We start from the raw sequence: 57,400 nt of genomic DNA, 5'->3' as shown, positions 1-57,400 counted from the left end.
GCGCTCCGTGCGGTTTCACATAGCGCACCCGGTCCCCCGCGGCCCGCGCGAAACCGTCCAATGCGCCTATCTGGTAGAGCGTTTCGTCCCGCAGTTCCGCCGGGGCGACGGCCAAGGCCCGCCGTCCGAAACCCGCAAGATCCCGGTAGCCGATATGCGCGCCGATCCGCACACCCTTCTCCACTGCCAGCGAACAGGTGCGTCGCAGGATGGAAGGGTCACCGGCATGGAATCCACAGGCGATATTCGCACTGGTGACGATATCCAGCATGGCGGCATCATCGCCCATACTCCAGGCCCCGAACCCTTCGCCGAGGTCGCTGTTCAGATCGAGTCCCATACGGCCCTCCTTCCGCCTGTCCCCATTGTTCACGCGACACGCTCGACCGGCCGGTGATTGCGAGTTCTGCCGGATCCGAATGTCGTGGAGGAATCCTCCGATGCGCTTTGTCGCCGGATTCCGGCTGCTGCTGCGGCGGCTACGCCGGAAAGCGAGCGCCGGCCGCTCGCGGTAGCACTTTTGCGTGTGGAATTCGCATACCCGGGCGGTCTTCGGCGTCGCGTGTATGCGCCGGCTCCCGAATGTACGGCGAGTGATCCTTTTCACAGAAAAACTCGGCTTCGTAGGGAACCGGGTCGTGCGCATGCGAATTTCTTCCGGTTGACGCCGCGTCATTTCCGGCGTATCGGCGAATCGTTGAGAACTACCCGCAATTGCCGCGCTGCCGGTGTTTTCGGCCCGAATACCTTGCATTGTCCTGTTCCCCGGTGTTCGGCCGATCCGCGTGGGTGGCCGTGAAGTTATTCGGTGGCAAATTCGCGGACGCAGAATTCGAAGCCGTTGCCCCGTAGCGCGCCTCGAACAGCGGGTCGGAAGTTGCGGGATCCGCTCGGCCCCGTAGTACTGTCTGGCCGCGGCCGGCCCAACACAGGGCGGCCGAATTCTGGGGAGGATCGAAATGAAATTCGGAAAGTTCGGTGCTGTCGCATTCATGGCTGTCGCCGCCGTCGGTATCACCGCCGGTTCCGCGAATGCTGCGCCCGCCACCGCGACCGAGGGGGTGACGACCGTCGGGCAGCAGCAGGGCGTCGAGTACCAGAGCACGCTTTCCAGCGATGCGCGCGAGGTGACCACCACCGTCGACGCGGGCACGTTCGTGGTCACCGACAACGGCGCCACCATCAGCCTGATCGCCGCCGACGGCGCGGAGGTCACCGAGGTCCCGCTCACCTTCGAGGTGGCGGGCCGGTCGATCCCGGTCGGTCACGAGATCGCCGACAACGGCCGCAGCCTGACGCTGACGCCCGACGTCGCGCCGGCCGATATCGCCGAATTGAAGAACATCAGCTCCTTCGACCGTTTCCTCGACCAGGCCAATCAGAACCTGATCGGCATGATCGCCGGTGGTGTGCTCGGTGGTTTCATCGGCAGCCTGCTGGGGCTCGGTATCTTCAGCATCGTCACCGGACCGGTGGGCACGGTGGTCGGCGCCCTGGCCGGTGGCGCCGCGATGGGTGGTCAGCCCTTCATCGACGCGCTGACCGCCGTCGCGACCGGTCAGCCCTGATCGTCGACCACCGCGTATTCAGCGGGCGCATCCCGGCCGGGATGCGCCCGCTTTGCGTTTACCGCGGCGGTTGTTCAGCAGCAGGGCGACGATGCCCGCGCCGTAGCACCCCGCGCCTATCGCGATCACCGCGACCGACCTGCCGTCCGCCGGGACGACCACCGCCGTCACCGCGACTGCCAGTACGAACGCGATATTGAAGACTGTGTCCTGCAGGGCGAACACCTGGCCGCGGCGGTCGTCGGCGATATCGATCTGCATGGCCGCATCACCGGTGAGTTTGATGGTCTGGCCGGCCACGCCGAACAGGAACGCGCCGGCGAGTAGCAATTGGTGCGCGCGGTGGGTGGCCTCCGCGGAATCGGCCAGGGCGGTCGGTAGTACCAGGGCGAGTTGTACGACGATCGCGCAAGACAACCCCAGCAGAACCGTGCGCGCCCGGCCCAGCCGGGGAATCAGCAACGGGGTCAGCAGCGCGGCGAAAAGCATACCGGCGGCGGTGGCGGTGATCGCGACCCCGAAACCGACAAGCCCACCCTCGACCGTGGTCGCACCGGACGGCGATTCCCGCAGCACGAGAACCATGATCAGCGTATTGGCGCCGAAAACGATGCGGTGCGCGCCGATTCCGATCATCGCAGTGGATACATCCACCGAGCCGCGTACCGCCCGCGCCCCCACCAGCAGCCCGGTGAGCACCGCGCGCACCGCACCCACCGTCCTGCCGGGCCGCCTTTCCGGCCCGAGGGCGCGCGGCCGGAATCCGGCGGCCAGCAGTACGCCGGCCACCGAGCCGGTCATGCTCACCGCGACCGCCGCCGCCGAGCCGGTATCGCCGGCCCCGATCGCTCCGATAACCGCCACCGCCGCGGCCGCCCCCACTGCTGCACAGGCCGAACCCGCCGTTGCCAGTAGCGAGTTGGCCGGCACCAGCCACTGGTGCGCCAGCACCCGGGGCAGCGCCGCCGAGACACCGGCCGCGGTGAACCGGCTGATCCCCACCACCGCCAACGCCAGCAGCAACAGCGGACTCGCATTGAGACCGGCCAGCAGTCCCAGCGTTACCGCGAGGATCAGCAGTCCCCGCACGATATTGGCGACCAGCAGCACAAGCCGCCGGTCCCACCGGTCCAGGAGGGCGCCCGCATAGGGGCCGATCACCGAATACGGCAGTAGCAACACCGCGAAACCGGCTGCGACGGCGAGTGGGTCGGTTTCGCGTTCGGGGTTGAACAGGATTGCACCGGAGAGCGCGGCCTGGAACATTCCGTCGCCGAACTGGCTGGTGAACCGCACCAGGGTCAGGCGCAGCGCACCGGGACTCGCCCGGATCGCGGCGCGGATCGCCCGCAGATCGTGTTTACGCTCGCCCGTATCGGCCACCCGGTCCGGTGCGGCAGGTTCGGGCGCAGCGGTGGACACGGCCGCGACGCTACCTGTTCGGCGGACCCGAACGTATTCCGGCCGGTCCGCTCTCCTCGGTGATCAGCAGATCCACCGCCTCGCGCATATCCGGGGCCATGGGCAGGGTGCCCAGCGCGGCGGCGTCTATCCAGGCGTAGGCGTCGTGTTCGTCGGGTTCCAGGATTACGTCACCCGGTTCGGCTTCGGCCAGGAAACTGAATTTGCGCACCTTCGGTTTCGTCCGGGTGGCGTAGTCGAACCAGCCGAGGAATTCGGTGACCGAACGTGCCACCAACCCGGTTTCCTCGAAGAGTTCCCGCACCGCGCTCTCGGCGAGTGTTTCCCCGTTCTCCACTCCCCCGCCCGGCAGTTCATACATTCCGCCGAGGTCCGCACCGGGCACTCGCCGGACCACCAGGAGCTTCCCGTTACGGAACACCGCGACACCGACCACCAGATCGGTGACACCGTCGCGGCGTGCACCGGCACGAAGCCGCTGCTCGATCCGCGCTAGTGCTTCGGGTCGCATCGTTCACCTCCCGGTCCGGTATATCCATTTTCGACGACCGCGTGCCATACCGCCATTACCGTCCGCCGCTGCTCACCGGCCGTTCACCCGGGGGTCGCTCGCGTAAAATACCGAGAGCGGACAATCGACGAAGCGGGGTATCGGATGTCCCTGCGGAAAAGACAATTGTGCCCGAGCCGGAAAGGAGGCGCGTGATGTCCACACCGCCCACCTCGCATATCGATGTCCATCGCGGCGGCGACCGGATGAAAACGCGGATATCCTGGCTCGATTCCAAACACTCGTTCTCCTTCGGCGAGCACTACGACCCCGAGAACACCCATCACGGCCTGCTGATGGTGAACAACGACGATATCGTCCTGCCCGGTCAGGGTTTCGATACCCATCCGCACCGGGATATGGAGATCGTGACCTGGGTTCTGGAGGGTTCGCTGGTCCATCAGGATTCGCTGGGGCACAGCGGCGTCATCTATCCGGGCCTGGCACAGCGGATGAGTGCCGGCACCGGGATCCGGCATTCGGAGAAGAACGATTCCTGGCGAGTCGATCCCGGCCGCGCCGAACACGAGCAGCCGGTACATTTCGTACAGATGTGGGTGCTGCCCGACGAACCCGGTATCGAACCGGGCTACCAGCAGCTCGAGATCGACGACGAACTGGCCGCGGGCGGGCTGGTCACCGTGGCCTCCGGTCTGCCTCGCTACCGCGACCGCACCGCTATCGTCATCAACAGCAGCCATTCGGCCTTGCACGTGGCGAAACTGTCCCCGGATACCGAACGTTCCGTGAACCTCCCCGACGCGCCTTACCTGCACGTTTTCGTCGCGCGCGGGGCCGTGGACCTGGAAGGTGCGGGCCGGCTGGACACCGGCGACGCCGTACGCCTCACTCATTCCGGAGGCCAGCGGCTCACGGCAGCTGAACCGGCGGAAGTGTTGATCTGGGAAATGCACGCCCGCCTCGGCGCGGGATGAGGCACACCCCTGCCGTGTCGGCTCCGGTGTACGCGTGACCAGGCCCTGCACCGGTCGCTATGCACCCCGGCCCACGCTGCGGCCGGGCGATCCGGCCTTTGCCCGGCCACGCGGAATCCGGTGCGGAACTCGCCGCCGCCGATACGACCCGTGACAATGGTGGGGCGAACTCCGTGATGTCGTTGCAACGGCACCGCCGTGCTCGTGACCGCCAGCCGAGGAGGAACGATGACCTACCCACCGCCCCCGGGCTACCCCACGCCGGAGCCGTACCCGGGGCCCGGACAACAACCCCAATACTGGCAGGAATCACCCAAGAGCAAGGGGCTCGCGATCGCCGCCCTGGTCTGCGGCATCCTGGCTGCGATCAGCTTCTGCACGATCGTCGGTGGCATCCTGTTCGGTCTCCTCGCGGTGATCCTCGGCGCGATCGCCGGCGTGAAGGTCCGCCGGGGTACCGGTGGTGGCGGCGTGATGGCGGTGGTCGCCCTGATCCTGGGGGTGGTCGCGATTGTCGCGGCGATCGTGTTCGGCGTGTTCTTCTGGAACTTCTGGGAGGAGTCCGGCGGCAAGGATTTCACCGACTGCGTCTCGCGCGCAGGAAATGACCAGCAGCAGATCGCGCAGTGTGAGGATCAGTTCAACCAGCGTCTCGAAGACCGGTTCGGGGTGACGATGGAACCACCCGTGCCGACGAACTGACCGGCCCGGCAGCTCGCAGATCCAACCCCGCCACGGCGGGCACCGGCATACTGGGTTGTGTGACTTCCGACGTGACCAGCCCCTCCGGTATCGATCTGACCCATCTCGACCCGGCCGTCCGGGTGCAGGACGACCTGTTCACGCATGTCAACGGCGCCTGGCTGGCCGGGTACGAGATCCCGGCCGATCGGGCGGTCGACGGTGCGTTCCGCACGTTGTACGACCGCGCGGAGCTGGATGTGCAGGAGATCATCCGCACCGCCGCGGGCGAGCCGGGCAGCGATGCCCGCAAGATCGCCGACCTGTACGCCTCCTTCATGGACACCGAGGCCGTCGAGGCGGCCGGCCTGAAGCCTGTGGCCGAAGAACTGCGCGCACTGGCGTCCGCCACCGACCGCGGTGAGTTCGCCGCGCTGATCGGCCGTTTGCAGCGGACCGGCGTTTCCGGCGCGGTCGCAGTCTATGTCGATACCGACGACAAGAATTCCCAGCGTTACCTCGTCAATGCGACCCAATCCGGTATCGGCCTGCCCGACGAGTCCTACTACCGCTCCGACGAATACGCCGAGGTGCGGGAACGCTATATCGCCCATATCGATCGGATGTTCGCCCTGGCCGCCGCGGACCCGGCGGTCGCGGAACTGCTCGACGCGCAATCGGCGGGAACCCGGGTATTCGAACTGGAACGCCGGCTCGCCGCGGGACACTGGGATGTAGTGCGCCGCCGCGACGCCGAACTGGGCTACAACCTGACGGCTTTCACCACACTCGCCGAGCAGAATCCGGAGTTCGACTGGGGCGCCTGGGCCGACGGGCTGGCCGCCGGCGTTTCGGGCGAGGGCTCCCTGCTGTTGTCCGAGCTGGTGGTCCGCCAACCCGACTACTTGCGCACTTTCGCGCAGGCTTGGGAGTCGGTGCCGCTGGCGGAGTGGCGGCTGTGGGCGCAGTGGCGGGTGCTGCGGGCCCGCGCGCCGTATCTCACCGAGGCGTTGGTCGAGGAGAGTTTCGATTTCTACGGCCGCACCCTGACCGGTGCGCAGGAGAACCGCGAACGCTGGAAGCGCGGGGTTTCGCTGGTGCAGGATCTGCTCGGCGAAGCGGTCGGCAAACTGTATGTCGCCGAGCATTTTCCGCCGGAAGCCAAGGCCGCCATGGTCCGGCTGGTGGAGAATCTGCGCGAGGCCTACCGGCGCAATATCACCGAACTGGACTGGATGACCCCGGCCACCCGCAAGGCCGCGCTGGCCAAACTCGACAAGTTCACCCCCAAGATCGGGTACCCGGACCGCTGGCGTGACTATTCCGCCGTCACGGTGGATCCGGCCGATCTGGTGGGCAACTACCGCCGCGGGTACGCCGCCGAACACGACCGGGACCTGAACAAGCTCGGTGGCCCGGTGGACCGCGACGAATGGTTCATGACACCGCAGACGGTGAACGCCTACTACAACCCGGGCATGAACGAGATCGTCTTCCCGGCCGCCATACTGCAACCCCCGTTCTTCGATATGAACGCCGATGACGCCGCCAACTACGGCGGTATCGGCGCGGTGATCGGTCACGAGATCGGGCACGGTTTCGACGATCAGGGCGCGAAGTACGACGGCGACGGCAATATGGTCGATTGGTGGAGCGATGCCGATCGGACCGAATTCGGCAAACGCACCCGCGCGCTGATCGATCAGTACGACATCCTCTCCCCCGCCGATCTACCCGACGAGCACACCGTCAACGGCGAGTTCACCATCGGCGAGAACATCGGTGACCTGGGTGGACTCTCGATCGCGCTACAGGCCTACCGGATCTCCCTGAACGGGGAGGAACCGCCGGTGATCGACGGCCTGACGGGCCTGCAGCGGGTGTTCTTCGGCTGGGCCCAGGTCTGGCGGACCAAAACCCGCCCGGAGGAGGCCGTGCGCCGCTTGGCCGTGGACCCGCATTCCCCGCCGGAGTTCCGTTGCAACGCCGTGGTCCGCAATATCGACGCCTTCCACGAGGCCTTCGAGGTGAAACCCGAAGACGCCCTGTACCTGGCCCCCGAAGAGCGGGTCAAGATCTGGTAGGCCGCACCCGGTGAACGACTGACGGCGGTGCATCCGATGGATGCACCGCCGTTGGAATTTCGCCCCCGGTATCCCGCCGCGCTGATGGCACCGAGCCGCACGGATGGTCTATCCGGCAGCGGAGTCGGCACGGCCCCCGCCCTCCTGGGGACCCGGCGATGCGGGTCCGCTCTACCGCGGGAGTGAATGCCGGACTATGCGGTGTTCCAGTCGCCGAGCCCGTCGCCCGCGTTGAGCGTGCCGCCCTGGGTGTTCTGCACGATTACCGCGTCACCCTTGCCCACGTTCTCGTAGAACCATTTGCCGTCCTCGGTGCTCACGTTCAGGCAGCCGTGGCTGGTGTTGGCGTAGCCCTGTGATCCGACCGACCACGGGGCGGCGTGCACGAAGATTCCGCTGTTGGAGATGCGCGTCGCATATTCGACATCCAGTTTGTAGCCCTCGGGAGCGTCGATCGGCACACCATAGGTGGAGGAGTCCATGACCATTTCGCGCCGCTGCTCACCCACGATGTAGGTGCCGTTGGGCGTTTCGTGACCGGTTTTGCCCATCGAGGTGGGCATGGTCCGCACGACCTCGCCGTTGCGGGTGACGGTGATGGTCTTGGTGTTGTCGTCGGCGGTGGCGATCACGGCGTCGCCGATATGGAAGGCGCTGCGGCTGCCGCCGGCCTCCACCACCACATCGGTCTGCGCGGGCCAGAACTCGGTGGGCCGCCAGCGCACCTGCTTATCGCTCCACCAGTAGAAGTTCCCCGATACCTCGGTCGACGGGGTGATCTCGATGGCCCGTTCGGCCGCGGCGCGATCGGTGATGGGTTCCTTGAAGTTGATGATGATCGGCTGTGCGATGCCGACCTGTTCGCCCTCGGAGGGGTTGATCGCCGGTGGGGCGAAGTTCGCCGCGGGCGGGGTGGGCTCGGTGGCCCCGGCGGCCGAGCCGGTGGGCAGCTCCGGCAGGGCGTAGGCGGGCGCGGTGGCCACGGTGGTGGCGGTCGCGATCGCGGCCGTCAACAGGACACCCTGCCGGAGCCGGCGCGCAATCCGGCGAGTGGTCGGCTGCGACCCGGTGTTCTCGGTGACATGCATAAGAGTGTTCGTCCGTCCATTCGACTCTGGAGCGTACGGCGGCCGGCGGCGCACCGGTACGTGGAGTTACGGAGCGGTCCCGACGGGCGGTGGAGCATCGCGGAAGTCGTTCCATCGATGCTGGTGCGCCTCCGCTCCGAGCTCCTTCCTACTGCCTTCATCTCTTCGTGACCAACCCTTGTTGCCGTTACATAGCTGTTATGCATGACGGGTGGTATGAGCCACCCGCGCTCGATGGTGGGATCGATCGCGACCCGGCCGCGCCCGCTACCCGCGCCTTTTCCGGCCATCGACCGCCCTGTGTCCGGGAAACGACAGATCGGCGGTCAAACCTGTGGATGACATATGTCACGCGGTCGCGGTGGTGGCGAGATGTGGTCGGCGTTCCCGGTTCGATACCCGGTGGTGTGAGGTCTCACCGAGTCGACGCTCGCGCCGCCATGGTGTATTCATGGCGTGTTGTGCCAAGCAAGGCTGTAGTGCGGTTCGGATTCGACGGGGGAAGGATTCGGCATCGCAGCGGGAGGACTGTGCGTGTCAGGATGGACTTCGTCTCGATGGACGATGGCGCTCGCCGGTATGGCGGCCGCGATAGCGGTGGCGGGTTGTAGTTCCACCATCGAGGGCCGGGCGCTCCCGGCGACCGAAACCGGAACCGTGGACGCCGTGGATGTGACCACCACACCCGATACCGGTGACCGGACCACAACCACAACCACCACCGCCGCGCCGACCACCACCGAAAACGATGAAGACGGTATCGCCGGCTTCGATGCCGAGGTCGGTGATTGTGTACTGCTCGGCGGCACCACCACCGATGCCGATATCGAAGAGGCGTCGTGCGGTACTGCCACCTCGAACTACCGGGTGATCGGCAAGGCCGCGCGCAGCAGCGACTGTGTCAGCGACGCCGACAACTACTACGCCGAGAGCCGCAACGGGATCGAGACGGGTGCCCTGTGCCTGGATATCGACTGGGTGATCGGCGGCTGTATGGATGTGGGTAGCGGTAGTACCGGGCCGGAGCGTATCGATTGCACCGAAACCACCGCGGTGGACGGGGTGAAGGTCGTCGCCATCGAGGAGAACGCCGACGATGTCAACGCCTGCGGGGCCGGCAGCAGCGGGTACGTGTATTCGGAACGCCGCTTCGTGGTGTGCGTAGAGGAACTCTGAGGTCAGATGGCTGAGAAAAAACGAGCGGGACCTATGGTCCCGCTCGTTTTTCGCTACCGGAGGGCCCGGTGTCAGATGGGCCGGAAGCCTGAACCGACACCTGCCCGGCTGTCGATATCACCCATGATGGTGGACATGTTCGTACCCACCTCGGGGCCGAAGCAGGCGATGGCGAGATAGGCGTTGACCATGCCGACCAGCGTCGAGCCGACAACGACCGGCGCGCCGGAATCGCCTTCCATCACGCACATCTGCGACCAGGTCTCGATACTGCTGGCGAAGATATCGCCGTAGGCGATACCGCAGGTGTTGCCCGTGGTGCGGCCTTCCTTGCACACGATGTTCGGGAACTGTGCCGGCCCACCGACGCCGGTGATGCTGAGGTTGCCGACCCGGTTGACCGGGGTGACGCGGCCCGGGTCGAATTGCAGGACCGCGTAGTCGAGTTCCTGGTTCGAGTAGACGAACCGGCCGAGCGTTCCCGCACCCGGATCTTGTTCGGAGTAGACCTCGTGCCCAGGTGTTCCGCAGTGTCCCGCGGTGAGCCCGACCAGGCGGCCGGCCCTGTCGTGGCCGATCGTGGTGAGCGTGCACTGAATCGCCATGCCGGACATGCGACCCGGCTCCGAAGAGACGATCAGCCCTGATCCGCCGCCGAGTACGGGTCGGCCGGGGTCGGCGACCGCCGTTCCCGAGCCGAGTAGTGCCGCACTCAGGGCGACGGCGAAGACGGCACCGGCCGCCTGGGCTAGTTTCCTGAACATATCCCTCCAGACCTCGAAGCCCGCACGATATCAATGTGTGGCACCTCATCGTGGCAGCAGCGGCCGCGATACGCGCCCCAAGATGCCGTTACTCGCGGGTTGCCTTGTGCCCCTGGACGTTTCGGCTATTCGGTCGAGCATTCGGCCGGTGCGCGCCGTGTTCGGCGGAGACTGCGCGAAACTCCGGCCACGATACCTTCGGAAGAATAGCTCACCGCTATTAATTGCCCCCGTTCCGGCTACGCGCGTCGAGTAACGGTCGAATCTCCATGTTGCCGCGAATCGGTAATTTTCAGGAAAATCGTCCGTTATTTATGTGAACGGGCATTCTCTGCCGATCTATGTCTCTGGCGCGCTTTATCCGCCGGTCAGCTGTAGGTTCTTCCAGAATCGCGGAACACGCGTTGGGATACGTACCAAGAAGTGCTGGATAACTCGATGGTCACGCCACGGAGTGATGAACGTCTGTGACAGCGCTCACGCGTCTATGGTGTGTTCCGCACTACTACGTAGTAAGGTGCCTCAAGCAAACCAGTCGTCGGGGTAGGTAACCGACGTCGAGAGGGGTTAGTCAGTGCAGTCGACCAAGAGTCCACCAACAGGTTCTCGGTTGAGCGGAGCGGTCGAGTGGACGCGGGACTATTGGCGCGACCACCCCAGACGTTCTTTGGAGACCCTCGGCCGCCAGATGACGATGGGTGTCGAGGCCGTAACCGAGCTCGTGGTCAGTATCTTCCGCGGCCGTTTCCCGCTCGCGGAGTTCATCCGGCAGTGCGCCTTCATGGCCAATGTGGCCGCGGCGCCCACTCTGCTGGTCGCTATTCCGATCGGCGTCATCGTATCCATCCAGGTCGGATCGGTTGCGCAGCAGGTCGGTGCGACCTCGTTCATCGGTGCGGCCAACGGCCTGGGCATCATTCAACAGGGTGCGCCACTGGTCACCGTTTTGATGATCGCCGGCGCAGTCGGTTCGGCCATCTGCGCCGATCTCGGATCCCGAACCATCCGAGAGGAAATCGATGCCATGAAAGTCATGGGTGTCGATCCGCTGCGCCGACTGGTCGCGCCGCGTCTCGGCGCGGCAATGGTGGTCAGCGTGCTCCTCTGTGGTTTCGTTGTCTTCGTCGGATTCTTGACCGGCTACATTTTCAATATTTTCGTTCAGGGCGGCACCCCGGGTTCGTATATCTCGACCTTCGCATCGTTCGCAATTTCGCTCGATCTGGCTGTCGCTCTGCTGAAATCGCTGTTGTTCGGTCTGCTCGCGGCAATCATCGCCTGTGATACCGGATTGAATACCCGCGGTGGTCCGGGTGGTGTCGCCAACTCGGTGAATACCGCCGTTGTCATGTCCGCGGTGATGTTGTTCGGAGTGAATGTGATCTTCACCCAGGTGTACAACACCTTGTTCCCGCCTCAGGTGGTGTGAACCGGTGTCCGCAACCTATGTACCTCCGCTGCTGAAACCTCTTCAGCAGCTGCGAAAAGCGGTCGGCGCTCCCGTCGATATGCTTGCGCGCCTCGGACACCAGGTTTTCTTCTTCCTGCGGTCCATCGGTTCCATGCCGCTGGCGTTCAAGCAGTATCCAAAGGAAGTATGGCGGCTGCTGTCCGATGTCACCTGGGGTAACGGAAACCTCATCGTCGGTGGCGGAACCATCGGCGTGGTGCTCATTCTGAGCGCGTTCGGTGGGATCACGGTCGGTCTGCAGGGCTACACCTCGCTCGACCTGCTCGGCCTGAGCCCGCTGACCGGCGCGATCTCCGCATTCGGTACGACGCGTGAACTGGGGCCCCTGCTCGCCGCGCTGGCTTTCGCCGCCCAGGCGGGCTGTCGATTCACCGCACAACTCGGCGCCATGCGGATCTCCGAAGAGATCGATGCGCTGGAATCGATTGCGATCCGGCCACTGCCCTACCTGGTCAGTACCCGGATGATCGCCGCGATGATCACCATCCTGCCGCTGTACTGCCTCGGCCTCGCGATGGCCTATATCTCCTGCTCCCTCACGGTGCAGGTGATCGGCGATACCGCCAGCGGAACGTACCAGCATTACTTCTATCAGTTCCTGATCCCGACGGATGTCCTGTATTCGCTGCTCAAAGCAATACTCTTCGTCGCTATCACCACGTTCATCCAGTGCTACTACGGCTTTTTCGCTTCCGGTGGCCCCGAGGGTGTCGGTGTGGCGGCCGGTCGCGCGATCAAGATGTGCATCATCGTGGTCGTTTTCGTCGACCTCTTCATGACCTTGGCCATCTGGGGTGTCGACCCCGGTATCAGGATCTCGGGGTAGCGCAATGATCATCGATCCGAGTGGGCGCGGGCCCACGACGAAGCAATTGCTCATCGCCGGCATATGCGGCCTGGTTGTCTTCGCCGTGGTGCTCGGCTTCCTGATGGCTCGTTACCAGGGCTATTTCGTGGAGAAGGTGCGGGTCACCGCGAACCTGACCACCACCGGCGACGGACTGCCGCAGAAAGCGGATGTGAAGTTCCGCGGTGTCCTGGTGGGTGCGGTCGAAACGGTGTCGGTGGCCGCCCAGGGCGAACTCCAGCAGGTGAATATCGAGCTGAAGCCCGAGTTCGTCGAGCAGATTCCGGCGAATGTCACCGCCCGAGTGGTGCCCAGCAACCTGTTCGCCGTTACGTCCGTGGAGTTCCTCTACAACGGTCCCGCCGAGGCCCATCTCGAAGAGGGCTCGGAGATCCCGGAGGACAAGAGCCAGGGCACCATCGCCCTGCAGGACACACTGACCACGGTCCAGAACATCCTCGACCGGATCGACCCGATGCAGTTCGGCCGGGTCCTGGGCACCCTGTCCTATGCCCTCGACGGCAGTGGCCGGGTGCCCGGATCGACCATCGAGCGGATCGACCACTGGCTGACCTCGGTGGACGAATCAATCCCGGATCTCGGCGTCTTCCTCCAGGATTTCGCGAATTCGGCGCATGCGCTCAACGAGTCGGCACCGGAACTGATGGACGTCCTGGCCTCCTCGGTGCAGACGGCGAGGACCATCGCCGACCGGCGCGAACAACTGGTCGATGTGATCACCGGTGCCGGCAGCATGGTGGACCAGGTCAACGATCTGTTCGCGCGGAATCCGAATACCGGCAAAGAGCTCACCGTCGGCTTGAACCAGACCTTCGGTGCGCTGGCTTCGAACCCGGCTGCCATCACGAATGCGATCAGCAACCTGAACACTTCGGCGCGTGCCCTGCGTACGACGTTCACCTGGGGTCCGCAGCAGCAGATGGTGTGGAACGCCGGAGTTACCTTCACTCCGTTCAATCCGAACACCGTCGCGGACTGCCCCCGCTACGGTGATCTGGCCGGACCGAGTTGCTTCACCGCGCCGGCCGTGGCCGATCCCGGCTACCTGCCCGAGCAGATGAAGCCGCGCCGGCTGCCCGCTGCCGACGGCCTGCCCGTGCTGCCGCCGATCCCCGGTCTGCCGCCGATCCCCGGCGTCACCACCGAGGTCGGTGTTCCTGCCCCGGCCGCACCGCCTGCGAACAACCCGTTCGCCGGTACGCCGCTGGAGGGGTTGTTCCCGCAGGGTCTGCCGCAACTTCCGGGCCTGCCCGGCGCACCGGCCCCCGCGCCGGCTGCCCAGCCCGGCGATCAGCCGCCGGCCCCGCCGGCCGAACCCGGTGCGGCCGCGCCGGCGGCGGACAACGGCAACGGTGCCGCTCCCGCGGCCCGGCCGATCGCCTCCTACGAGGGCGATGCGGCGGTGGCGGCACTGCTCGGCCGGCGGCCGACCTCAGTGGAGTACCTGATGTTGAGTTCGATTCTCGAAGGCGGAACCTTGCGAGTGACCGAGGAGGCGTCCGCGTGAAGGGGGTCCGGAAACCGCTGATCGGCTTCGGCCTGTTCGCGCTGGTATCGGTGCTGGTCACCGTGCTGGTGTGGAATACGCTGGCACGCACGGTGGACGGGGGTACGAAATCGTATTCCGCGGTCTTCACCGATGTGCTGGGTCTGCGTGAGGGCGACGATGTCCGGATGGCGGGCGTGCGCGTGGGGAAGGTCGAGAAGATCGAACTGACCGGCGAGTCACAAGCCAAGGTCAGCTTCATCGTCCAAGACGATCAGACCCTGTTCGGTAACACCAAAGCGCTGGTGCGATACCAGAACCTGATCGGCCAGCGCTATGTGGCCCTGGCTCCGGGATCCGGCGGGGATGCGTCCCAGCTGGCAGAGGACGCCACCATTCCTGTCGACCGGACCGAGCCGTCCTTCGATATCTCGGCGTTGCTCAACGGGTTCCAGCCGCTGTTCGAGGTACTCGAACCCGAACAGGTGAATCGGCTCTCGGAGACCTTCGTCCTCGCCCTACAGGGCGATCGGGTCTCGTTGAGTTCTTTCATCACCCAGGCGGCCACCATGGCCACCGATTTCCAGCGGCGTGATGCCATTCTCAGCGATGTGATCACCAACCTCAGTGGTGTGATGGCGGGCCTGGCCAAACGAGGGGGTGAATTGGAGACGCTGATAACCCAGACGAGGGCGCTGATCGGCGGCCTGTACGAGCAGGGCCAGTCGCTGCTCTCCTCGACCGAGCAGATTGCGGGTGCCACCACCGCGCTCGTCGGGATGGTGGGCAATATCCAGCCCAAGCTGGAGGCGGTCCAGAATTCGACACGTGACGCTTTGACCCTGTTCCTGGCCAACGGCGCCAAACTGGACCAGGCCGCGATCGACCTGCCCGCCATCCTCGCCGACGCGGGACGATTCACCTCCGAAGGCGCCTACGCGAACGCGTATATCTGCCGGCTGGATGTCTCGCTGTACGGAGTCCTGTTCCCCCGCGGTCTGTTCTCGCAGATCGGCGGCAATTCGCAATCGGCGGTGTGCCGGCCATGATGACCAAATTCAAAACCTGGTTCAACAACAACCGCTACTTCGGGCTCGGCATCATCGGCGTCATCGTGGTCGCCGTACTGGTTCTGGTGTCCAGTGGCTTCCGCAACCTCGGTATCGGCGAGCAGTCGATCAAGGCCGAGTTCGTCCAATCCGCGGGTATCTCCGTCGGCGACAAGGTCAATGTGGCCGGTGTGCCGATGGGCCGGGTGTCGGCGGCCGAACTCGAGGGCGACCACGTCCTGCTCACCCTCCAGGTGTCCAATGATGTGGAACTCGGACCCGATGCGCGGGCGGCGATCAAGATGGCCACCCTGCTCGGCGCCCGCTACGTCGACCTGCAACCAGGGGACGGTACGGGCCTGCCCGACAAGCGCATCCCGAAGACCAATACCGCGGTCCCCTACGATCTCGCCGATGTGGTCGACAAGGGCACTCCGGAATTCCAGGAGCTCGACCCGGGCAAACTCGCGGAATCGCTGAACCTGTTCAACGAACAGCTGGAGGGTTCCCCGGAGCTGGTCGCCCAGTCGCTGGACAGCATCGGTGCCCTGGCCAAGGTGATCGACAGCCGCAAGGACGATGTCGAGCAGCTGCTGAAGGACCTCGACCGGGTGACCACCATCCTGGCCGACAATCGCAACAGTGCCCTGCTGATCATCACCCAGGGTGAGGCCATCGCCTCGCGGGTGGTGGAACGCCAGCAACTGCTGCGGACCCTGCTGGACAACGTGGCCACCCTGACCGCACAGCTGCAGGCGATCGGTGCGCAGAACAACAACCAGTTCAGCACCACCCTCGACCAGCTGAACACCATGGCCGCAGGCCTGCAGAAGAACAAGGACAACCTCGACCGGTTGCTGTCGATCATGCCGCCGTCGGTGCGGTACCTGACCAATGCCTGGGGTAACGGCAACTACGCCGAGGTCGGTATCCCGTGGTTGTTCCCGGACAACTGGTTGTGCTTCGCCCAAGTTGCCGAGGGGTGCCAGGGATGAATCCGTTGAACATCGACCTCGTGAAGAAGACCGCGAAAGCGCTGGTAATCGGCGCGTCGGCGCTGGCGTTGGGCAGCTGTTCGATGGTGAACAGCGTGGTCGGCGGCGATATGAAGATCACCGCGGATTTCGAGAACATCGCCGGGATGTACGAGGGCAACCCGATCACCGTGCTCGGGCTGGAGGTCGGCAAGGTCGACAAGATCATCCCGCACGGCGATCTCGTGGAAGTCCATATGAGCATCGACGGTGATGTGGAGATCCCGAAATCCGCCAAGGCCGTGGTGATCTCCCCGTCCATCGTCACCAACCGCCATATCGAGTTCACGCCGCGCTATGTCGAGGGCGACACACTCTCCGACGGCGACCACCTGCCGCTGGAGAAAACCGATGTGCCGGTGGAACTGGACACCATGCTCAAAACCATCGACCAGTTCGCCGACGCACTGAAGCCCCAGGAGGGTCAGGAAGGTGTCGGTCCGCTGTCGGGCCGGGTGCTGTACCCGATGCTCAACGGTCAGGGCGGGAAGATGCGCGACACGCTCAACGCGCTGTCCAGTGCGCTGAAGGTCGGTGTCGACAACAAGGGCGCCATCGCCAATATCATCACCAAGCTCAACGAGCTGACCACGATGCTGGCCGAGAACGACCAGGCCGTGCGCGATTTCAGCAATCAGGCCACCCAGATGACGACCATGCTGGCCGAGCAGGCGCCCGGTCTGCAGGCCACGTTGCAGCAGCTCTACGACTTCCTGAACAACACCAGTTCGGTCTTCGGACAGCATCAGGATCAGCTGGTGGACACGCTGACCCGGATGAACACCGTGATCGAACAGTTGCGGCAGAACTCGCACGGTGTCACCGAAGTGGTCGATGTCGCGCCGCTGTTGCTGCAGAACATCCACCGCTCGATGAACTACGAGCAGGGCTACGTCCGGCTGCACGCCCTGATCGGCACCAACCTCGCGGGCGGGGAAATCGTGAGCCTGTTCTGCGAACGGATTCAGATGAAATCCGACGGCTGCCGGACCGGCCGGCCCGAAGACTTCGGACCAGACTTCGGACTCACCGCCGCACTGCTGGGACTGACAAAATGATACGAACAATCCGACGCGCCCGCCGTACCGTAGCCGTCCTCGTGGCGGCCGGTACGGTGGCGCTGGCCTCCGGCTGTGGCCTGACGGTGGAGGATATTCCGCTGCCGAAGCCCGGCGCGAGTGGGGAAACCCTCGGCCTGCGGGCCGTATTCGACAATGCGCTGAATCTGCCCGACCAGGCCAAAGTGAAGGTCGGCGGTTCCGATGTCGGCGTGGTCACCAATATCGAGACCAAGAATTTCCAGGCGATCGTCGATATGGAGATTCGCAAGGATATCGAACTCCCGATCGGGACCACCGCCGAACTGCGCCAGGCGACCCCGCTCGGCGATGTCTTCATCGCGGTCGCCAAACCGCAGACCGAACCCGGGACCGCCCTGCTCGAGGACGGCGACACCCTGCCCATCGAGCAGACCTCGGCCGGCGCCACGGTGGAGGAACTGCTGCTGTCGGTATCGCTGATGTTCAACGGCGGCGGTATCGCCCACCTCACCCGGCTGGGTACCGAGCTGGATTCCATTGTCGGCGGGCGCAGTGACCAGCTTGTCCATCTGGTCAACGAGATCACCGGCGTGGTTTCCAGTATCAACGCGAACTCCGCGCGCATCGACAGCGTGCTCGGCGAATTCAGCGTACTGGCCGGCACTCTCGAAAGCCGCCGCAACGAACTCGGGCAGGTCGCCGATACGCTGCCGGATATGATCGGCGCGGTCGCCGAGAACAACCGGGCGCTGGGTGATCTGCTGAGCAAGATCTCCACCACGAGCGCCGCGCTCGGGGATTACGCCAACACTTCCGGCGGCGATCTGGCGGGTACCCTCGACAGTCTGAACAGCCTGATGGCGGCGCTCGCGGCCACCGGGGACAAGTTCGGTGCGCTGATGGATATCCTGCACGAACTGCGCGGTCCCGTGGATGCCACCTTCCGCGGCAGCAGCCTCGCCGCCTATGTCAATGTCACCAATCTCGATATCGCGATGCTCACCGCACCCGGCACCAGCCATTTCTACGACGTGCGCGATCTACAGGATTTCGCGGGCAGCCTGATCCAGATCCTCCAGGTCGTCCAGCAGCGCGTGGGAGGCCAGTGATGCTGAAGAACAAGATGCTGTGGTCGAATCTCGGCATCGTCCTCGCGCTGCTCATCGGCGGCACCTATCTGATGGTCAACGTCATGCGGGTGAACCCACTGCGCAGCACCTACACCGTCATCGTGAACCTGGACCGCTCCGGCGGCCTGCAAGAAGGTAACGATGTCACGCTGCGCGGCTACCGGGTCGGCGAGGTGAGCCGTCTCGAACTCGTCGACAACGGCGCCGGAATCCAGGCCGAAGCCGAGATCGAATCCAAATGGGATATCCCGGTGGATACGAAGGTCGCGGTGCAGGCCCTGTCCGGTGCCGGCGAGCAGTACATCGATTTCCGGCCCGCCGGGAATCAGGGGCCGTTTCTGACCGACGGTTCGGAAATCACCTTCGACCCCGAGCGGGTCAGCACTCCGGTGCCGATCTCCGCGGTCCTGGAAAACTCCAGCGATCTGATCGCGCAGGTGAATCCGGAGCATTTCTCGGTGATTCTGAACGAGCTCGATATCGCGCTCAGCGGTGGGCCCGATCAGCTGCGTTCGCTGATCGAAGGCGTCAGCCTGGTTTCGGCCGGGCTGGAGAATCTGCTGCCGCAGACCACGAATCTGATCGCGAATCTGCGAACGATTGCGGCCACTACCTCCCAGGCCCAGCCGGACCTGGGCACGCTGACGGCGAACTCGCAGGTACTGTTCGACCAGTTCAACAAGGCGAATGCCGAACTGGTAAAGGTGCTGGACCAGACCCCCGGACAGTTCGCCAGCGTTACCGCGACCCTGGACGCCACCAGCGATCCGATCACCACACTGCTGAACAATTTCGTCGCCGTCACCCGTGCGGCGCAATTGCGTCAGCCGGCGCTGGCGGCGCTGTTCCCCGCGCTCGAACTCGGTGGCGCGGCATTGGGCGTACCGGCCCACGACAACGAATTCCACGCCATGCTCGATATCTGGTTCCGGCCCTACTGCCAGTACCAGTCCACTCCGGTGAAAACCCAGGTCGTCCAGGACGGCACGCTGCCGAAGTGGAATTACTGCGATAACCCCGGACCCGGCCAGCAGATCCGCGGCGCGGCCAACGCACCGCGGCCGAACGTGCCGAACAACGGCGCACACATTCCGCCGGGTGTGGATCCGAATGAACGTACGCTGCCGCCCGTGCGGTAGTAGGAGACCGGTCGACCGGTGCCGGGTGCGACGGTGCATACTCTCGCAGAGATGCCCGCCACACCCGGCGCTGGTTTTCCGGCCGGTAGATTACGGCGCGTCCGCAGAGATGCGCCGGGAAGGTGTGATCAGTACAGATGTCCTCGAAAAAACCCAGCTCCGACCCTTTGGAGCCGGAAGGCACTGGTGTGCCCGCGGACGACGCGGCTGAGCACACCACCAGCTCCGGCAGTTCGTCGGCGGACAGCGCCGTGACGGCAGATTCCGCTGATTCGAGTGAACCCGCGGATCGGGCAGCCGGCGAGTCCGCCGATTCGGACACCACGGTGAAGGCCGAGAAGCCTGCCGATGCCGATGCGACGGTGAAGGCCGACAAACCAGCCGACGCGGATGCCACGGCGAAGATCGACCGCACGGACTCGGCCCGCGACGGAAAGAACGAGCCGGCCGATCCCGATGAGACGGTGGTTCCGGGCAAAGAATCGGTCGCCGCGGAACCGGCGGTTGCGCTCGGAAAATCCGCGGCCGGGAATTCGGCCGAGCCGGGGAGCGAGGAGACCGCAAAGTCGGTTCAGCAGTCCGCTGCCGGCGAACCGGAAACCGGCGCCGCAGCCGAGAAGTCTTCCGGCCGGCGCGCACGGTTCCCGCTGCCGGTGCTGGCCGGAGCGGCCGTACTGCTGATCGGTGCGCTGGTCGCGGTCGGTGTGTTCTTCTACCTCGCCAATGATCGTCAGACCGAACTGGACCGGCGTGCCGCGGCCACCAAGGCCGCCTGCGATTTCGGCAACAGTTTCGCCACCTATACCGGCGACAAGGCCGACGACTACGTATCACGGCTGGATCAGAACGCGACCGGCGAATGGAAGAAACTGGTTTCGCAGATCGGTCCCGACCTGAAGGCTCGTTTCGCCGAGACCCAGGTGAACTCCACCGCGGCCGAAGTGCAGTGCGGTTACGAGTCCGGGGACGGCGACAAGGCGCGTGTGGTGGTGGTGATCGACCAGCAGTTCACCACCGTCGGCGGCCCGCAGCAGCAGGCGCCGGGCCGGGTCAAGGTGGCGGCCGATGTCGATATGGAGAAGGTCGACGGTCGCTGGATGGTGGCGAATTTCGATACGCCGATGATGCAGCAGTAGCGGCAGCCGCGAGACGAATCAGAAGTTAGGACTCGAAGAGCTATGGCGAAGAACGAGACCGCGGCAGCGCAGGACACCGACGGCAATTCCGGGTTGCTCCCGGTGGTGATCGCCTTCGTCACCGGCGTGGTGCTGGTGGCGCTGGTCGCCGCTGGGGTGCTGTATTTCCGTGCCTACCAGCAGAACAACGGTGAACTCGCCGCGCAGGACGAATCCACCCGGACGGCCTGTGAGTTCGCCCGGGCCACCAACACCTACGATTTCGAAGGTGACCTCGACGGTTTCATGCGGGCGATGAAGGACGGCGCCACCGCTGACGTGGTGGGTTCGGTGGAGCAGAACTGGGATGTGCTGCGCCAGTTGCTCACCGAATCCAAGGTGAAATCCTGGGTCGACGAAGCATCCTGCGGTTTCCAATCCGGTGACGAGGAAAGCGCCAAGGTCCTGGTAAATATCGGCATGATGAAGACGAATGCCGTGACACCCGAACCGAAGCGGCAGGATATCGCGGTGGTCGCGGGCCTGGAGAAGGACGGCGACCGCTGGATCGTCAACCAGTGGGATCTGGCCATGTTGGCGGGTGTGGGCGGCGATCAGGCCCAGGCGGCTCCGGGTGCGCCTGCACCGGAAGGTCCCGCGCCCGCGGCCCCGGAAGGCGGGCCGGCTCCGGCACCGCTGCCGGGCAACTGATTTGGGCGCCTCCGGCGGTGGGTCGAGCCACCACCGCCGGAGGCTATTCGGGTGGTATCCAAATATCCATACCACGACGACAACAGCGCGGGCGCCGCATCTGATTCAGAACAGGTGCAGTGCCTGCGCTGTTGTCGCGTAGTCGGCGGCCGGGCCGGCCGCCGGTTCCGCAGCCTTCCCTGCTGCTGCGGAGGTTTCGAGTACCGGGTGTGGACCGGCCGGGTCACCGGTGGTCGCACTCATGGTGGTTTTCTCGCTGATGGCCGGACGGGCGCCGGTGGTGGAGCGGTTGTCGCGCGGAGCTGTCGCCGCTGCCTTGCGCGCGGCCGCGCCGGCCAGCGCGTCGGCCTGTTCGTTGAAGTAGTTGCCCACATGTCCGCGCACCCAGCGGAACCGTACCGGGCCCGGCCGGCCGGCGATGGCGTGGTCGATATCGCGGATGAGTTCGATATTCTTCACCGCACCGCCGGTGGAGGTGCGCCAGCCGTTGTTACGCCAGTTGGGTAGCCACTCGGATGCGCATTTGATCGCGTAGAGCGAATCGCTCTCGATCAGCAGGGGGTCGGAGCCGGGGTGGGACCGGATGGCCTCGAGGACCGCGCGTAACTCCGCTATCTGGTTGGTACCCGTTGCCGCGCCGCCACTTTCGGCGCCACCCGCATGATCGACCCATGCCCAGCCGATGGCCCCGCCGGGGTTTCGCAGGCATGAACCGTCGGTACTCACGATGATCATGGCAGTACCCTACGCAAGTCGGCCGACAAGATCTGTACCGTGCAGTTCTTCGATGGCAGCGCGCAATCGTGATTCGCTGCGGCGCAGCGCGGTGCGCAGCAGCGCCCTGCGTGGACGGTCGCGCAAAGGGGCCGCGAAACCTCGTGAGCCCGTGTAGTCGAGCTCGGAAGTGAGTACGGATCGCCCGCGGCCGAGTGGATCGAAACGTAGTGTCAGACAGGCGGTGAGCGGTCCACCGGCCAGGGTGTAGCCGATCACGGCATCCTGGCGGTGCTCGGTGACCTCACAGTTCAGCACCGGACGCCACAGTCCGAACCGGAATCGGATGCCGTACCGGGCGCCGAGCCCGCGATCGGTCTTCCCCCGGAGCGAAACGTGTTCTGCGCCCATCAGCCACTCCGTGATGGACCGGGGATTGTCTGCATAAGCGAAAGCCACGGTGATCGGCGCCGTCACATCGCTTGCGTACTTGATGAAGCCCACGGGCCCTCCCTCCACGGCTGCCCGACAAAAATACTATAGCCTTCCGCTTTATTTCCGGCAGTCCGGGAACCGATAGCCACGCGGCACATATGTGATGTATGGCTGAATCGTGGCGAAATCGTATCAGAGCAGGTAGGCATCGAACCTGGTGTGACCAGTGGTCGTTCCACGGAGACGAGCATCACACCGGTACACCGGCCGTCGGATCCGAGGGCCGGATGCGCCGCAGGTTTTCGCGGGTGCTGTCAGGGGTACATAACAGCAGCCGGCGAGCGCCGTACTCGACTGCCGCGCGCAGGCACCCCGGCCAACGATGTCCGGCTGCGCGGGAACCTGGTCCGGCGCTCGCCGGCCCCCGTCAAACGTGCATTCCGGGCTTCCGCCCGTCCCCGGGGGGCCCCGCGAAGGCCTGTGCGATGGACAGCCACCGGGCGGCGTCGCTGCCGGTCGCCTCGAGTGCCAGATCGTCCGGATGGCGCCGCTGAGTCACCAGCAGGCAGAAATCGAGCGCTGGTCCGGTGACCCGCTGTTGCGCGTCCGGCGGGCCCCAGGACCACAGCGTGCCCGACGGTGCGACGAGCTCGACCCGGAACTCCGCCGCCGGAACCGGCAGGTCCCGGACCGCATAGGCGAAATCCCGGGTGCGGACCCCGATATGCGCGACGGCGCGTAGCCGATCCGTCGGTGCACGCCGGGCACCGAGGGCGTCGGCGATATCTTGACCATGGGCCCACGTTTCCATGAGCCGCGCGGTGGCCATCGAACCCGGCCGCATGGGCGGCCCGAACCAGGCGACCTTGGCGTCGCCCGGCACTGCGCGCAACGCCGCGTCCAAAGTCGCCCGGCCGTTGCGCCAGCGTTGCAATAGATCGGGGACCGGTGTATCGGCGGCTTCGGCCGCGGCATCGTCGACGAAGGTGGCGACCCGGTCGGCGGCCTCGGTCAGCAGCTCGGTGAAGGTCGTGCCTCCGGTTCGCGCGTCGGATGCCGACAAGCCGGCGACTTCGTCGGTCCAGGCGAGGTGGCCGATCTGATGGGCGATGGTCCAGCCGGTAGCCGGGGTGGGGCGGGCCCACTCCGCGGGTGGAAGCGGTTCGACCAGTGCCTCGAGTTCGGCGCTCTCGGCGGCCAGGTCGTCGAGCAGGGTGTGCAGATCGGCCATACGCCCAGCATTCCAGCGGCGTGAGCCGAATACAAGCAAGCGTGCTTGTATTTTTCCGGAGCTGTCTACCAGCCGAAGATCAGCAGGTGGGTCGCGCCCACGAACAGGCCGAGTACCGCACCGTGCAGATATAACAGCCAGGCATCCTGCTCCACCGATGCGTAGAACATCTCCATGAACTCACCGGGGGTCAGCTGCTGGAGTTTGCGCGCGGCGAACTCGTCGATCTTCTCGGCCTGCTCCCCGATGAAATCGGCATCCCCGACCAGGGCCGGTGCCAGCCCCACGGCCGCACCGGCCGCACCCACCTTCAGATTGTCGAACTGCCGGCGGCCGAACGCGGCGCGCACCACCGAGGTCGTCCGCCCCAGTTGCCGATGGATCTCGTCGGAGATGAGTTGTTCCAGCAGCAGCCGGGTCTTGTCGCCGTTCGGGCCGTTCAACAGTTCGTTGGACAGATTCGGCAGGGTCAATACCTGATAGGCGAGAATATGCGCCAGATCGGTGGCCGCCTGCGGCTGCCGTTTCGCCAGCAGGGCCTGTTTCCACAAATATTTGTAGCGCGGTTGCGGATCACCCGGTGTGAACACCACCCGGATGGCGACGATGTTCACCGTCACCCCGATGAGTGCCGTCACCAGCAGGACGATCACCCAGGCGGGCACCCAGCCCCATACCGGAATGTTCTGATGAATATGCAGATACAACGCGAGGAGCAATCCGAACGGCGCACCGAGCAAACCGATCCGGACCATGAATTTCAGCTCCGGAGCGGCAATGGTCGTGGTGAGGTCCTTGAGGATATGCGGGTTGTCCTGCAGGTAGCGGATGACGAAGCCCTTGATATCGATCAACTGATCGACATTGTCGCCGAGCGAGGTGAACGCCTTCTCGCACAGTTCGGGCATCTCCCGCTCGACCCGCTGGTAGATGAGCTGACGCATCGGCCGCGGCAGACTCTTCCACAGGTCCGGGTTCTCCCGGTTCATCACCTCGTCCACGATGGATTCGACCTGTTTACCGGCCAGTGCTGCGACATAGTCGGCGATACCGTCGAGATCGAGTTCGTGAATGAAATCCCGCGGACTGCCGATCCGCATCAATGCCTTGTCGACACAGATACTGGCCATTTTCTCGGCTCGGGCCGGAATGAAACCCTGGAAGCCGAGCCGGGAACCGTCCTCGGAAAATGTGGGCAGCACCTGTACCCGGCGCGGGAGATAGGGGTAGAGCACCGCGAGCCCCGGAATCCGGACCCCGCGGAACAGCAGCGGCCAGAAGAGCATCACCACACCGGTCCAGTTGGTGAACCAGCCGGCCGCCGCGCTGAATATCGGAAAACTGATCAGGTCGACCACGAATTTGGTCTGCCCGGTGAGTTCCTCCCAATCGATCAACACTCCGGACGAGAGTGTGATCATCGCGCGCTCCCCTTGGGCCGGATTGTGGATTCGATGATCACATTGTCACCGGGCCGTCCCGGGTGTCAATCAGGGCCCCCACCCCGCCGCCGGGCGCCGTTGCCCGGCCGGCGACCGGCGGTGGAGATCCAGCACCGCACCACGGTGAAACCGGAATAAGGTGCCCCTATGACCGATCCTCAGGCCGCCGCCGCGCTGTCGGCCTTCCTCGACGCCGTCACCACCGGAAACCTGGAAGTGGTCGACCTGACCACCGCGCTGAGCAGTTCGACCCCGGCGCTGCGCCTACCCGCACCCTTCGCCAACCTGATCGATTTCAGCCTGGAGGAGGTCAGCGCCTACAACGAACCCGGGCCGTTCTGGCGGCACAACAATATCCACACCGGGGAACACGTGGGCACCCACCTCGACGCACCGGTGCACTGGATCACCGGCCGCGACGGCGACGACGTATCGCAGATTCCCGTGCGGCGGCTGATCGGCCGGGCGGCCGTTCTCGACCTGACCGAGCAGGTCGCGGCAGACCCCGATTACCTGCTCACCGCCGCCGATGTCGAGGCCTGGGAAGATACTCACGGCCGGCTCACCGCGGGTACGTGGCTGTTGCTGCGCACCGGCTGGGAATCCCGGGGCGATTCCGAGGCGGCATTCCTCAATACCGACGACACCGGATCCCATACGCCCGGTGTGGCGGTCGACTGTGCCCGGTGGCTGGCCACCGAACGTGAGATCATCGGGCTGGGGGTGGAAACCGTGGGGGTGGACGCGGGGCTCGCCGGCGGGTTCGACCCGGCCTTCCCGGTGCATCACTACTTCCTCGGTAACGACAAGTACGGAATCACCTCGTTGCGCAACCTCGGCCGGCTGCCGGCGGTGGGCGCGATGCTGGTGGTGACCCCGTTGCCGATCGTCGGCGGTACCGGCAGCCCGGCGCGGGTGCTCGCCGTGATCGATCCGGACGGTGCGCTCGAATGACGGCAACGGGCGCTTCGGGCGAGCCGACATACGGTCCCACTGTCGCCGACGTGGTGGGCCGCGTACTGGCCGACCTGGGCGCAGGGCATGTTTTCGGTGTCGTGGGCAGCGGAAACTTCGTGCTCACCGAGGCACTGCGCCGGGGCGGGGTGCCATACACCGCGACACGTCACGAGGGCGGTGCCGCGACCATGGCCGACGCGTACACGCGGATGTCGGGGCGGGTCGGTGTGGTTTCGCTGCACCAGGGCTGCGGATTGACCAATGCGATGACCGGTATCGGCGAGGCTGCCAAGAGCCGCACCCCGATGATCGTCCTGACCGCCGACAGTCCGGCCGCGGCGCTGCGCTCCAACTTCCGGATCGACCAGGACGCGCTGGTCCGCAGTGTGGGCGCGGTGAGCGACCGGGTGTACTCCGCCGCGACCGCGGTCGCCGATGTGACGCGGGCCTTCCGTACCGCCGTCACGCAGCGGCGGACCGTGGTGCTGAATGTGGCGATCGATATCGCCGCAGCGGCGTGTTCGGTGGCCGGGCCCGTCGAAGCGGCGGTGGTACCCGCGCGGGTCCGGCCGGATGGAGACTCGGTGGCGCGGCTCGCCGAAATCCTGCGAGCCGCGCGGAGACCGGTGTTCGTCGCCGGACGCGGCGCACGCGATGCCGGGCCCGCCCTGGCCGAACTGGCGAAGGCCTGCGGTGCGCTCGTCGCCACGTCGGCGGTCGCGAACGGCTTGTTCATCGACGACGAATTCGCCCTGGGTATTTCCGGCGGCTTCTCGTCCCCGGCAACCGCCGAGCTCATCACCGGCGCCGACCTGATCGTCGGCTGGGGCTGCGCGCTGAACAACTGGACCATGCGTCACGGCCGGCTGATCGGTCCGGATACCCGGATCGTTCAGGTCGACGACGATATCGAGGCTCTCGGCGCGCACCGCCCGATCGAATTCGGGATGCTCGGAGACTGTGCCGCGACGGCCCGGGATGTTCTTGCCGAACTGCGTTCATCCGATTCTGCCGGCGCGATCGGTTACCGCACCGCGAACACCGCGGACCTTATCGCGAAATCGTCTCGCTGGCAGGACGTTCCGGTGGTGGACAGTTCCACGGCAGACCGGATCGATCCCCGCGTGCTGACGATCGCGCTCGACGAGATACTCCCGCCGGAGCGGGTCGTCTCGATCGATTCGGGAAATTTCATGGGTTACCCGGCTACCCACCTGTCGGTCCCCGACGAGCTCGGGTTCTGTTTCACCCAGGCCTTCCAGTCGATCGGCCTCGGTCTGCACACGGCGATCGGCGCCGCCTTCGCGCAACCCCACCGGCTCCCGGTGCTCGGTGCCGGTGACGGCGGATTCCTGATGGCGATCGCCGAACTGGAGACCGCGGTCCGCGCCGGCCTACCGCTGGTGGCGATCGTGTACAACGATTCCGCCTACGGTGCGGAGGTTCATCATTTCGGCGACGCCGATCACACCACCGTGCGGTTCCCGGAGACCGATATCGCGGCCATTGCCGGAGGTTTCGGTGCCGCCGGGGTGACTGTTCGCTCGGTCGAGGATCTGGCGCCGGTCCGCGCATGGGTCGAGGGGTATCGCCACGCCGGGCAGCCGCGCCCACTGGTGATCGACGCGAAGATCACCAGCGACGGCGGGGCCTGGTGGTTGGCGGAGGCGTTCGCCGGACATTGATCAGGGTGAAGCGCGCAACCGCAGAATCTTGGAGGATCTCCGTGCTCAGCCGGACGGTCGGGTCGGCCGTCCACCGTACGTCCTGGACGAAACAACCGTTCAACGAAGGGGCCATGATGTCCGATCGATCCTGGGACCCGGCCGCTCCGGGAGTGTTGCGCCTGCCATCCGGGCGACTTGTGCGCGGCAGAGGGCTCCGTAATCCCCTTCCATCAGGCGATACCCCTCAATTCGGGCTGTACTTGCTATCCGGTGAACCGCCGCCGGTCGAGTGGGAGAGCCGGTGGGTGCGTTGGCGAGATTTCTGGTTGCCGTCCGATCGCAGCGCACTCGGCCCGGTCCTGCGGGAATTGCTCGAGCGCTCTGACGGTGAGCGCGTCGAGATTGCGTGCGGGGGCGGCTTCGGACGTACAGGTACGGCTATGTCTTGTCTCGCGGTGCTCGACGGGGTACCGGCCGCCGAAGCCGTCGACTACATCCGAGAGCACTACTCGCCCAGGGCTGTCGAGATGCCGTGGCAGAAGCGATTCGTCACTCGTTTCGACTGATATCGCGCTCGCCGGCCGACGTGCTCGGTGGTCGGTCCCTCCTCTTCTGCCTTCTTCCTTCTGTAGATTCTCAGATAACTTGTCGCTATAATCCGTGCGTATTCAGCGTGAGTGAAGCTTCTTCAGTGGGAACCGATCCGGGTTCGCGCTGTGGCAGTGTGAAAGACGTCCGGTTCCGACGATCATGCGGGCCCATCAGCACGCTGCCGGCACCCGCCGCGATTGGTGCCGGTCGGGCCGAACCGCCGGGCGGCGACAGTGGGCCCAAGCCTGTCGATCTCGGCCCACTCACCTCACTGCGACGCAGAATCCAGTGGTGCCGTGCGCGAGCAACTCGAGATCGAGCAACTTAAGATCAAGCAACATGCGGCAGGATGAGGAAGCGGCCCAACTACGACGCCGTGCAGTTGAGGAAACCAACGATGTAGTGCGCGGCAATCTGATCAAGACCCTTGTGGACCGGTGGCCGGAAGATCCAGAAACCCGTGCTCTGCTGCATGATCTCGTTCATGTCGACGGTTTTGCCCACAATCGCACGGGTGTGGTGAAGCTCCTGGTCAGCCGGTGGCCAGACGAGCAAACCTGCGTGGAACTGAGGCGAGTTGTGACGACCGATCCGGACCGTTCGGTCACGAAAGCAGCGGCCGAATTCCTCATCGAACTCCGGCCGGGCGACGCGATGACCTGGATGCATGAGGATGTGAGATCGCAGGACCCGGGCGTGCGCATGCGGACACTGTGGGCCTTGCGAACGTTCTGGAAAGACCATCCCGACACGCTTACCGCGATCCGCGATTGTCTGACGAGCGACAGCTCGGCCGCAGTGCGATACGAGGCGATGAACGCTCTGGAAGACGGTGCCGACCCCGGCACGTTCGTTCTCGCGCTACAGGCAGTCGGCGATCCCGACGCCAAGGTTCGCGCGGCCGCGGTCGACGCTTTGGGCACATACCGGACTGTAGTCACGACTGCGATAGCTCAGGCGCTGTACGAGCGGGTCACCACCGACGATGATCCGGACGTGCGTGAGGCAGCGCTGCGGACAGCCCTGCGGCCCAGAAATCCAGGAGTGCTGTGGCCCGACCACCCCGAGGCGATCAGCGGACTTCGGGAATACGTTGCGGCTGATCCCTTTGCCAAGAGTCGCCGGTTTGCGGTGTATCTCCTCGATCATTTCACCGACGACCCCGAGGTCCGCGCGCTGCTGCGCAGGATTGCCGAGCACCATCCCGACGATCGAGATCGTCGCATGATGATGTGCAAACTCTCCGCAAGCGGTCACGACGATCCCGAAACTAAAGAGATGGTGCGGCGCATGGCGGTGGTGGACCCGTCCTGGGAGGTTCGCGCCCACGCTGTCAAAGGACTCGATTGGCAGGACGACGCCCCCGATCTGGAACTGCTGCGCGACCGCGCTGTCGCGGACACCCACGGAAATGTCCGCGGCGCGGCATGGGAAACGTTGGCCCTCTGGACAACCCGGGAGGATATTGCCGCCCTCATGCGCCGCCGTTCCGCTGACGATCCCGATCCCGACCTCCGCGCACAACTACTCGTCGAGATCGTGCACGACGCCCAGCACGCAGCGGACCGGCACCCCACCGTCACCTACCTGGCCACACGTGTCGAACATGACCCCGACGCCGACGTCAGACAGCTTGCGGCCGACCTCACGGCCGACCTCACCAGCGGCGAGAAGAACATCGAGAAGCGCGAAGTCGGAACCAGGCACCGGTGGGACTGGGACTGACCATCCGAACAATTGCGATATCGCGGTCGATCTCCTACCTGGCTTCATAGATCACAGGTCGCGCGTCACTAATCGATCACTTTGTACACACACGCACTGAGAACGGACCACTTGGCCCACCTCACCTCACCTCACTTCAACACAGAACCTAGTCGCCCGGACGGCTGTCAGGTGCCTCCACCGGCCGCTCCATGAGATGCCGGGCGAGCATGGCGTAGCCGACCGCAGTCCTGGCGCTGAGCCCGAACGTGATCGACAGGTGCAAGGGATCAGAATTCGTCGACAGTGCTTCTTGCAGAACGCGGTGACCACGGATGTGTTCGAGCTGGATGCCGAGCAGGCTCAGGTGCCAGGTCAGGTGGTGGTCGGTGACCGGGGAAGTTCCGAGTACGGAATCGGTCGAGACGATCACATGCGGGTTCGGGGTGCCCGGCCATCGGTGTTGCCGGTAGGTCAGCCAGTCCGTCAACACTTCGTGGGTAAGCTCGGTGAGCTGGTGGACGGTTCCGCCGATCCGGATCCGCCGGCGCGGCAGGTCGACGTCGTCGAGGGTGAGGTTCCGCAGCGGCGTCGCGCGGGCGGCATAGACCGCGACCAGGCCGACGATGACGCGCTGCATCGGCGTCACGGCCGTGGCGGTGACCGCGTCGACCTGGTCGTCGGTCATCGGCAGCAGCATTCGGGACGGCGCCGCACCAACGCGCAAGCGACGAGTCGGGTCAACGAAGATCAGGCGGTGCCGTTTGGCGAACCGGAACAGTGAGCGCAGCGCAACGAACGTCCCGTTCCGCTTGTGCCCGCTCAGCCGGTTCAGCACCGCGGACACGTCGGCATGGGTGACCTCGCGCAGGTGCGATCGGGTGCTCGCCCATTGGATCAGCGGCGGGAGCGCCCGGCTGAAGTAGGCGTGCAACGTCGCGGTCGCCCGAGGCCGCGCCCGCTGTTCACCTTCGTGCAGCACCAACAACCAGGCCCGGACGTCATCACGGAATCCCGACGGGAGAGTGGCGGTCCGGCGGTCGATCCACTGCCGTGTCGGCGACTCGGTGTCGTCGACCAGCCGGCCGCACTGATCAAGCACCCGGGCCGCGATCCGGGACTGCCAGACGTTGCCGAGTTCGGCGCGGACCCGGCTGAGCAGGATCGGCTCGTCCTCAGGGCTGGCGGCCAATACGCGCCGCAACTGGTCGCCCCTGCGCCGCAGCGTTTCGATGCTCCAGCGACCGACCTGGGCCATATCGAACAGTCGTTCCAAGATTTCTTGCTCGGCGCGGCCGGTTGGTTCGTCGAAGAGCTCGGCGAATCGAAGGCCGCCGAGCGAGCGGGGTCGGCGTTGGCGCGCGTGAATCCGGCAGCCGTAACAGGCGTCGCAGTAGAGCCGGGGCCGCCCCTTCTTCTGGCCGCTGTCCTCGATCGGGGCACCGCATCGGGTGCACCGACGATCACGGTATGCCTCGGGACAGTCGACCCGGGTGCTTCGGTTGTCGCGCGAAGCGGCGGGCTCGAGATCGTCGCGACGACGTCGGGGTGGTGTTCGGAACCGGCGGCCGCGGCAAGCGTCGCAGTATAGCCGGGGCCGCCCGATCTTGCGGGCGCTGCGTTCGAGCGGCGTTCCGCACTCGACGCATGAGCCGTCTCGGTGGCCTTTGGGGCCTTTGGGGCCTTCGGTTCGTCGTTCCGCCGTCTTCGATGGTCGGCAGGTCAGACAGTATTGGCGCGGGCGACCGCCGCGCGGGCAGGTGCTCGCCTCGATGGGGCCGCCGCATTCCTGGCAACCGGGGGCGGTCATCGAGGCGGCAAGGACCGGCCCGTCCTGGGCTTCGGCACGATCCGCCTGACCGCGTCTGCGCCCTGATCTCCGACCGCCCGAACGTGCTCCTGGGCCGCGACCGGCTGCGCCACGGTGTTCGGTTCGGCGATTATCAGCTCCGCTATCCCACAGTCGAGCACGGCGCAGAGCACGTCGAGCTCATCCGGTCGCAGCACCGCAGGCGTGCTCGACCACATCCCCGACATCTTGCCGGTACTGATTTCCAGGCCGCGGGCGGCGAGCAGACGGCGCAGCTCGCTGGACTTCCAGATGCCGCGGTTCGCGGCGACCAGGCGCAGGTTCCACTTCATCGGATCAGTCCCTCCCACCGTTCGGCGGCGCGTTTGTGTCCGGCCGCGACGGCGTCCTCGACTCGGTTTCCGTAGGGGTGGACGTAGTTCATCGTGGTGGCGATCCAGGAGTGCCCGAGCAATTCCTGGATAGCCAGGATCTCCACGCCGGTCTGGTAGAGCTGGCTGGCGCAGTAGTGGCGCAGGACGTGCGGGGACATCCTGCCCACCCAGGCCGGGAGGTGCCGTTCCACCGCGGCGGCGAGGGCTCGGCGCATCACGCTCGTGTCCCAGCGTGAACCCGCCCCGCCCGGGCATCGACGTTCGGATGGGAACAGCGGAGCACCTGGAAGGCTGTCGTCGGCGTCGAATTGTGCCCACACGTCCTCGATGAACCACGTCAGCGCGCGATCAGCACCGTTGATCAGCGGCACCAGCCGTTGCTTCGGGCCTTTCCGGTTGGAGCCCTTACCGTGCCGGACGTTCAGCTTGCCGAACCGGCCCAACTCCCAACGCACGTCGGTCAGGTCGAGCATCCGGGACTCGTTGATCCGCAGCCCGACATCTGCTGAGAGCCGGGCCACCATGTAGTTGCGCGCCGCCGGCGCGAACTTGCGGCACGACACCAAATCCTCACGCCACCCCGCGAACAGCTGCTCCATCTCCGCCTCGGTCGGCGGAATCCGGATCTGGATATCAACCGACATCCGCGGGCGATTCACTTCGTCGATCGGACACTCGACCACATGGCCGGTCAGCTCATGCAGCTCGACCTTGTACCGAATCTCGAGGAAGTCGAAGTAGGTCACCAGAGCTCGCGCCCTGGCCGACCTCGTCGACGAGGACACCCTGCGCAACACCGTGCCGAAATAGCGATCGGCATCGCGGGGCTCCATCCCCCACAGCGGCCGGCCGAACCAGTTCCGGACCAATTCCAGATGCAGATTCTCGGCCCGGATCGAGCCATCCGTCAGTCCGGCCGAAGCTCGCGCGAGGACGAACTCGGACAGCACGTCGACCTCAAAATCGGCCAACTCCTCATCAGTCACAAGACCACGCGGCTCCCGCAGAGACCGCACCACCGCCAGCGTCAACCCACCCCCTCGATGTTCATCATGGATGAAATTCCGTCACCGGATCAGCAGTCCTCTCATCAGAGGTGACGAAACGTCATTCGTCACCCTGAGCGACCTGGATGGGCTGAAAAGGCTGCGGCACTGCACGACAACGCCATTCGGACGGATCGCCACAGCGTCGAACAAGACGGTTATCTAATTCGACCTGAGTATTCGCAGAATCCTGTCTGCCCGATTTCTCACTAACTGGTCGCAGCGATCCGTGCGCATTTCAGCGTGAGTGAAGCCTTGTCCGTGGGAACCGATCCGGGAAGCGATCGCCCGGATCGTGGGCCTGCCGTCCGGGGTCAGTGGCCCGTCAGCGATTCCGAATATTCGGCAGAGATTCACCGTATCTGTTCGTGCCTAACTCGGCGGTCACGCACAACAGTCGGCCCGATGGGGTGACATCGATCGTTGCCGACGAGCGCCGCCTCGACCGCGACGGTTATGCATCTGTCGGTGTCCTGGCCGACGACTCCTATCGTATGCTGCCGGCCTGACGGGCCCGCCTTACTTCAGGTGCCGGGCGACGACGAGCCGGTTCCCCTCGTCCCCCGGCGTGCTGCGGGACTCCGGTATGCCCGCCCCAAATTGGCGTGCAGGGTCTTTTCTTTCGAGCCGAAGGCGTCCCAAGGCCCGCTGGAGGGCGTTTCCGTCACCATCCCACTGCAGCTGGACATGGAGTGGGATGGTGACGTGCCGGGCCTCCTCGACCATGGTGCGGGGAAACGAAATTCCCGACAAACAGGACCGCGGCCGAGATACGCGGCTCGACCACTGCCAGCCGGGTGCTGACAGAGATCACCCAGCCCGAATACCTGACCGGGCCGCCGATCTCGGGCAGCGCGAGAAGAGCGTCCAAGGTGGTTTGCTATTCCGGGACTGCCTTGTCGACCAGTGGGAGGATGAGCCGGTTGCCGATCTCGTCGTCAACCGGCCCGCCGGCCGCCGGCGCCCTGTGCAGGTCGGCGAGGGTCTGCTCGGCGGCGGCGATGCAGGGGCCGGGTGATGGTTGCCCAACGGCCGCACCAGCGACTCGTCCATGAGGACTTCCATGCGACACGAAACCGGTGATCGGCGTACTTCCACAAGGCTATATTTAATCGACCGTTTGTTTGTTATAAATACAGATCCTCTCAGTGGAGTCCGACAACCCATGCATTCGATCCGTTACGCCCAGCTCGCTCCCACGACGATCGCTCCGGATATACCACCATGGTTTACCGCAGCCGTCGCAGTCGAACCCCAGACTGGACGGTTGACCGTCGAGGGAGTATCGATCCGTTACCTGAGGTGGGGATCGGCCCAGGGTTCGCGCCCTATCGTGCTGGTACACGGCGGGGCCGCGCACGCCTGCTGGTGGGCACCGCTGGCACCGTCGCTGGCCGCGGCGACCGGTCGCGATGTTGTCGCCGTGGACCTTTCCGGTCATGGCGTGAGCGATCGGCGTCCGGTCTACTCGATCTCGTTGTGGGCGTCCGAACTCCGCGCGCTCATCGAGCACCTCGGGCAGGGCAAAACCACGGTGGTAGCCCATTCGATGGGGGGAATCGCCGGCGCCGAACTCAGCTTGCACGACGACTCACCGATCGACCGATTCATCGCGGTCGACGCCCCGGTCTGGCGCAATGCGCCGCCACCGCCTGGGCTGACAATTCGTGCGGTAGGCGAACGGATCTATCCGAGCATCCCCGAGGCGTTGGCCCGGTTCCGGCTCCTGCCCCGCCAGGCCGTCGGATGCCCATGGTACGAACGATTCATCGCGCTCCAAGGCCTGGTCTCCGACGGCATGGGATGGCGCTGGCGCCACGATCCACGCATCTTCTCCGATTCCGACGAGCACGGCCGTATCGCACGTTTCACCGGCGACCTGACCGGAGCCGCTTGTCCCGTGGACCTGATCTTCGGCCACCGCTCCTTCCTTCGCCCCGCGGCGGAAGAAGATCTTCTTCCCTGGTCCGGTGGACAGTTCCGAGTACTCCCGGATTCCGGGCATCACATCATGCTCGATCGGCCGCTGACCCTCCTGGGCACACTGACCGGCCTCCTGCGGCGCACTCCTCCCAGGGAATGAATTTCGCCTACCGTACGGTAGAATTAACCAATGCGATTGGCCAGACGATCAGCTTCACGCGTGAACATGCGCAGATGCGGCGGCAAATACTCGGGCCCGCACCGGACACCGGGGGGAACGCCATGACCGAGACCCGAGAACGGCCCCGCCGGGGCCGGCCACGGACCGGGCCCGATCCCGAGCGGTTCAAAGAGATCATGTCGGCGGCCGCGAATCTGTTCCTGGAAAAGGGCTACGACGCGACCAGCATCCAGGACATCGCCGATTCCGTCGGCTTGCTCAAGGGCAGCCTTTACCACTACGTCAGCTCCAAAGAAGACTTCCTTTTCTACGTCATCAAGGACACCTACGCCATCGCACTCGACGAGATGAGCCGGGTACTGGAGCTGGACGTCGAGCCCATTGCGCGAATGGCCGCCTTCGTACGCAGCCATGTCTTCTATGCGGTCGCCAACCTGACGGCTTACACCATCCGGCTACGGGAACTGGACAAGCTGAGCGAGCGACGCCGCGCGGAGGTCCGCGAGGGCGGCAGGACCTACCTCGGAGCACTGCAGAGCATCCTGCGCGAAGGCCAGGAGGCCGGGGTGTTCGACCGGAACTTGAATGTGGGTCCGGTTTCCCTGATGATCACCGGCCAGCTGAACGATCTGACGCGTTGGTACAGCCCTGCGGGCGCCATGTCGGCGGACGCGCTCGCCCGCACTTACGCCGGGCTGGTCCTCGGATCCGTGGTTTCGGATCAGGCCATCGCCGAGCACGGCGGGATCGAAGGTCTGCGCCGCTACGCACAGCAAGTCGACTTCGGCGGTCCGGTCGCCGCGGAAACCTCCCTTCCGGCCTCGGCTTCCTGATCCGCGGCAAGAGATGGTGAAACCGCCGTCCGGCTGCTATTACACGGCAGCCGGACGGCGGCATTCGTCGCGCCCCTTTCGGAGATCAGCTGGGCTGGGGTGCGCTGGACTCCAGCTCCTGCGCAATAGCTTCCCGCAACCGCACCTTCTGGATCTTGGTGGTCGACATCGGCCATTCCTGCACGAACCGGATGTGTCGCGGCACTTTGAACGACGCCATCGAGCCCGCGCAGTGCGCGATCAGTTCCCCGGCGGTCACGGTCGCACCCGGGACGAGCTCGATGAACGCCGCGGCGACCTCGACCAGGCGTACATCCGGCGCGGAGACGACCTGCGCGATCTTCACCGCTGGATGCCGGGCGAGGTGCGCCTCGATCTCCGCGGCGGCCACGTTCTCGCCACCGACCTTCAGCATGTCTTTCAGCCTGCCGGTGTAGGTGATGCGGCCGTCGGCATCCGCGCAACCGAGATCGCCGGTGCGGAAATAGCCCAGCGGATCGGTGCGCTCCGCTGTGGTGACCGGATCGTTCAGATAGCCCTCGAACATGCCGGGACCGGTCACCCTGATTTCGCCGACCTGTCCCGGCGCGCATTCGGTTTCGGTCTCCGGATCGACGATGCGCACCCGCATCCCCTCGAACGGGCGTCCCGACGTACCGGTCCGCCGGTCGAGATCATCGTCGAGTTCGCTGTAGCAGATCACGCCGCCGGCTTCGGTGAGACCATAGGAGGCGATCACTTTCGCGGCCGGGAAGGCCTCCTGCACTTGCCGGAGTACATCCGGCGGGGCGGTATCGAGCAGCCCGCGGATCCGGCTCAGGTCCGCCGATCGGAAGTCGGGGTGGTGGATCAGCGATTGCGTGATCGTGGGGAATGTGGGATAGGCGAAGGTGACCTTCTCGGACACGAGCATTTTCAGCGCGGTGTCCGGATCGAAGTGCACCGCGCTGACAACCGTCCCGCCGTTGAGCAGGTTGGCGGTCGTCGGCAGCAGACCACCCATGTGGAACAACGGAAGCGGGTTCCAGAATCGTTCACTCGCGGTGAGCTGAAACCGTTTACCGACCGCGAGGGCGGTTCGTACCAGCGCTTCGTGGGTCATCGGGCAACCGCGGGGATGAGAGGTGGTTCCCGAGGTGTACATGATCACCGCGAGATCGCGGAGCCGCACCGAGCGCCGCATCGACTCGACGTCGGCGTCGCGCACCGTATCGGCGAGTGCGTTCCAGCCGGCGCGGTCCACGTACCCGGCCGGCTTCGACGCACCGAGCATGACCAGGTTTCGCAGCGAGGCCGGGCGGTCGTGTGCAAAGGCTGCGGCCAGCAGCTCGACGAATGGTGCGTACTCCGCGATGAGATCGGTCGTCAGCACGGTCACCAGTTCGGCGTCCGCCGCGACATGGGCGAGTTCCCGAGGCTTGTACCGGGCATTGATCGTCACCGGTACCGCTCCGATGAGATGGCAGCCGAGGTAGGTCTCCATGAAGTCGAGGCAGTTCGGCATCAGGATGCCGACCCGTTCGCCGGGCCGGATTTCCAGGCCCAGCAGTGCCCGCGCGGCACGCCGCGCGCCGAGGAGCAGCCGGCTGTAGGTGACCCGCTGTTCCGGATATACGAGTGCGTCGTTGTCCGGCCAGCGTGCCGCAGACCGCACCAGGAGGTCACCGCCGGTGACCAGCTCGAGCCAGGAATCGTCCATAACCGCTACTATCTTCCTACCGTCGGTACGATCGATCCACCGTCGATCGCCTGTTCTCTGTCGATATCGATGACCACCGGCCGGCACACCAACGCCAGGACCGATGTGTCGGCGGCGCGACGGGCCGCGGCCTCGTCGTCGAACCGTCCTCGCCGGACCGTTGTCCCCGTGCCCGGACCCGGAACCGCCCGATCCACCTCGATCGCGGACCACCGGCCGCCCGCCCGCTCCGGTACTGCTTCGGTGCCGAACCACAGGACCATGAAGGGCGCCTCGGGCGTTTCAGGTTCTTCGGCGTGCAGTACGCGTCCCGCCCACGCGGTATCCCGCGCCAGGAACCGTTTCTCGTCGGGCACCACTGTCTCCGTGTAATACGCCGATCCGAAGGCCGCCGACTCCGCCGCCCGGGACGCAAACCAGGTCTCCGAGCACACGAAACCATCCGTCGTTTCCGCAAGCGGCCGATCCTGCCGGTACCGGATCAACCCGGGCGTCTGCCCGAACAGCGCCCCGTGCCGGTGTTCCCAATGTTGCCGCGCCCACGCGAGGTCGATATCGCCGCGCAGGGACACCACGAAGATGCGGTGCTGCATGAAGATCTCCTTCGGCATTGTGCCGTTCGGACCGCTCCGTCCGGTATGTGGCGTCGCGTTCAGAACGACCGCGGCAGGCCGGCCATCTCCGCAATGGAGTTACGCGCCATCTCGTTCGCGATGGGGCCGATGCGGTACAGCCGGGCGTCACGCCAGTACCGCTGCATCTGCGTTTCCAGGGCGTAGCCCATTCCACCGAACATCTGGATCCCGCGATCGGCCGCGGTCACGGCACCTTCGGAGGCCACGATCTTCGCCATATTGGCGTGCATTCCGCAGTCCAGCCCCTCGGATTGCCGCCAAGCGGCCTCGTAGATGAGCAGTTCGGACGATTTCTGGGCGATCAGCATATCCGCGATGTAGTGCTGCAGGATCTGCACCTGACCCAACGGCTTACCGAACACCTCCCGCTCCCCCAGGTAACGCATCGCTTCCTCGATGACACCGTCGAGGATGCCCAGCGCGAGCGCCGACATGACGATCCGCTCGTTGTTCAATGTTTTGAGCAGCATGTACCAGGCCTGGCCCGGTTCACCGAGCACGAGATCGTCCGGCACGAACACATCGTTGAGGAAGACTTCGCACGAGCCGACGTTCTTCATCCCCAGTTTGGGGATCTGCCGGCACTCGACGCCCGCGGATTCCCGCGGCACCAGGAAGAGCGTGGTTCCCTGGGTCTTCTTGCTCACATTCTTGTCGCTGCGCGCCAGCAACAGCAGGTAATCGGCGACATGGGCCTGGGTGGACCAGATCTTCTGCCCGTTGATCACCCAGCCGCCTTCGCTCCGCGTGGCAGTCGTGCGCATCGCACCGAGCAGGTCGGTTCCGCCGCCGGGTTCGGTGACCGCGATCGCGAATTTCTTGTCGCCGGAGGCGATATCGGGGAGGAAGCGCCGCTTCTGCTCCTCGGTGCCGTAGTAGCCGACCGATTTCGCACCGGCGAACGCGTTGATCCCCCAGATCCAGGCCTGACCGCCCAGCGACCTGGCCAGTTCCCGGATCAGGATCACCTGGTCGAGTTCGCCACCGCCGGAACCTCCGTACTCCTCGTCGATGGCGATGCCGTGGAAGCCGGCGTCGGCCATCTTCCGGTACAGCTCGTGCGGGTACTGGAACTCCTGTTTCTCCAGCTCGAGTGCCACGTCCTTCGGGCATTCCTTCTCGACCCAGGCCCGGACCGATTTGCGGAACGCCTCCTGCTCCGGCGTGAGTGCGAAGTCCACGCGGTACTCCTTCATTAATTCGACCAAACGATTGCTTGTTATAATAGAAACCGCCACATCGGTCTGTGTCAAGAGCCACACCCTCAGTCGGCGTGACTTTCTTCTACCAACCGTTTGGTGTAATAATTTCAGCGGCGAAAGGAAGGCTCATGACCCGAGTTCATATCGATCACTTCTCCCTCTGCGTGCGCGACCTCGACCAAGCGGTCTCCGACTGGCGGGACATCCTGAACGTCCTCATGCCCGAGATGACCGACACCGTCACTTACAGCAAGGGCAGCTCGGACGGCACCGACATGGAATGGGCCACCTTCCAGAACCCCGATCCGACCGGAGTCTCCGTCCAGATGTGGGCACCGGCCTCCGCGGACAGCTGGGTACACAAGGTGCTGGCCAAACGAGGCGAATTCGTCCACCACATCGCGTTCCTGTCGGACAACTTCGGCCACACCATGGCGGATTGCCGGGCCGCGGGCCTGCCGGTGCTGCTCGACGAGGACAGCCATCCGGACACGATGCCGTGGCTGAAATGGAACTTCCTACCGGAAGCCAAAGCCCACGGGGTACTCATCGAGCTGGCCACCCGCTACCAGGTCGGGGGCGACCGCTGGCTGCCGCATCCCGGGAACGTCGAACAAGCCGACCTCCGCGACGAGATGATCGGCCGGTTCTACACCGAGGGCGACCGATGATGCATATCGACGTGGATATGGGGCTCTGCCAGAACCTGGCCCAGTGTGTCTTCGCCGCGCCCGAGGTCTTCGACCTCGACGACGCCGGCGACCTCGTCTACCGGGCGTCCGCACCGGCTTCGCAACGCGACGAAGTCGAGGCGGCCGTGCTGGCGTGCCCCGTGCAGGCCATCACGCTGCGGAGCTGAGCGGAAGGACCTCCGTGAGCAGGATCGTTGTCGTCGGTGGTTCACTGAGCGGACTCAGAACCGTCGAAGCCCTGTACGGCGCCGGATGGGCCGGTGAGGTGGTGGTGATCTCGGAGGAGACGCACCTGCCCTACACGCGTCCGCCGCTCTCCAAGGCAGCACTGAAAGGCGCCCCTGATCTCGGTTCGTTGCTCTTCAAACAACGACCGGAAGCGGATCGGGCCGAATGGATCCGGGGCGTCCGGGCGGTCGCCACCGATCTGGCGGCACGGCGGGTGGCGCTGTCGGACGGGCGAATCATCGAATACGACGGACTGGTCGCGGCTACCGGAGTGCGGGCGCGCCGGCTACCGATTCCGCACGGCAGCGCGGGATTCGTCGTCCGGACCTTCGACGACTGCTGCGCCCTGCAGCGGCGGCTCATCGCCGGCGCCCGGGTCGTGGTAGTCGGGGCGGGCTTCATCGGTTGCGAAGTCGCCGCCACCGCGACCCAGCTCGGCTGCCGAGTCGATGTGGTCGCGCCGGACCGGACGCCACTGCAGGTCCCACTGGGCACGATGGCGGGTGGCGCGGTCCAGCGCCGGCACGAACGCCACGGGATACGTTTCCATCTCGGCGCCGGCGTCCGGCGGGTCACCGAATCGGGAACCACCACGAGCGTGGAGTTGACCGACGACTCGGTCCTCACCGGTGACGTCCTCGTCCAGGCCGTGGGTTCGGCGCCGGCGGTGGATTGGCTCGCGGGCAACGGCCTCGACCTCTCCGACGGTATCGCCTGCGACAACGATCTCCGGATGGGCGGCGGCACCGGGTCTGTCGCCGTCGGCGATGTGGCGCGATTCCCGAATCCACTGTTCGACGACGTTCCGCGCCGGGTCGAGCACTGGCAGATTCCCGCGGTGACCGCAACCCGGGCCGCGGCCACGCTCATGCACGACCTGGCCGGCGCTCCGCCGAGCGATTCCGCGTTCACGCCCCTGCCGTCCTTCTGGTCCGATCAAGCCGATCTGCGGCTGCAATCTTTCGGGTCGCTCGCGGTGGCCGACCGGGCCGAAGTACTGGAGGGCGATCTCGAGAGCGAGGCCGTCGTCGGCTATTTCCGGGGCGCCGCATTGACCGGGGTCCTACTGCTCGGATTGCCCAAGAAGGCGGTGGCCGCGCGCCGCATGGTGCTCGAATCGCTCGGCACATCAGTGTAATCCGCACCCCGAGCGCCTACCCGTCGCTCCGGATCCGAAGGGAAGAGATATGCCGGCATCAGGCTCCCACGACTGGACCCGGCCCGGTATCTACGAGGTCGGCGACGGCATTTTCCGGATTCCGCTCAGCATGCCCAACGATGGGCTCCGGGCGGTGAATGTGTACGCGGTGATCTCGGACGACGAGCTGGGCCTGGTCGACGGCGGGTGGGCCGATCCGAACGCGCAACAGGAACTCGCCGCGGCACTGGCCAGGATCGGCCGGTCGATCGACCGTATCGCCACGATCGCCGTGACCCACGCGCACCGTGACCATTACACGCTGGCCGTATCGCTGCGTGCCCGGTACGGCAGCCGGATCGCACTCGGCCGGCGGGAAGGTCCGACCATCGCGGCCATGATCGACGGATCCGGCCGCGGCCTGGATTCCCAGGGTGGCAGGCTCATCGCCGCCGATGCCGCGGATCTGCTCCATCAGCTGGCCGGCTCGGGCTCCCGGGCTCCGCAGGGCTATGTGACAGAGGAATTCGGGCTACCCGACCGCTGGCTGGACGACGGGGATCCGGTGCGTACCGGGTCCCGGACACTGCGTGCTGTCCACACTCCGGGGCATACCGACGGGCATATGGTGTTCGTCGAGGAGACAGCCCGCCTGTTGTTCAGCGGGGACCACATCCTGCCCACCATCACGCCGTCGGTCGGTTTCGAACCGAGGCCCACCCCCGACCCGCTCGGCGCATATCTCGAATCCCTGCGGATCATCGCGGACGGGCCCGCACTCGGACTGCTCCCATCCCACGGTCCGGTCATCGACGATGCCGGCCGCCGGGCCCGGGAACTTATCGACCATCATGCCGAACGGCTCGACCGGATCCGGATGCTCTGCGCGGACGGATTGCGCACCGCCCGGGCGATCGCGCATGCCTCCACCTGGACCCGCCGCGATCGGCGATTCCACGAACTCGGTCTGTTCGATCAGGTACTCGCTGTTGTCGAGACCTTGGTGCACCTGGATCATCTCGCCTTCCGCGGCGAACTACGATGCGGGACCGGCAAAGCCGGGCCCAACATCTACACCACAGAATGACCGAATGCCCCGCACCGGCCTACCGGTGCGGGGCATTCGGTCACTCACGCGCCGGATCAGCAGACCTGGCCTCCGTCGACGATCAATGCGGTGCCGGTGACGAACGACGCCGCCGGCGAGGCCAAGAACACCACCGGGCCGGCGATCTCGGCCGGATCACCCCAGCGCCCGAGCGGGATCTCGGCACTGTAGAGCCGGTTCATCCCCGATTCCTTTTCGTAGTGCGCGTGCGCTCCCGAATCGATCAGGCCCGGAACCACCACGTTGACCCGGATACCGTACTGCCCCCATTCGCGCGCCATGCTCTGGGTCAGCATGGTCAGCCCCGCTTTCGCGGCTCCGTAGTGCGCCATATCGTGTTGGGCCGCCTCGCCCACGATGGACCCGATATTGACGACGGCGCCGCCGCCGGCCCGGATCATCCCGGGCAGCGCTGCCCGCGCGCACAGCAGCGGCGCGGTGAGGTTCAGGCCGACTGTTTTGTTCCACCCCGATATTCGCATTTCGGCCAGGGGAGCGAGGAACCTCGCGCCGCCCGCATTGTTGACCACGACCGTGGGATCTCCGAGCTCTGCGGACACCGCGGCCACCGCGGCGGCAATCTGGACCTCGTCGGTGATATCGGCGGTGGCCACCGCCGCGCGCCGGCCGGTCGGCGCGACGAGCCGGGCGGTCTCCTCCAACGCTTCCCGGCGGCGCGCGACCAACCCGACATCCGCACCGGCCTCGGCCAGCGCTACCGCGATCGTCCGGCCGATTCCTCCGCTGGCCCCGGTGATCAGCGCGGTCCGCCCGGCCAGGGGCAGCGATACGGCCATCACCGGCCCCCTCGCCGCACCGGCATGGTCTTCATGCCACGGCTCATCATGGTGGTGTGCCAGGTCTCCGCACCATCGAGGCGCAGGTCGGGCATGGCGGAGATCACCGCCGGGATCGCGACCACCGCTTCCAGGCGTGCCAGGAAGTTGCCCAGGCAGTGATGGACACCGTGACCGAAGCCGATGTGCTGGTTGGGTTGCCGGGTGATATCCAGGGACCCGGGTTCGCTGAAGACATCGGGGTCGCGGTTCGCCGCACTCTGTACGAGGAAGACGTTCTGGCCGGCGCGGAGCACTTTCCCGCGCATTTCCACATCCTCGACCAGCAATCGCGCTTCCAACCGGGACGGGCCGTCGAACCGCAGCAACTCCTCTACCGCAGCATTGATCCGTTGCGGCTCGTCGCGCAACAACGCCCACTGCTCCGGATGGAGCAACAGCTGCCTGGTGCCGTTGGCGATGAGGTTCGTCGTGGTCTCGTGCCCGCCGAATACCAGCAGCGCGCAGGTGGAAATGATCTCCTGGTCGGTCAACGGCGGTTCGACCTCGGCGCTCACCAGGTGTGAGATCACGTCGTCGCGGGGGTTCTTCCGGATATCGGCGATCAGATCGCCCAGGTAGGCGGTGAGTTCGACGAGCCCCTGCTGCGCCAGTTCGCGCCGGTCCTGCTGCCCCTCGGCGCCGAAGACAAGGGTCAGGATGTCATCGGACCATTTCTTGAATTTGTCCCGATCTCCGGCCGGGACCCCGATCAGCTCGGCGACCACGATCGCCGGAATGGGATAGGCGAAATCCAGGACGAAATCGAAGGTATCGCGTTCGGCGAGCGCGGCCAGCGACTCCTCGACCACCTGATCGATACGGGGCCGCCAGGGCGCGACCGCTTTGGGACTGAACAAGGGAGTGAGGATTTTGCGCAGTCGCGTGTGCTCCGGTGGATCCAGGAAGACCATCCAGTGCCGGAGCACATCGAAGGTCGGTTGCCGCCGCTGCCGCTGTTCCGGCGACATGTGCCGGTCGAAAACCGGCCGCACCCGATCCGAGGAGAACGCGGGATTACGGAGCGCGGCAAGGACATCCGCGTGTTTGTGAATGAACCAGGCGCCGAACTTCTCGTTCCAGTGCACCGGGTCCTGCTGCTGCATCGCCGCGAAGTACGGGTAGGGGTCGGCCAACCGCGGACCACCCAGCATATCGTCGTCCGGGACGACGGTGTTCGTCTTCTCAACCACCGAGAACCACCACTACACATCCATTTCCATCGATTCCCGCGGTGCCGCCGCCCATGGTCTCGATGGCGGCGACCCGGGCCCCCGCCACCTGCCGGGTGCCCGCGGATCCGCGCAACTGCCACACACCTTCGGCGATCTGCGCGAGACCGGTGGCGCCCAAGGGGTGACCGCGGCTCAGCAGACCGCCGGACGGATTCACCGGCTGCTTACCGCCCAGTTCGGTATGCCCCGACAACACCAGATCGCCCCCGCCGCCCGGCTCGGTCAGCCCGAGCGCTTCCGTCGCGGTGATCTCCCCGATGGTGAACGCATCGTGGACCTCGAACATATCCACCTCGGCCGGTCCGATCCCGGCCTCTTCCCAGGCCTGCGCGGAGACCTGCCGCATCAGCTCGTATCCCCACGGCAACGTGCTGCGGTGGTCCCACAGCTCGCCCGAGCGCAGTGCCGACGCGGCGATCCGGATGTCGCGGGAGTTGCCCCGGCCGACGCCCACGACCGCCGCCGCGGCGGCATCGGAGATATCGCAGCACTGCATCAGCGTCAACGGGTCGGCGATCATCCGCGAGGCCAGCACCTCGTCCACTGTCACCGGGGTGCCGTGCTGGGCCCGGTCGTTGAGTGCGCCGTGGCGCCGGTTCTTGACGGCCACGGCCGCGAGCGTCTCGGGAGCGAGGTCGTAGAGGTAGCGGTAGCGGCTGGCGACCATGGCGTATACGCCCGGCAGTGCGAGCCCTGCGCGGCCTTCCGCGTCGGTCGGCTCCGGGGTGATCGGGCCGTCGAAATGCGCCGTCATCGTCTCGATTCCGAGGCACAGCACCCGTTCGTACCGCCCGGAAAGCACAGCATGGCGGGCTTCGTGGAACGCCGTACTCGAGGTCGCGCAGGCATTCTCGAAGGTCAGGATCGGTATCCCGGTGATTCCGAGAGTCTGTAGCGCGCGCTGGGCGGTGCCGGGGGCGCCGAACACAGTGCCTGCGTATACGGCCTCGACACTGTCGACGCCGGCGTCGCCCAGCGCTTCGAGGATCGCCTGCTGAGCGAGCGCCGGACCCGCCACGCCCGGTTGCCGTCCGAACCGTGAGGTGCCGACACCGTAGACGAACGCGTTCATGCGCGATCCTCGCTCTCGTTCGCGACGAGATCACCCGCGGGTGATACCGAGGTCACGGTGGCGCGGCGCCCGGGCCGGATCGGGCTGTCCCCCGGTGTGTGGACGAGGACGCGCGGCCCGTCGTCGAGGGTCAGATAAGCCACCGCGAACGGCGGCGGGTAGTCCGGAACACGGACCCGCAGGCAGGTCGATGCCCACACCACCCCGCTGGTCGCAAAGGTGGCTGGACCGACCCTGCTCCGGCACAGCGGGCAGCGGAGAACTTCCTGGGTCAGCGGATGGGCACAGGAAACGCAACGCCAGCCGGTAATGGTTACCGTACCGTTTGTTTCCGCCCCGACCGGCCGCGGATCGACCGGCGACCGGCCGTGTTCGACCGTCGTCGTCATGGCGCACAGTCCTTCCTGTTTCGCGGGTCGCAGATCGGCGTCATCGCGGAGCCATCCGGACCCCGGCGTCGACGCGGATCACCTCACCGTTCAGATATGTGGTCTCCATACAGGTCCGGATGACGGCAGCGATATCGCCGGCCCGGCCCAGGCGCTTCGGGAACACGTTCGCGTCCCGGAGGTAGGTGCGGATCTCCTCGCTCGCCTGCTGCACCATGGGGGTGTCGATTGTGCCGGGGCAGAGGCCCATCACCCGGATCCCGTGCGTGGCGAGGTCACGCGCCAGTGGCAGCGTCATCGCGACGACGCCGCCTTTGCTCGCAGCATATGCGGCCTGTCCGACCTGGCCTTCGAATGCGGCGATCGAGCCGATGTTCACGATCAGTCCGCGCTCGCCTTCCTCGGTCGGTGCGTTCCGGGCCATCGCGCCGGCACAATGCCGCAGCACATCGAACGATCCGAGCAGGTTCACCTCCACTGCCGCCCGGAATTTCGCCAGGGGGAACAGGTCACCGTTACCGGCTACCACTCGCGCCGCAGGGCTGATACCGGCACTGTTGACCAGGACATCGATCCGCCCGTAATGAGCCACGGCAGCCGCGACAGCCGCTTCGACCTCCACCGGAGCGGTCACATCGACCGGGAAGAAGGCCGCGGACGGGCCGAGCGACGCCACGAGTTCGGCACCGGCGGACCCCGGGAGGTCGAATACCGCGGCGCGGCCGCCGGCCGCCACGGTCGCCCGGACCACCCCTTGCCCGATGCCCGACGCGCCGCCGGTCACGACGACCACCGCCTCCGATATCAGCATCCGCTACACCCGTTCCAGAATCGTGGCATTGGCCAGGCCGCCGCCCTCGCACATGGTCTGCAATCCGTAGCGCGCACCCGTCCGCCGCATTTCGTGGACCAATGTGGTCATGAGCCGTGCGCCACTGGCCCCGAGCGGATGCCCCAGCGCCATCGCCCCACCGTTGACGTTCACCCGGTCCAGGTCGATAGCGAGTTCCTTCGCCCAGGCCAGCACCACCGCCGCGAATGCCTCGTTGCATTCGTAGAGGTCGATATCGCCGGCCGACAGCCCGGCCCGGTCGAGTACCTTCCGGGTGGCCGGGATCGGTCCGGTGAGGATGAGCACCGGGTCGCTGCCCACCACCGTCGTGGTGTGCACCCGGGCCAGCGGGGTCAGTCCGAGCCGGTCGACCGCGTTCCCGGACGCCAGCAGCAGAGCGGCCGCGCCGTCGGCGATCTGGCTCGCCAGCGGGGCGTTGTGGATCCCGCCGGGCCGGATCGGCGCGATGGTTCGCATCTTCTCGATCGTGGAGCCGCGGCGCACACCCTCGTCTCGGTCGACGCCGGCGACCGGGACGATCTGAGTGTCGAACCGGCCCTCGTCCTGGGCACGGGCCGCCTTCCGGTGACTCGCGAGCGCGAACTCGAACATCCGCTCGCGGTCGATATCCCATTTCTCCGCGATGAGGTCTCCGCCGCGGAACTGATGAATCTCCTGGTCCCCGTAATTGGCGGCCCACCCCTGTCCGCCGAACGGATATCCGTAGCCGAGCCCGGGGTCGCCGGAACTGTTGAGCGGTACCACGCTCATGGCTTCGACTCCCGCGGCGATCACCAGATCCTGTTCGCCGGACTTGATGCCCTGTGCCGCGAAATGCACTGCCTGCTGCGAAGATCCACACTGGCGGTCAATGGTGACGGCCGGAACCTCCACCGGCAGCCCGGCGGACAACCAAGCGTTGCGGCCGATATTCCACGCCTGCGAGCCCATCTGCGCGACGCAGCCGGCGATCACGTCGTCGACCGCGGCAGCATCGATGCCGCTCCGGGTGACGACCTCGGTCAGCACCGCGGCCAGCAGGTCGGTCGGGTGCAATCCGCTCAGTCCGCCACCCCGCTTCCCAGTCGGGGTGCGGACCGCATCGACGATATAGGCGTCGGTCATGTTTTCTCCTCCAGATGGTTCACCTGCTGTTGTCCCGCGCGCGCACCGAGGGGCTCGTGCCAGCGCCCTTCCAGGCCCGCGGGCAGCCGTTCCAGTTGCAGACTCGGCCGGACCACGGTGGCGAGCGCCGCCACAGCCGATCGCCATGCGGCGGTGCCCGGCGCTACCGCGATCCGGACGGCGATCAGATCGACCCCGCTGTGCTGTTGTTCGGCGCGCAACCGCGCCACCAACTCGTCGACGGGCTCGTCCTGCGGATCCCACCGGCGCACGGCGGGGCGAACAGCGTGGCGCTGCACGGCGTTTGCGCCGGAATCCAGTTCGGCCCACAGGGCCGGAGAGTCGACCGCGGGCAGCCCGGTCGCGGCAGCCGCGCGGGCACCGACCCAGATGGCCGTGCCCATCCCCGAGGGCATCGGGGTGACGCGGATACATTCTTCCCGGTTGATCGAATTCGCTTCCAGCCCGGCGGGAACGGTCCACCGGCTGCCCACATGGCGGAACGGTCTACCCGCGGCAGCGGCCAGCAGTACGGCAGCGACCTCGCTCTGCTCGTCCGCGTCACCGCGCAACACCGTGACCAGCCGGCCACCGAGCAATCGATCGGTCACGTGCCGCTCTTCGGCGAGGTACAGCGGGTGGAAACCCTGCAACGCGACATCCTGCGCGACCGTGAGCGTTGTAGTGACCGCCGCGGAGGCCGCGGCGACCACCAGAGACGAAGTCCAGGCGGACCCCACCGGATGCCACCACAGGACGTCGAGACCAGCGGCCTCGACCAGCTCGGCGATCTGCGGTACAGCTCCCAGCAAGTCTTCGCCGACCACCACCTCTACGCCGATTCTCATGACGGCTGCTCCTGTCGCAGGCGAGGCAGAACCGAGTGTGCGAAGAGTTCGAGCGCCGGCCACAACGACGGCCCGGCGGTGAAATCGAATACCGACCGCACGACGAGATGTTCGACACCGGCCCGGGCCAGTTCCCGCAGCCGCTCGGTCACCGTGTCCGGCGACCCGACGATCGCGGCGTCCGCGACCCGATCGACCTGCCGCTCGAGCCCGGCGGGATCGGTGAAACCGTGACCGCCGGACCCGAGTACCCACCACGCGCCGGCTTCCTCGCGGTAGTGCTCCCGCAACCGCGGCAGGAACCACTCCCGCCCACGGACGCCGTCGGCATCGACCCAGACGTCTTTCATCATCCCGATCCGCCCGGGCGCGACGCCGGCCCGCTTCGCGGCGTCGCGGATCGTGGCGATCGCCCGGGCCGTCGCATCGAGGGTGAGGCTCTGCGGCAACAGCGCAGACATACCCCGGCTGCCGAGCCGGGCCAGTGCTGTGGGTGCCATACCGCCGACCCAGATATCCGGCGCCGCCGAGCCGGCGGCCAGCAGCGCATCCAGCGCCGGTCCCATTCGGGCGCCCCGCGTCGCCCGGGCGATCCCGAGTGCGTCGAACTCCGCATCCCGGTGGCCGAGCCCGACCCCGAGCCGCAGGCGACCACCGCTGATCCGTCCCAGGGCCGTGGCGAGCGCCGACACTCGTGCGGGATCATGTTGCGGTAGCAGCAGCATCGCCGTACCGAGACCGATCGTGCTGGTTCGGGCAGCGGCGGCCGCGAGTGCCATGAGCGGGGCGGGGCACCAGCCGTCGTACCAGAGCCGATGTTCGCCGAGCCAGACGTCGTCGAATCCCAGTGACTCCAGGCGTGCGGCGTCGTCGGCGAACCCCTGGTACGCCGATCCGACCGGGATCGGATGTGCAGCCGTGGACTGGAAGGTCCACAACCCCGCGCCCACTTTCATTCCGCCGCCACCGCCGGCGCCGAGATCTCGACGCTCGCGGTTCCGCTGAGCACCACCCTGGGCTCCGGTGCTCCCCGAGCTTTGGCGAGTAGTTCGACCGCGCAATCGGCCAGCACCGAGCCACCGTGGGCGCGGACCGCGGTCACCGTCCCGCGGCAGGTGACGTGGTCACCGCCGAATACGTTGCCGAGGAACCGCACTCGCAATGCCCGGACCCGATCCGTGCCGCCCGCCCACGCGCCGAGCATGTTCAGCACGTACCCGACATTGCTGGGGCCTTGATTGACCGGCTGATCACCGAGTCCGAGCGAACGCACCGCGGCTATATCGAAATGGATCGGGTTCGGATCCGCCAGCAGCAATGCCATCGTCTTCATCTTCTCGGCGCTGACCGCGGGCAGTACCCACTCGGTCACCGCCGCACCGACCTCGACCTTCACGCTTCCCTCCTCGGGTAGACGATGCTGTTGCGCGTGGTACCGACCGGCCGGCCGTCCACGTCGTGCAGCGTGACGCGGAAGCCGATGATGTCGAAGACTCCGGTCTTGCGGCCGCGCTTACGCTCCGCGCTGTCGAAGTGGCCGCGTACCGTGATCCGCTCCCCTACTCGCAGCGGCCGGGTCAGCTCGAATTCGTGCTCGCCGAACATCGGTCCGTCCGCAGCGGTGGCCCCGCAGATCCGGAAGACCTCGTCCCAGCCGATGCCCTTCCCCCGGGCAGTCGCGACATAAGCGAACAGCGGATGCGCGGTGACGACGTCGCGCTCCGATCCGACCGCGTCGCGCAGCAGCCAATCCAGGTATGGCTCGATCACGTACTCGCCACCGGGTAGTTCGCGGCCGACGATGGCCCGCAGTTCCTCTTCACTCAGCATGATCAACTCTTTTTCAGCAATCAAACGGTCGTTTTAATCAATTGGACATACGCCGACCTCGCCGATACGAGGTCGCATCCGCTCTGTTGTCAGATACCGAGCGGCCGACCGCGCGTTCCTACAATCCGAGCACCTCGTACGAGTAGTCGCGCCGATCGCGCCGCGGCAACGTCACCCGCGCCTCCGGATTGTTCGCGATGATCCCGGCCTGCCCTTGCGCCGGATCGACAAGATCAATGACCGGATCCGCCCGGGACCACTCCCGAATCGATCGGCGATGCACGATCGCCCACCGGCCGTCCCGCTGCTCGAAATCGTCGACATATCTGCCACCGGACCGGACATCAACCGCGCGGCCGTCGGTCTCGCTCCGGAGCGTGACCTCCCAATACGACTCCACACCGGCGGACCCGTCCCGGATATCGATGAGAACATTGGTGATCCGATGCCTGGTCAGCACCATCGCGGCATGGACCGGCCAGAGCCAATCGAGGAAGCCGTCGGCGGTGCCCACGTACAGCGGAGCGTGATCGTCCGTGCCGTCCGCATGCCAGCACGCGCGGGTCAGCTCTTTGTCCATCCGGTCCATTCCCCGGCAGTACCGGTGGAGAACCTCGGTGATCGCGAGCCGGCTCGCGATTTCGTCCGTATGCACCGATACACCTCTCACTCGCGGTCCGCGAGGCCGGCAATCGAGATCACCTGCCGCCGTCGCAGTCCGGCCAACCCTAACGACCCGGCGAACTTTATGTCAACCAATCGTTTGGTCGAATTTACGAATATGGCATAACGACTGGTCACAGCGAGTAACCTCCGTCGACATCGATCCACTGCCCCGTCACATAACGAGCCCGTTCCGAAGCCAGAAAACCGGCCACCTCCGCGATATCGGCGGCTTTCCCGAACGCCCGCAGCGGGATACGGCCGAGCGCATGCTCGAGATCACCCGGCCGGATATCACCGCTGGCGACGAGACGCTCAGTCATCCCCTCGTCGAGAATTCCCACACCGACGGCGTTCGCGCGGACCCCGTAGCGCCCCTCCTCGGCGGCGACAGCACGTACGAGCGCTTCGTTCGCCGCCTTCGGCGCGGTCGAGAGCACATCCCGCAGTACGTAGCGACGGTTGGCGACGGTGGTCACGGCCACGATCGACCCGCGACTCTCCCGCAGCAACGGCAGCGCCGCCCGCACGATGGCGTAGCTACCGCCGGCGTCGACGGTCAATTGATCCAGATAGCGAGCATCTGGAAGGCTGCCGGCATAGAACTGCGAATTCGTCGGCGAGGCGGCCAGTACCACGGTATGGAGACCACCGAGGAGGTCTCCCGCACGCTGGACCGCCGCCGCCGCACCGGCAGCATCCCGCATATCCAGGCACACCGGCTCTGCGCGGCACCCCCGGTCCCGGACCGCCCGGGCCGCCGCGTCGGCTGCCTCCCGACGAGAGCTGTACCCGAGGGCGATATCGGCCCCCATCTCGGCGAGGCGCTCGGCCACAGCACGCCCGATCGCCCCCGAACCACCCACCACCAGAGCCCCGCCGGGCCGGCCTCCGAACTCGTCATCCACGGCTTTCCACTCCTTGTCGCCGACCGAATGCCGCCGGAATACGCCGGCCGCACCGCTTCGATTATATAGACCAAACGATTGGTTGACTAAAACTTCACCACTCGCTAACATCAGCGACTGTGTGATGGGGGACACATCATCTTGATGGTTCGGCGCGCGGGTTCGCTGTCCCCGCGCCGAGAACGAAAGGCGTGCCGTGCACGGAACTCGAGGGGTCGATGTCGCTGAGGCCATCGACAAGGCACCGGTATCGGCGGTGCAGAAAAGAGCGATAGGGCTCTGTATCGCCATCGCCGTCATCGACGGATTCGATGCGCAGAGCATCGGCTTCGCCGCGCCCAGGATCGCCGAGGACTGGGAAACCGCGGTGTCGTCGTTCGGCCCGGTCTTCTCACTCGGGCTGGTCGGGATGATGCTCGGTGGAATGATTTTCGGTCCGGTCTCGGACCGCATCGGCCGCCGCAGCGTCATCATCGGCTGCACTGTCATGTTCGGCGTGCTGACCCTGGTGACCTCGCAAGCGCAATCGGTGGAAACCCTCATGGCCCTCCGATTCCTCACCGGACTCGGTCTCGGCGGGATCACGCCCAACCTGATCGCTCTCGCCGCGGAGTACGCCCCGGCCCGGCTCCGCACCACCGTGGTGACCGTCGTGGTCTGCGCATTCTCGGTCGGCGGCTTCGCCGGCGGTTTCATCGCCGCCTGGCTGATCCCAGCGCTCGGCTGGCGTGGGCTGTTCATCATCGGCGGGGTGATCCCCTTGGCCATCGCCGCCGTCGCCTACCGCTACCTACCCGAATCGGTGCGCTACCTGACAGTGGCGGGCCGAACCGAGCAGGCCGCCGAAATCGTCCGCCGGATCAACCCTTCGATACCGCCGGGCAGCGTGCCCGAACTTCCCGGAACAACAACAACCGAGAAGTCCTCGATCGTCTCACTGTTCGCCGACGGCAGGACTACCCGGACACTGATCCTGTGGGCGGTCTTCTTCATGAACCTGCTCGTCATCTACTTCGTCCTCAGCTGGATGCCCTCACTGTTCGGACAGGCCGGTCTGTCGTCGTCCACCGCCCTGATCGCCACCTCCCTGTTCAACCTCGGCGGCGTCGTCGGTGGCATCGTGATCGGGCGGCTCTCCGATACCCGAGACCGGCCTTTCGGCACCATCGCCACGGCCTATGTAATCGGCGCCGTCTTCATCGGCATCACAGCCCTCGCCTTCGACATCGTGCCGGTACTACTGGTCGCGGTATTCCTGATCGGCGTCGGAGTATCCGGCTCCCAAACCGGCATCAGTGCCGTCGCAGCCGCGACCTACCCCACCAACACCCGCGCCACCGGCGTCGGCTGGGCCTATGGCATCGGGCGAATCGGATCTATCATCGGCCCCACCTTGGGCGGACTCCTCATCGGAATCGGTCTCGCCCCGGTCACCATATTCACTCTCACCATCATCCCCACCCTGCTTGCCGCCGTGGCGATCATGCAACTCGCCCGGGTCGTGGCCGATCGCAGCGGAACGAAAAAACCCGGAGCCAGCAGCGCAGAGGTCCTCGAGACCACGTGACCGTCATAGGTCGACCTCCGGCGGTAAGTAACGACCCGCTGGTCAGTACCCGGTCCACGGCAATATCGCCCACGCGCGATTACCGGATGACCAGAGCCTGCAAATGAATCACCGAAACGCCCGGCGTAACTCGATGAGGGAGTTACGCCGGGCACCCCACGACGATGTCGGCCGACAATCGGCTCGGTGGCCCCTGGCGCAGGCCCGGATTGCACGCGATGCCGTCCGGGCGAGATTCTCGGATGAATAGGAGCAGCACAGTATGACGAACAATCAAGCGGTCGTGCGTTCACACGACAAATTGTTCATAGGCGGCCGATGGGTCGATCCTGCGACCTCCAGTCGAATCGACGTGGTTTCCCCGATGACCGAGGAGAAGATAGCCACGGTCCCCGAGGCCGGCTCGGTCGATATCGATCGTGCGGTCGATGCCGCCCGTGCCGCCTTCGATTCCGGCGCGTGGACGACGTTGTCCCGGAAAGATCGGGTCGCGGCCCTGAATCGCGTCGCTGATGAAATCGAGGCCCGCCTGCCGGAGATGATCTCGACCTTTTCGTCCGAGGTAGGGGCACCGCTGGCGGTGAGCGAGGCTTTCCACGCCATGGCGGTGCAGTTCTGGCGGCGCAATGCGCAGCTGCTGCAGAGCTACGATTTCGAGGATCGACGCCGATGGGATCAGAGCGCAGGGACCGTCGTCCGCGAGCCCGTCGGTGTAGTCGGCGCAATCATTCCCTGGAACGGACCGGTGGCGAATGCGAGTCTGAAGTTGTCGGCAGCCCTGGCTGCCGGCTGCTCCGTTGTGGTCAAGCCGGCCCGGGAGGGTCCGGTCAGCACATTTCTGCTGGCCGAGGCGCTGGCTGCGGCCGGCTTGCCCGAGGGGCTGGTCAGCATCCTTCCTGGTGACCGCCCCGTCGGTGCGCACCTCGTCGACCATCGCGGTGTCGACAAGGTCTCGTTCACCGGTAGTACCGCTGCCGGCAAGAAGATCATGCAGTCGTGTGCCGCTCGCGTCGCGCGCGTGACTCTCGAGCTGGGCGGGAAATCCGCGGCGATCATCACCGATGATGCGGTGTTCGAGGATGTGCTGCCGTCGCTGATTCCCGCGAGTGTCGGTCACAGTGGCCAGGTCTGCGCGGCCGTCACCCGGGTCCTGGCCCCGCGTAGCCGATACACCGAGTTCGTCGACGTGCTCGGCGCGGCGCTCCGAGGGCTGCGCGTCGGCGATCCGTTCGCGCCGGACACGATCCTCGGCCCGCTGGTTTCCGAACGCCAGCGCACTCGGGTCGAGAACTACATCGGTATCGGACGGGAGGAAGGCGCTCGGGTGGTCACCGGTGGTGGCCGACCGCAGGGAATGGAGCGCGGCTGGTTCATCGAGCCGACGCTTTTCGCCGACGTCGACAATTCCATGCGTATAGCTCGCGAGGAGATTTTCGGCCCGGTGGTGGTTGCCATCCCGTACACCGACATCGAAGAAGCGGTTGCCATTGCCAACGACTCAGAGTACGGACTGTCGGGCGCGGTCTACTCCGGCGATCACGAAGTCGGTCAGAAGATCGCGAGGCGAATTCGCACCGGGCAGATCTTCGTCAACAGTGCGGGGCTGTGCCTGACCGAACCGTTCGGCGGCTACAAACAATCGGGATTGGGACGCGAAGGCGGAGTCGAAGGTATCGGGGCTTTCCTGGAAACCAAATTGATTGTCGAGAACGCCTGAGTATCGGTACGAGCCAGAAAGAAGTAATAGAATGAAGACTCGCGCATCAGTCCTGTTCCGTACCCCCGGAACGTTCGAAACCGTTGAGGTCGATCTCGAGAGTCCGCGCTCACGGGAGCTGCTCGTCAAAATGACCGCCTCGGGTTTGTGCCATTCCGACGACCATATGGCCACAGGGGATGTGCCGGCGGCTACGTTTCCGTTCTGTGGCGGCCACGAGGGCTCCGGGGTGGTCGTGGAAGTCGGTCCGGATACTCCTGGTTGGGAAATCGGAGAGCACGTGGTGTTCAGCTTCGTCCCTGCGTGTGGCCGATGCCGCTGGTGTGCCCAGGGCAAACAGAACCTCTGCGACTTGGGCGCAAATATGCTGGTGGGATCCCGATTCGATGATGTGACCAGTTTCCGGATGACGCTGGCGGGTGACAACGTCGGTCAGATGTGTGGAGTGTCGACCTTCAGCGAATACACCACGGTGAGCATCGAATCTGCGATCAAGGTCGCACAGGATGTTCCACTGGCCCCGCTGGCCCTACTGGGATGCGGGGTCGGCACCGGGTGGGGCTCTTCGGTACACGCCGCCGAGATCCGGCCGGGCGATACGGCAATCATCATGGGGATCGGCGGCATCGGCATGAGCGCCGTTCAAGGCGCTGTCCACGCAGGTGCGCGCGATGTCATCGCTGTGGATCCGGTGGAATTCAAGCGGAAGCAGGCACTCGAGTTCGGCGCCACCTATGCTTGCGCCGACATGGACGAAGCGGCGGATTACGCGCGGTCACGGACGAACGGACAAGGGGCCGACGCGGCCATCGTCACCGTCGGGGTGACATCAGCTGTGCATGTATCGCAGGCCATGACCTCGATCCGGAAAGCCGGCATAGTGGTCGTCACCGGCGCCGGACGCGCCGAGGTCTCCGACCTCCCGATCAACCTGTGGGAGATGACAATGCTCGAGAAGCGCCTTGTCGGGGCTCTGTACGGGAATTCCAGCCCGCGGGCGGCCGTCCCGAGGCTCGTCGAACTGTACCGGGCCGGTCATCTCAAGCTCGACGAGATGGTCACACGGACCTACTCTCTAGATGATATTTCCGAGGGATTCGAAGATATGCATGCCGGTCGAATCGTGCGCGGCATGGTGAAATTCGACTTGTAATAAACTCGTGACGAATGGGTCCGAATCCAGCTTCAACAGCAGATCAGGCACATGCCGATGAACGGCAACGCCGTCGCGTCCCCAGAGCCAGAACGGCTGCGCTGCTATCCACACCACGCGCGGATCGAAGTCGGCAAGCCATAGCCGGTCCAACTCCAAGCGGCTCTCATAGTGATGCTGAGTCCTGGTCGTAGATGACCAGAAGGCGCCGGTGTAATGCTTCTTCCCGGCTGCGGTATGAATTCGTCGCACCGGAAGGCCACGTACAAGCAGCTCGGCGTCCGCCGACCGCACATCTGTGTCC

General features: G+C 65.7%; 55 protein-coding genes and 1 pseudogene (1 of these 56 cut by a window edge). 28 read left to right on the top strand and 28 right to left on the bottom strand.

The annotated features are described in order from the left end of the window. Positions 1–340, bottom strand: partial view of a LamB/YcsF family protein gene (locus NFL01S_RS03775; protein ID WP_062971529.1) — the beginning only. The gene continues 413 nt to the left of window position 1, outside the view; only the first 340 of its 753 coding nucleotides appear in the window; it begins with the start codon at positions 338–340; the stop codon falls past the left edge of the window. A 619-nt stretch (positions 341–959) separates the two neighbouring features. Between NFL01S_RS03775 and NFL01S_RS03770 the strand changes: the two genes are divergently transcribed. Further along, positions 960–1,568 (top strand): DUF8020 domain-containing protein, encoded by a 609-nt coding sequence (locus tag NFL01S_RS03770; RefSeq protein ID WP_062971527.1) that lies wholly within the window; start codon positions 960–962, stop codon positions 1,566–1,568. Positions 1,569–1,586: 18 nt separating this feature from the next. Here the strand turns inward: NFL01S_RS03770 and NFL01S_RS03765 are convergent, their stop codons facing one another. After that, entirely contained in the window at positions 1,587–2,951 is a 1,365-nt protein-coding gene (locus NFL01S_RS03765) for an MFS transporter (RefSeq protein WP_062971580.1), read from the bottom strand. A gap of 49 nt (positions 2,952–3,000) precedes the next feature. Beyond that, positions 3,001–3,501 (bottom strand): NUDIX hydrolase, encoded by a 501-nt coding sequence (locus tag NFL01S_RS03760; RefSeq protein WP_062971525.1) that lies wholly within the window; start codon positions 3,499–3,501, stop codon positions 3,001–3,003. Positions 3,502–3,695: 194 nt separating this feature from the next. Here NFL01S_RS03760 and NFL01S_RS03755 point away from each other — a divergent pair, with 194 nt between their 5' ends. The 3 genes from NFL01S_RS03755 (at position 3,696) to NFL01S_RS03745 (ending at position 7,240) form a co-directional block, all read left to right on the top strand. Beyond that, on the top strand, positions 3,696–4,475 hold the full coding sequence (locus NFL01S_RS03755) for a pirin family protein (RefSeq protein WP_062971523.1): 780 nt from the start codon (positions 3,696–3,698) through the stop codon (positions 4,473–4,475). Positions 4,476–4,703: 228 nt separating this feature from the next. Next, a complete protein-coding gene (locus NFL01S_RS03750) occupies positions 4,704–5,177 on the top strand; it encodes a DUF4190 domain-containing protein (RefSeq protein WP_062971522.1) in 474 nt (157 codons plus the stop codon). Positions 5,178–5,236: 59 nt separating this feature from the next. Further along, positions 5,237–7,240, top strand: a complete 2,004-nt coding sequence (locus tag NFL01S_RS03745) for a M13 family metallopeptidase (protein ID WP_084492381.1) — start codon at positions 5,237–5,239, stop codon at positions 7,238–7,240. Positions 7,241–7,434: 194 nt separating this feature from the next. On the opposite strand, the gene NFL01S_RS03740 is transcribed toward NFL01S_RS03745, so the two are convergent. Beyond that, the gene (locus NFL01S_RS03740) at positions 7,435–8,328 is read right to left on the bottom strand and encodes a L,D-transpeptidase (protein WP_062971520.1); all 894 of its coding nucleotides are present in this window, start codon (positions 8,326–8,328) and stop codon (positions 7,435–7,437) included. Positions 8,329–8,892: 564 nt separating this feature from the next. Here NFL01S_RS03740 and lppU point away from each other — a divergent pair. Next, positions 8,893–9,504 (top strand): LppU family putative lipoprotein, encoded by a 612-nt coding sequence (gene lppU / locus NFL01S_RS03735; RefSeq protein ID WP_062971518.1) that lies wholly within the window; start codon positions 8,893–8,895, stop codon positions 9,502–9,504. 71 nt (positions 9,505–9,575) lie between these two features. Here lppU and NFL01S_RS03730 read toward each other — a convergent pair whose 3' ends face one another. Continuing rightward, entirely contained in the window at positions 9,576–10,268 is a 693-nt protein-coding gene (locus NFL01S_RS03730) for a chymotrypsin family serine protease (protein WP_062971516.1), read from the bottom strand. Between the two features lie 610 nt (positions 10,269–10,878). Between NFL01S_RS03730 and NFL01S_RS03725 the strand changes: the two genes are divergently transcribed. The 10 genes from NFL01S_RS03725 to NFL01S_RS03680 all read left to right on the top strand — a co-directional run bounded on the left by NFL01S_RS03725 (position 10,879) and on the right by NFL01S_RS03680 (position 21,311). Beyond that, positions 10,879–11,697 (top strand): MlaE family ABC transporter permease, encoded by an 819-nt coding sequence (locus NFL01S_RS03725; protein ID WP_081595859.1) that lies wholly within the window; start codon positions 10,879–10,881, stop codon positions 11,695–11,697. A 4-nt stretch (positions 11,698–11,701) separates the two neighbouring features. Then, positions 11,702–12,565: an MlaE family ABC transporter permease gene (locus tag NFL01S_RS03720; protein WP_062971514.1), complete on the top strand. Its 864-nt coding sequence runs from the start codon at positions 11,702–11,704 to the stop codon at positions 12,563–12,565. Positions 12,566–12,569: 4 nt separating this feature from the next. Beyond that, complete coding sequence (locus NFL01S_RS03715; protein ID WP_062971511.1) at positions 12,570–14,114, top strand: MlaD family protein; 1,545 nt, start codon at positions 12,570–12,572, stop codon at positions 14,112–14,114. Then, positions 14,111–15,142 (top strand): MCE family protein, encoded by a 1,032-nt coding sequence (locus NFL01S_RS03710; RefSeq protein ID WP_033246614.1) that lies wholly within the window; start codon positions 14,111–14,113, stop codon positions 15,140–15,142. Before NFL01S_RS03715 ends, NFL01S_RS03710 begins: the two co-directional genes overlap by 4 nt. Then, positions 15,139–16,137, top strand: a complete 999-nt coding sequence (locus NFL01S_RS03705) for an MCE family protein (RefSeq protein ID WP_245670505.1) — start codon at positions 15,139–15,141, stop codon at positions 16,135–16,137. The genes NFL01S_RS03710 and NFL01S_RS03705 overlap by 4 nt, the downstream gene beginning before the upstream one ends. Beyond that, complete coding sequence (locus NFL01S_RS03700) at positions 16,134–17,234, top strand: MCE family protein (RefSeq protein WP_062971509.1); 1,101 nt, start codon at positions 16,134–16,136, stop codon at positions 17,232–17,234. Before NFL01S_RS03705 ends, NFL01S_RS03700 begins: the two co-directional genes overlap by 4 nt. Continuing rightward, a complete protein-coding gene (locus NFL01S_RS03695) occupies positions 17,231–18,325 on the top strand; it encodes an MCE family protein (protein ID WP_062971507.1) in 1,095 nt (364 codons plus the stop codon). The genes NFL01S_RS03700 and NFL01S_RS03695 overlap by 4 nt, the downstream gene beginning before the upstream one ends. Beyond that, positions 18,325–19,485, top strand: coding sequence for an MlaD family protein (locus tag NFL01S_RS03690; protein WP_062971505.1), 1,161 nt, complete (start codon positions 18,325–18,327; stop codon positions 19,483–19,485). The genes NFL01S_RS03695 and NFL01S_RS03690 overlap by 1 nt, the downstream gene beginning before the upstream one ends. 188 nt (positions 19,486–19,673) lie before the next feature. Further along, the gene (locus tag NFL01S_RS03685) at positions 19,674–20,621 is read left to right on the top strand and encodes a prolipoprotein diacylglyceryl transferase (RefSeq protein ID WP_062971503.1); all 948 of its coding nucleotides are present in this window, start codon (positions 19,674–19,676) and stop codon (positions 20,619–20,621) included. A gap of 42 nt (positions 20,622–20,663) precedes the next feature. After that, positions 20,664–21,311, top strand: coding sequence for a hypothetical protein (locus tag NFL01S_RS03680; protein ID WP_062971501.1), 648 nt, complete (start codon positions 20,664–20,666; stop codon positions 21,309–21,311). A gap of 105 nt (positions 21,312–21,416) precedes the next feature. On the opposite strand, the gene NFL01S_RS03675 is transcribed toward NFL01S_RS03680, so the two are convergent. The 4 genes from NFL01S_RS03675 to NFL01S_RS03660 form a co-directional block, all read right to left on the bottom strand. Further along, complete coding sequence (locus NFL01S_RS03675; RefSeq protein ID WP_062971499.1) at positions 21,417–22,046, bottom strand: ribonuclease H family protein; 630 nt, start codon at positions 22,044–22,046, stop codon at positions 21,417–21,419. 9 nt (positions 22,047–22,055) lie between these two features. Then, on the bottom strand, positions 22,056–22,529 hold the full coding sequence (locus tag NFL01S_RS03670; RefSeq protein WP_062971497.1) for an SRPBCC family protein: 474 nt from the start codon (positions 22,527–22,529) through the stop codon (positions 22,056–22,058). A gap of 358 nt (positions 22,530–22,887) precedes the next feature. Beyond that, positions 22,888–23,691 carry a TIGR03084 family metal-binding protein gene (locus NFL01S_RS03665; RefSeq protein WP_062971495.1) on the bottom strand — a complete coding sequence of 268 codons (804 nt, stop codon included), beginning with the start codon at positions 23,689–23,691 and terminating at the stop codon, positions 22,888–22,890. Between the two features lie 65 nt (positions 23,692–23,756). Next, positions 23,757–25,112 (bottom strand): DUF445 domain-containing protein, encoded by a 1,356-nt coding sequence (locus tag NFL01S_RS03660; RefSeq protein WP_062971492.1) that lies wholly within the window; start codon positions 25,110–25,112, stop codon positions 23,757–23,759. A gap of 168 nt (positions 25,113–25,280) precedes the next feature. Here NFL01S_RS03660 and NFL01S_RS03655 point away from each other — a divergent pair, with 168 nt between their 5' ends. The 4 genes from NFL01S_RS03655 to NFL01S_RS03640 all read left to right on the top strand — a co-directional run bounded on the left by NFL01S_RS03655 (position 25,281) and on the right by NFL01S_RS03640 (position 30,073). Next, positions 25,281–26,087, top strand: coding sequence for a cyclase family protein (locus NFL01S_RS03655; RefSeq protein ID WP_062971490.1), 807 nt, complete (start codon positions 25,281–25,283; stop codon positions 26,085–26,087). Then, positions 26,084–27,775: a thiamine pyrophosphate-binding protein gene (locus NFL01S_RS03650; protein WP_062971488.1), complete on the top strand. Its 1,692-nt coding sequence runs from the start codon at positions 26,084–26,086 to the stop codon at positions 27,773–27,775. Before NFL01S_RS03655 ends, NFL01S_RS03650 begins: the two co-directional genes overlap by 4 nt. Before the next feature lie 116 nt (positions 27,776–27,891). Continuing rightward, the gene (locus tag NFL01S_RS03645) at positions 27,892–28,323 is read left to right on the top strand and encodes a protein-tyrosine phosphatase family protein (protein ID WP_062971574.1); all 432 of its coding nucleotides are present in this window, start codon (positions 27,892–27,894) and stop codon (positions 28,321–28,323) included. Between the two features lie 316 nt (positions 28,324–28,639). Beyond that, positions 28,640–30,073: a HEAT repeat domain-containing protein gene (locus NFL01S_RS03640; RefSeq protein ID WP_168433978.1), complete on the top strand. Its 1,434-nt coding sequence runs from the start codon at positions 28,640–28,642 to the stop codon at positions 30,071–30,073. A 148-nt stretch (positions 30,074–30,221) separates the two neighbouring features. Here NFL01S_RS03640 and NFL01S_RS03635 read toward each other — a convergent pair whose 3' ends face one another. The 3 genes from NFL01S_RS03635 to NFL01S_RS03620 form a co-directional block, all read right to left on the bottom strand. Continuing rightward, a complete protein-coding gene (locus tag NFL01S_RS03635; RefSeq protein ID WP_062971484.1) occupies positions 30,222–31,328 on the bottom strand; it encodes a site-specific integrase in 1,107 nt (368 codons plus the stop codon). A 530-nt stretch (positions 31,329–31,858) separates the two neighbouring features. Further along, entirely contained in the window at positions 31,859–32,194 is a 336-nt protein-coding gene (locus NFL01S_RS03625) for a helix-turn-helix domain-containing protein (protein ID WP_062971480.1), read from the bottom strand. Beyond that, on the bottom strand, positions 32,191–33,267 hold the full coding sequence (locus NFL01S_RS03620) for a tyrosine-type recombinase/integrase (protein ID WP_062971479.1): 1,077 nt from the start codon (positions 33,265–33,267) through the stop codon (positions 32,191–32,193). The genes NFL01S_RS03625 and NFL01S_RS03620 overlap by 4 nt, the downstream gene beginning before the upstream one ends. Positions 33,268–34,549: 1,282 nt before the next feature. On the opposite strand from NFL01S_RS03620, the gene NFL01S_RS03610 reads away from it, so the two are divergent. Both NFL01S_RS03610 and NFL01S_RS03605 read left to right on the top strand, forming a co-directional pair. Continuing rightward, positions 34,550–35,365 carry an alpha/beta fold hydrolase gene (locus NFL01S_RS03610; protein WP_168433977.1) on the top strand — a complete coding sequence of 272 codons (816 nt, stop codon included), beginning with the start codon at positions 34,550–34,552 and terminating at the stop codon, positions 35,363–35,365. A 122-nt stretch (positions 35,366–35,487) separates the two neighbouring features. Further along, positions 35,488–36,219: a TetR/AcrR family transcriptional regulator gene (locus NFL01S_RS03605; protein WP_168433976.1), complete on the top strand. Its 732-nt coding sequence runs from the start codon at positions 35,488–35,490 to the stop codon at positions 36,217–36,219. Between the two features lie 85 nt (positions 36,220–36,304). On the opposite strand, the gene NFL01S_RS03600 is transcribed toward NFL01S_RS03605, so the two are convergent. From NFL01S_RS03600 to NFL01S_RS03590, 3 genes are read right to left on the bottom strand one after another with little or no spacing between them, the layout of a single operon-like run. Next, a complete protein-coding gene (locus tag NFL01S_RS03600) occupies positions 36,305–37,918 on the bottom strand; it encodes a class I adenylate-forming enzyme family protein (protein WP_062971473.1) in 1,614 nt (537 codons plus the stop codon). A gap of 8 nt (positions 37,919–37,926) precedes the next feature. Beyond that, positions 37,927–38,511 (bottom strand): EthD domain-containing protein, encoded by a 585-nt coding sequence (locus tag NFL01S_RS03595; protein ID WP_168433975.1) that lies wholly within the window; start codon positions 38,509–38,511, stop codon positions 37,927–37,929. 59 nt (positions 38,512–38,570) lie between these two features. Further along, a complete protein-coding gene (locus tag NFL01S_RS03590; RefSeq protein WP_062971572.1) occupies positions 38,571–39,734 on the bottom strand; it encodes an acyl-CoA dehydrogenase family protein in 1,164 nt (387 codons plus the stop codon). 149 nt (positions 39,735–39,883) lie between these two features. On the opposite strand from NFL01S_RS03590, the gene NFL01S_RS03585 reads away from it, so the two are divergent. Genes NFL01S_RS03585 through NFL01S_RS03570 form a run of 4 tightly spaced genes read left to right on the top strand, consistent with a single transcriptional unit; the run spans position 39,884 to position 42,900 of the window. After that, positions 39,884–40,426, top strand: a complete 543-nt coding sequence (locus NFL01S_RS03585) for a VOC family protein (protein WP_084492377.1) — start codon at positions 39,884–39,886, stop codon at positions 40,424–40,426. Continuing rightward, positions 40,423–40,614: a ferredoxin gene (locus tag NFL01S_RS03580; RefSeq protein WP_084492376.1), complete on the top strand. Its 192-nt coding sequence runs from the start codon at positions 40,423–40,425 to the stop codon at positions 40,612–40,614. The genes NFL01S_RS03585 and NFL01S_RS03580 overlap by 4 nt, the downstream gene beginning before the upstream one ends. A gap of 14 nt (positions 40,615–40,628) precedes the next feature. Further along, the gene (locus NFL01S_RS03575) at positions 40,629–41,813 is read left to right on the top strand and encodes an NAD(P)/FAD-dependent oxidoreductase (protein ID WP_062971465.1); all 1,185 of its coding nucleotides are present in this window, start codon (positions 40,629–40,631) and stop codon (positions 41,811–41,813) included. A 49-nt stretch (positions 41,814–41,862) separates the two neighbouring features. Beyond that, the gene (locus NFL01S_RS03570) at positions 41,863–42,900 is read left to right on the top strand and encodes an MBL fold metallo-hydrolase (RefSeq protein ID WP_062971463.1); all 1,038 of its coding nucleotides are present in this window, start codon (positions 41,863–41,865) and stop codon (positions 42,898–42,900) included. Between the two features lie 56 nt (positions 42,901–42,956). On the opposite strand, the gene NFL01S_RS03565 is transcribed toward NFL01S_RS03570, so the two are convergent. From NFL01S_RS03565 to NFL01S_RS03510, 12 genes are all read right to left on the bottom strand, one after another. Continuing rightward, positions 42,957–43,718: an SDR family NAD(P)-dependent oxidoreductase gene (locus NFL01S_RS03565; RefSeq protein ID WP_062971461.1), complete on the bottom strand. Its 762-nt coding sequence runs from the start codon at positions 43,716–43,718 to the stop codon at positions 42,957–42,959. After that, positions 43,718–44,950, bottom strand: a complete 1,233-nt coding sequence (locus NFL01S_RS03560; protein ID WP_062971459.1) for a cytochrome P450 — start codon at positions 44,948–44,950, stop codon at positions 43,718–43,720. The genes NFL01S_RS03565 and NFL01S_RS03560 overlap by 1 nt, the downstream gene beginning before the upstream one ends. Then, positions 44,943–46,064: a thiolase family protein gene (locus tag NFL01S_RS03555; RefSeq protein ID WP_062971457.1), complete on the bottom strand. Its 1,122-nt coding sequence runs from the start codon at positions 46,062–46,064 to the stop codon at positions 44,943–44,945. Before NFL01S_RS03555 ends, NFL01S_RS03560 begins: the two co-directional genes overlap by 8 nt. Further along, the gene (locus NFL01S_RS03550; protein WP_062971455.1) at positions 46,061–46,453 is read right to left on the bottom strand and encodes a PhlB family protein; all 393 of its coding nucleotides are present in this window, start codon (positions 46,451–46,453) and stop codon (positions 46,061–46,063) included. The genes NFL01S_RS03555 and NFL01S_RS03550 overlap by 4 nt, the downstream gene beginning before the upstream one ends. 40 nt (positions 46,454–46,493) lie before the next feature. Beyond that, the gene (locus tag NFL01S_RS03545) at positions 46,494–47,264 is read right to left on the bottom strand and encodes an SDR family NAD(P)-dependent oxidoreductase (RefSeq protein WP_062971453.1); all 771 of its coding nucleotides are present in this window, start codon (positions 47,262–47,264) and stop codon (positions 46,494–46,496) included. 3 nt (positions 47,265–47,267) lie between these two features. Continuing rightward, the gene (locus NFL01S_RS03540) at positions 47,268–48,410 is read right to left on the bottom strand and encodes an acetyl-CoA C-acyltransferase (protein WP_062971451.1); all 1,143 of its coding nucleotides are present in this window, start codon (positions 48,408–48,410) and stop codon (positions 47,268–47,270) included. Beyond that, on the bottom strand, positions 48,407–49,258 hold the full coding sequence (locus NFL01S_RS03535; RefSeq protein ID WP_062971449.1) for a hypothetical protein: 852 nt from the start codon (positions 49,256–49,258) through the stop codon (positions 48,407–48,409). The genes NFL01S_RS03540 and NFL01S_RS03535 overlap by 4 nt, the downstream gene beginning before the upstream one ends. After that, the gene (locus tag NFL01S_RS03530) at positions 49,255–50,214 is read right to left on the bottom strand and encodes an LLM class flavin-dependent oxidoreductase (protein ID WP_062971447.1); all 960 of its coding nucleotides are present in this window, start codon (positions 50,212–50,214) and stop codon (positions 49,255–49,257) included. The genes NFL01S_RS03535 and NFL01S_RS03530 overlap by 4 nt, the downstream gene beginning before the upstream one ends. Then, positions 50,211–50,654, bottom strand: a complete 444-nt coding sequence (locus tag NFL01S_RS03525; protein ID WP_062971445.1) for a MaoC family dehydratase — start codon at positions 50,652–50,654, stop codon at positions 50,211–50,213. Before NFL01S_RS03525 ends, NFL01S_RS03530 begins: the two co-directional genes overlap by 4 nt. Beyond that, positions 50,651–51,112 carry an FAS1-like dehydratase domain-containing protein gene (locus NFL01S_RS03520; RefSeq protein WP_157116228.1) on the bottom strand — a complete coding sequence of 154 codons (462 nt, stop codon included), beginning with the start codon at positions 51,110–51,112 and terminating at the stop codon, positions 50,651–50,653. Before NFL01S_RS03520 ends, NFL01S_RS03525 begins: the two co-directional genes overlap by 4 nt. A gap of 94 nt (positions 51,113–51,206) precedes the next feature. Next, the gene (locus tag NFL01S_RS03515; protein WP_168433974.1) at positions 51,207–51,743 is read right to left on the bottom strand and encodes a nuclear transport factor 2 family protein; all 537 of its coding nucleotides are present in this window, start codon (positions 51,741–51,743) and stop codon (positions 51,207–51,209) included. A gap of 142 nt (positions 51,744–51,885) precedes the next feature. Continuing rightward, positions 51,886–52,659: an SDR family NAD(P)-dependent oxidoreductase gene (locus tag NFL01S_RS03510; protein WP_062971438.1), complete on the bottom strand. Its 774-nt coding sequence runs from the start codon at positions 52,657–52,659 to the stop codon at positions 51,886–51,888. Between the two features lie 196 nt (positions 52,660–52,855). On the opposite strand from NFL01S_RS03510, the gene NFL01S_RS03505 reads away from it, so the two are divergent. The 3 genes from NFL01S_RS03505 to NFL01S_RS03495 all read left to right on the top strand — a co-directional run bounded on the left by NFL01S_RS03505 (position 52,856) and on the right by NFL01S_RS03495 (position 57,096). Beyond that, complete coding sequence (locus NFL01S_RS03505) at positions 52,856–54,226, top strand: MFS transporter (RefSeq protein WP_062971436.1); 1,371 nt, start codon at positions 52,856–52,858, stop codon at positions 54,224–54,226. A gap of 262 nt (positions 54,227–54,488) precedes the next feature. Further along, positions 54,489–55,943: an aldehyde dehydrogenase gene (locus NFL01S_RS03500; RefSeq protein ID WP_062971434.1), complete on the top strand. Its 1,455-nt coding sequence runs from the start codon at positions 54,489–54,491 to the stop codon at positions 55,941–55,943. A gap of 31 nt (positions 55,944–55,974) precedes the next feature. After that, a complete protein-coding gene (locus tag NFL01S_RS03495; RefSeq protein WP_062971432.1) occupies positions 55,975–57,096 on the top strand; it encodes an NDMA-dependent alcohol dehydrogenase in 1,122 nt (373 codons plus the stop codon). Here the strand turns inward: NFL01S_RS03495 and NFL01S_RS36405 are convergent. Beyond that, a pseudogene (locus tag NFL01S_RS36405) lies at positions 57,019–57,400 on the bottom strand (hypothetical protein); the annotation flags it as partial. The gene NFL01S_RS03495 and the pseudogene NFL01S_RS36405 sit on opposite strands and share 78 nt — an antisense overlap.

The sequence above is a fragment of the Nocardia flavorosea NBRC 108225 genome (genome assembly GCF_001613385.1).
In the GTDB taxonomy this organism is placed as follows: Bacteria; Actinomycetota; Actinomycetes; order Mycobacteriales; family Mycobacteriaceae; genus Nocardia; species Nocardia flavorosea.
The sequence above is the reverse complement of the archived record's forward strand: the minus strand, read 5'-3'. Positions and strand labels throughout refer to the sequence as shown.

Bases quoted from the DNA above. Each gene is read 5' to 3' on its own strand.
- NFL01S_RS03695 (WP_062971507.1), top strand. From the start codon at position 17,231: ATGATACGAACAATCCGACGCGCCCGCCGTACCGTAGCCGTCCTCGTG.
- NFL01S_RS03650 (WP_062971488.1), top strand. From the start codon at position 26,084: ATGACGGCAACGGGCGCTTCGGGCGAGCCGACATACGGTCCCACTGTC.
- NFL01S_RS03770 (WP_062971527.1), top strand. From the start codon at position 960: ATGAAATTCGGAAAGTTCGGTGCTGTCGCATTCATGGCTGTCGCCGCC.
- NFL01S_RS03500 (WP_062971434.1), top strand. From the start codon at position 54,489: ATGACGAACAATCAAGCGGTCGTGCGTTCACACGACAAATTGTTCATA.
- NFL01S_RS03580 (WP_084492376.1), top strand. From the start codon at position 40,423: ATGATGCATATCGACGTGGATATGGGGCTCTGCCAGAACCTGGCCCAG.
- NFL01S_RS03740 (WP_062971520.1), bottom strand. From the start codon at position 8,328: ATGCATGTCACCGAGAACACCGGGTCGCAGCCGACCACTCGCCGGATT.
- NFL01S_RS03690 (WP_062971505.1), top strand. From the start codon at position 18,325: ATGCTGAAGAACAAGATGCTGTGGTCGAATCTCGGCATCGTCCTCGCG.
- NFL01S_RS03665 (WP_062971495.1), bottom strand. From the start codon at position 23,691: ATGGCCGATCTGCACACCCTGCTCGACGACCTGGCCGCCGAGAGCGCC.
- NFL01S_RS03565 (WP_062971461.1), bottom strand. From the start codon at position 43,718: ATGGCCGTATCGCTGCCCCTGGCCGGGCGGACCGCGCTGATCACCGGG.
- NFL01S_RS03595 (WP_168433975.1), bottom strand. From the start codon at position 38,511: ATGCAGCACCGCATCTTCGTGGTGTCCCTGCGCGGCGATATCGACCTC.
- NFL01S_RS03605 (WP_168433976.1), top strand. From the start codon at position 35,488: ATGACCGAGACCCGAGAACGGCCCCGCCGGGGCCGGCCACGGACCGGG.
- NFL01S_RS03570 (WP_062971463.1), top strand. From the start codon at position 41,863: ATGCCGGCATCAGGCTCCCACGACTGGACCCGGCCCGGTATCTACGAG.
- NFL01S_RS03645 (WP_062971574.1), top strand. From the start codon at position 27,892: ATGTCCGATCGATCCTGGGACCCGGCCGCTCCGGGAGTGTTGCGCCTG.
- NFL01S_RS03675 (WP_062971499.1), bottom strand. From the start codon at position 22,046: ATGATCATCGTGAGTACCGACGGTTCATGCCTGCGAAACCCCGGCGGG.
- NFL01S_RS03655 (WP_062971490.1), top strand. From the start codon at position 25,281: ATGACCGATCCTCAGGCCGCCGCCGCGCTGTCGGCCTTCCTCGACGCC.
- NFL01S_RS03715 (WP_062971511.1), top strand. From the start codon at position 12,570: ATGATCATCGATCCGAGTGGGCGCGGGCCCACGACGAAGCAATTGCTC.
- NFL01S_RS03660 (WP_062971492.1), bottom strand. From the start codon at position 25,112: ATGATCACACTCTCGTCCGGAGTGTTGATCGATTGGGAGGAACTCACC.
- NFL01S_RS03495 (WP_062971432.1), top strand. From the start codon at position 55,975: ATGAAGACTCGCGCATCAGTCCTGTTCCGTACCCCCGGAACGTTCGAA.
- NFL01S_RS03625 (WP_062971480.1), bottom strand. From the start codon at position 32,194: ATGAAGTGGAACCTGCGCCTGGTCGCCGCGAACCGCGGCATCTGGAAG.
- NFL01S_RS03550 (WP_062971455.1), bottom strand. From the start codon at position 46,453: ATGACGACGACGGTCGAACACGGCCGGTCGCCGGTCGATCCGCGGCCG.
- NFL01S_RS03600 (WP_062971473.1), bottom strand. From the start codon at position 37,918: ATGGACGATTCCTGGCTCGAGCTGGTCACCGGCGGTGACCTCCTGGTG.
- NFL01S_RS03530 (WP_062971447.1), bottom strand. From the start codon at position 50,214: ATGAAAGTGGGCGCGGGGTTGTGGACCTTCCAGTCCACGGCTGCACAT.
- NFL01S_RS03555 (WP_062971457.1), bottom strand. From the start codon at position 46,064: ATGAACGCGTTCGTCTACGGTGTCGGCACCTCACGGTTCGGACGGCAA.
- NFL01S_RS03705 (WP_245670505.1), top strand. From the start codon at position 15,139: ATGATGACCAAATTCAAAACCTGGTTCAACAACAACCGCTACTTCGGG.
- NFL01S_RS03545 (WP_062971453.1), bottom strand. From the start codon at position 47,264: ATGCTGATATCGGAGGCGGTGGTCGTCGTGACCGGCGGCGCGTCGGGC.
- NFL01S_RS03730 (WP_062971516.1), bottom strand. From the start codon at position 10,268: ATGTTCAGGAAACTAGCCCAGGCGGCCGGTGCCGTCTTCGCCGTCGCC.
- NFL01S_RS03540 (WP_062971451.1), bottom strand. From the start codon at position 48,410: ATGACCGACGCCTATATCGTCGATGCGGTCCGCACCCCGACTGGGAAG.
- NFL01S_RS03755 (WP_062971523.1), top strand. From the start codon at position 3,696: ATGTCCACACCGCCCACCTCGCATATCGATGTCCATCGCGGCGGCGAC.
- NFL01S_RS03750 (WP_062971522.1), top strand. From the start codon at position 4,704: ATGACCTACCCACCGCCCCCGGGCTACCCCACGCCGGAGCCGTACCCG.
- NFL01S_RS03680 (WP_062971501.1), top strand. From the start codon at position 20,664: ATGGCGAAGAACGAGACCGCGGCAGCGCAGGACACCGACGGCAATTCC.
- NFL01S_RS03760 (WP_062971525.1), bottom strand. From the start codon at position 3,501: ATGCGACCCGAAGCACTAGCGCGGATCGAGCAGCGGCTTCGTGCCGGT.
- NFL01S_RS03535 (WP_062971449.1), bottom strand. From the start codon at position 49,258: ATGAGAATCGGCGTAGAGGTGGTGGTCGGCGAAGACTTGCTGGGAGCT.
- NFL01S_RS03700 (WP_062971509.1), top strand. From the start codon at position 16,134: ATGAATCCGTTGAACATCGACCTCGTGAAGAAGACCGCGAAAGCGCTG.
- NFL01S_RS03585 (WP_084492377.1), top strand. From the start codon at position 39,884: ATGACCCGAGTTCATATCGATCACTTCTCCCTCTGCGTGCGCGACCTC.
- lppU (WP_062971518.1), top strand. From the start codon at position 8,893: ATGGCGCTCGCCGGTATGGCGGCCGCGATAGCGGTGGCGGGTTGTAGT.